This window comes from Streptomyces sp. NPDC052042 (assembly GCF_044548345.1).
Taxonomy (GTDB): Bacteria; Actinomycetota; Actinomycetes; order Streptomycetales; family Streptomycetaceae; genus Streptomyces.
This window is the reverse complement of sequence record NZ_JBIUBU010000038.1, coordinates 1-41,057: the sequence shown is the minus strand read 5'-3', so window position 1 is coordinate 41,057 and position 41,057 is coordinate 1. Positions and strand designations below refer to the sequence as shown.

At 66.8% G+C, this 41,057-nt stretch carries 37 protein-coding genes and 1 pseudogene; 18 read left to right on the top strand and 20 right to left on the bottom strand.

What is annotated here, in order from left to right:
• A partial coding sequence (locus tag ACIHCL_RS34160; RefSeq protein WP_399868160.1) for a hypothetical protein occupies positions 1–3,252 on the bottom strand: 3,252 nt, incomplete at its 3' end.
• A 780-nt stretch (positions 3,253–4,032) separates the two neighbouring features.
• Between ACIHCL_RS34160 and ACIHCL_RS34155 the strand changes: the two genes are divergently transcribed.
• Positions 4,033–4,203, top strand: coding sequence for a hypothetical protein (locus tag ACIHCL_RS34155; RefSeq protein ID WP_399868159.1), 171 nt, complete (start codon positions 4,033–4,035; stop codon positions 4,201–4,203).
• A 195-nt stretch (positions 4,204–4,398) separates the two neighbouring features.
• Positions 4,399–4,977, top strand: a complete 579-nt coding sequence (locus tag ACIHCL_RS34150; protein ID WP_399868157.1) for a hypothetical protein — start codon at positions 4,399–4,401, stop codon at positions 4,975–4,977.
• A 339-nt stretch (positions 4,978–5,316) separates the two neighbouring features.
• Here the strand turns inward: ACIHCL_RS34150 and ACIHCL_RS34145 are convergent.
• Positions 5,317–6,090, bottom strand: a pseudogene (locus ACIHCL_RS34145) (transposase); the annotation flags it as partial.
• Positions 6,091–6,560: 470 nt separating this feature from the next.
• Positions 6,561–7,406: a hypothetical protein gene (locus ACIHCL_RS34140; RefSeq protein ID WP_399868156.1), complete on the bottom strand. Its 846-nt coding sequence runs from the start codon at positions 7,404–7,406 to the stop codon at positions 6,561–6,563.
• Positions 7,407–7,996: 590 nt separating this feature from the next.
• Between ACIHCL_RS34140 and ACIHCL_RS34135 the strand changes: the two genes are divergently transcribed.
• Together ACIHCL_RS34135 and ACIHCL_RS34130 are read left to right on the top strand one after the other, a co-directional pair.
• The gene (locus tag ACIHCL_RS34135; RefSeq protein ID WP_399868164.1) at positions 7,997–9,271 is read left to right on the top strand and encodes a competence protein CoiA; all 1,275 of its coding nucleotides are present in this window, start codon (positions 7,997–7,999) and stop codon (positions 9,269–9,271) included.
• A gap of 222 nt (positions 9,272–9,493) precedes the next feature.
• Positions 9,494–10,828, top strand: a complete 1,335-nt coding sequence (locus ACIHCL_RS34130) for a NucA/NucB deoxyribonuclease domain-containing protein (RefSeq protein WP_399868155.1) — start codon at positions 9,494–9,496, stop codon at positions 10,826–10,828.
• A 57-nt stretch (positions 10,829–10,885) separates the two neighbouring features.
• Here ACIHCL_RS34130 and ACIHCL_RS34125 read toward each other — a convergent pair whose 3' ends face one another.
• Entirely contained in the window at positions 10,886–11,353 is a 468-nt protein-coding gene (locus tag ACIHCL_RS34125) for a hypothetical protein (protein WP_399868153.1), read from the bottom strand.
• 536 nt (positions 11,354–11,889) lie between these two features.
• Between ACIHCL_RS34125 and ACIHCL_RS34120 the strand changes: the two genes are divergently transcribed.
• Positions 11,890–12,111, top strand: a complete 222-nt coding sequence (locus ACIHCL_RS34120; protein ID WP_399868152.1) for a hypothetical protein — start codon at positions 11,890–11,892, stop codon at positions 12,109–12,111.
• 35 nt (positions 12,112–12,146) lie between these two features.
• On the opposite strand, the gene ACIHCL_RS34115 is transcribed toward ACIHCL_RS34120, so the two are convergent.
• Positions 12,147–12,521 carry a DUF6207 family protein gene (locus ACIHCL_RS34115; protein WP_399868162.1) on the bottom strand — a complete coding sequence of 125 codons (375 nt, stop codon included), beginning with the start codon at positions 12,519–12,521 and terminating at the stop codon, positions 12,147–12,149.
• A gap of 211 nt (positions 12,522–12,732) precedes the next feature.
• On the opposite strand from ACIHCL_RS34115, the gene ACIHCL_RS34110 reads away from it, so the two are divergent.
• Positions 12,733–13,419, top strand: a complete 687-nt coding sequence (locus tag ACIHCL_RS34110; RefSeq protein WP_399868151.1) for an HNH endonuclease family protein — start codon at positions 12,733–12,735, stop codon at positions 13,417–13,419.
• Between the two features lie 195 nt (positions 13,420–13,614).
• Here the strand turns inward: ACIHCL_RS34110 and ACIHCL_RS34105 are convergent, their stop codons facing one another.
• Entirely contained in the window at positions 13,615–14,169 is a 555-nt protein-coding gene (locus ACIHCL_RS34105) for a hypothetical protein (RefSeq protein ID WP_399868149.1), read from the bottom strand.
• Positions 14,170–14,900: 731 nt separating this feature from the next.
• Between ACIHCL_RS34105 and cas7u the strand changes: the two genes are divergently transcribed.
• From cas7u to ACIHCL_RS34065, 8 genes are all read left to right on the top strand, one after another.
• Positions 14,901–16,088 (top strand): type I-U CRISPR-associated RAMP protein Csb1/Cas7u, encoded by a 1,188-nt coding sequence (gene cas7u, locus ACIHCL_RS34100; RefSeq protein ID WP_399868147.1) that lies wholly within the window; start codon positions 14,901–14,903, stop codon positions 16,086–16,088.
• Between the two features lie 4 nt (positions 16,089–16,092).
• The gene (csb2, locus tag ACIHCL_RS34095; RefSeq protein ID WP_399868145.1) at positions 16,093–17,616 is read left to right on the top strand and encodes a type I-U CRISPR-associated protein Csb2; all 1,524 of its coding nucleotides are present in this window, start codon (positions 16,093–16,095) and stop codon (positions 17,614–17,616) included.
• A complete protein-coding gene (cas3u, locus tag ACIHCL_RS34090; RefSeq protein WP_399868143.1) occupies positions 17,613–19,328 on the top strand; it encodes a type I-U CRISPR-associated helicase/endonuclease Cas3 in 1,716 nt (571 codons plus the stop codon). The genes csb2 and cas3u overlap by 4 nt, the downstream gene beginning before the upstream one ends.
• A 446-nt stretch (positions 19,329–19,774) precedes the next feature.
• Positions 19,775–20,932, top strand: a complete 1,158-nt coding sequence (locus ACIHCL_RS34085) for a hypothetical protein (protein ID WP_399868141.1) — start codon at positions 19,775–19,777, stop codon at positions 20,930–20,932.
• 52 nt (positions 20,933–20,984) lie between these two features.
• Positions 20,985–21,494, top strand: a complete 510-nt coding sequence (locus ACIHCL_RS34080; RefSeq protein ID WP_399868139.1) for a hypothetical protein — start codon at positions 20,985–20,987, stop codon at positions 21,492–21,494.
• A gap of 85 nt (positions 21,495–21,579) precedes the next feature.
• Positions 21,580–21,834 (top strand): phosphopantetheine-binding protein, encoded by a 255-nt coding sequence (locus ACIHCL_RS34075; protein ID WP_399868137.1) that lies wholly within the window; start codon positions 21,580–21,582, stop codon positions 21,832–21,834.
• 7 nt (positions 21,835–21,841) lie between these two features.
• The gene (locus ACIHCL_RS34070; protein WP_399868135.1) at positions 21,842–23,059 is read left to right on the top strand and encodes a beta-ketoacyl-[acyl-carrier-protein] synthase family protein; all 1,218 of its coding nucleotides are present in this window, start codon (positions 21,842–21,844) and stop codon (positions 23,057–23,059) included.
• A 35-nt stretch (positions 23,060–23,094) separates the two neighbouring features.
• Complete coding sequence (locus tag ACIHCL_RS34065) at positions 23,095–24,147, top strand: beta-ketoacyl synthase N-terminal-like domain-containing protein (RefSeq protein ID WP_399868133.1); 1,053 nt, start codon at positions 23,095–23,097, stop codon at positions 24,145–24,147.
• On the opposite strand, the gene ACIHCL_RS34060 is transcribed toward ACIHCL_RS34065, so the two are convergent.
• Together ACIHCL_RS34060 and ACIHCL_RS34055 are read right to left on the bottom strand one after the other, a co-directional pair.
• Positions 24,098–24,904, bottom strand: a complete 807-nt coding sequence (locus tag ACIHCL_RS34060) for a class I SAM-dependent methyltransferase (protein ID WP_399868131.1) — start codon at positions 24,902–24,904, stop codon at positions 24,098–24,100. The two genes, ACIHCL_RS34065 and ACIHCL_RS34060, sit on opposite strands and share 50 nt — an antisense overlap.
• A gap of 1,029 nt (positions 24,905–25,933) precedes the next feature.
• On the bottom strand, positions 25,934–26,161 hold the full coding sequence (locus tag ACIHCL_RS34055; RefSeq protein ID WP_399868129.1) for a hypothetical protein: 228 nt from the start codon (positions 26,159–26,161) through the stop codon (positions 25,934–25,936).
• A gap of 449 nt (positions 26,162–26,610) precedes the next feature.
• Here ACIHCL_RS34055 and ACIHCL_RS34050 point away from each other — a divergent pair, with 449 nt between their 5' ends.
• Together ACIHCL_RS34050 and ACIHCL_RS34045 are read left to right on the top strand one after the other, a co-directional pair.
• Complete coding sequence (locus ACIHCL_RS34050; RefSeq protein WP_399868127.1) at positions 26,611–26,844, top strand: DUF397 domain-containing protein; 234 nt, start codon at positions 26,611–26,613, stop codon at positions 26,842–26,844.
• Positions 26,845–26,931: 87 nt separating this feature from the next.
• Positions 26,932–27,855, top strand: a complete 924-nt coding sequence (locus ACIHCL_RS34045; protein ID WP_399868125.1) for a helix-turn-helix domain-containing protein — start codon at positions 26,932–26,934, stop codon at positions 27,853–27,855.
• A gap of 28 nt (positions 27,856–27,883) precedes the next feature.
• Here ACIHCL_RS34045 and ACIHCL_RS34040 read toward each other — a convergent pair whose 3' ends face one another.
• The 9 genes from ACIHCL_RS34040 to ACIHCL_RS34000 form a co-directional block, all read right to left on the bottom strand.
• Complete coding sequence (locus ACIHCL_RS34040; protein ID WP_399868124.1) at positions 27,884–28,705, bottom strand: SAM-dependent methyltransferase; 822 nt, start codon at positions 28,703–28,705, stop codon at positions 27,884–27,886.
• Positions 28,706–28,869: 164 nt separating this feature from the next.
• Positions 28,870–29,337, bottom strand: a complete 468-nt coding sequence (locus ACIHCL_RS34035; protein WP_399868122.1) for a hypothetical protein — start codon at positions 29,335–29,337, stop codon at positions 28,870–28,872.
• The gene (locus ACIHCL_RS34030) at positions 29,334–30,272 is read right to left on the bottom strand and encodes a hypothetical protein (protein WP_399868121.1); all 939 of its coding nucleotides are present in this window, start codon (positions 30,270–30,272) and stop codon (positions 29,334–29,336) included. The genes ACIHCL_RS34035 and ACIHCL_RS34030 overlap by 4 nt, the downstream gene beginning before the upstream one ends.
• Positions 30,273–30,452: 180 nt before the next feature.
• Positions 30,453–30,623 (bottom strand): hypothetical protein, encoded by a 171-nt coding sequence (locus tag ACIHCL_RS34025; protein WP_399868119.1) that lies wholly within the window; start codon positions 30,621–30,623, stop codon positions 30,453–30,455.
• Positions 30,624–32,585: 1,962 nt separating this feature from the next.
• Complete coding sequence (locus ACIHCL_RS34020) at positions 32,586–32,924, bottom strand: hypothetical protein (RefSeq protein WP_399868117.1); 339 nt, start codon at positions 32,922–32,924, stop codon at positions 32,586–32,588.
• 221 nt (positions 32,925–33,145) lie between these two features.
• Complete coding sequence (locus ACIHCL_RS34015; RefSeq protein WP_399868115.1) at positions 33,146–33,601, bottom strand: hypothetical protein; 456 nt, start codon at positions 33,599–33,601, stop codon at positions 33,146–33,148.
• A 199-nt stretch (positions 33,602–33,800) separates the two neighbouring features.
• Positions 33,801–34,016, bottom strand: coding sequence for a hypothetical protein (locus ACIHCL_RS34010; protein WP_399868113.1), 216 nt, complete (start codon positions 34,014–34,016; stop codon positions 33,801–33,803).
• Between the two features lie 99 nt (positions 34,017–34,115).
• The gene (locus ACIHCL_RS34005; RefSeq protein WP_392189900.1) at positions 34,116–34,316 is read right to left on the bottom strand and encodes a transposase; all 201 of its coding nucleotides are present in this window, start codon (positions 34,314–34,316) and stop codon (positions 34,116–34,118) included.
• A gap of 351 nt (positions 34,317–34,667) precedes the next feature.
• Complete coding sequence (locus ACIHCL_RS34000) at positions 34,668–37,001, bottom strand: NACHT domain-containing protein (protein WP_399868110.1); 2,334 nt, start codon at positions 36,999–37,001, stop codon at positions 34,668–34,670.
• Between the two features lie 357 nt (positions 37,002–37,358).
• Between ACIHCL_RS34000 and ACIHCL_RS33995 the strand changes: the two genes are divergently transcribed.
• A complete protein-coding gene (locus tag ACIHCL_RS33995) occupies positions 37,359–37,484 on the top strand; it encodes a hypothetical protein (protein ID WP_392190443.1) in 126 nt (41 codons plus the stop codon).
• A 205-nt stretch (positions 37,485–37,689) separates the two neighbouring features.
• Here the strand turns inward: ACIHCL_RS33995 and ACIHCL_RS33990 are convergent, their stop codons facing one another.
• A complete protein-coding gene (locus tag ACIHCL_RS33990) occupies positions 37,690–38,877 on the bottom strand; it encodes a hypothetical protein (RefSeq protein WP_399868108.1) in 1,188 nt (395 codons plus the stop codon).
• A gap of 629 nt (positions 38,878–39,506) precedes the next feature.
• On the opposite strand from ACIHCL_RS33990, the gene ACIHCL_RS33985 reads away from it, so the two are divergent.
• Positions 39,507–40,001: a hypothetical protein gene (locus ACIHCL_RS33985; protein ID WP_399868106.1), complete on the top strand. Its 495-nt coding sequence runs from the start codon at positions 39,507–39,509 to the stop codon at positions 39,999–40,001.
• Between the two features lie 501 nt (positions 40,002–40,502).
• Here the strand turns inward: ACIHCL_RS33985 and ACIHCL_RS33980 are convergent.
• Positions 40,503–40,730, bottom strand: coding sequence for a hypothetical protein (locus ACIHCL_RS33980; RefSeq protein WP_399868104.1), 228 nt, complete (start codon positions 40,728–40,730; stop codon positions 40,503–40,505).
• Positions 40,727–40,924 (bottom strand): hypothetical protein, encoded by a 198-nt coding sequence (locus ACIHCL_RS33975; RefSeq protein WP_399868102.1) that lies wholly within the window; start codon positions 40,922–40,924, stop codon positions 40,727–40,729. Before ACIHCL_RS33975 ends, ACIHCL_RS33980 begins: the two co-directional genes overlap by 4 nt.
• Between the last annotated feature and the right edge of the window lie 133 nt (positions 40,925–41,057).

Genomic DNA, 41,057 nt, shown 5'->3' with positions numbered 1-41,057 from the left:
CATGGTCTTGCCCGGGGCGAGGGATGCAGCCTCTGTCGGGCAGCTGACGGGGTCGAGCTTGCCGTGGCCGGTGAACTCGCCCTCGTCGACCTTCACATTCTTCAGCGTGACGTTGCCGGTGTTGGTGACGGCGAACTTGTAGATGATCTCGTCCCCGACAGCCGGGTTCGCCGTGGAGGCGGACTTGACCACGGCCAGGCCCGGGTCGTCGTCGGTCTTCACCGTCGTCTCGGACGGAGGGGAGACCGGCGGCTCGCCCTTGGGCGGGGTGCCGGTGGCGGTGGCGCTGTTCTTCACCGAACCGGCATCCACGTCGGCCTGGGTCACCGTGTAGGTGGCGGTGCAGGTCATGGTCTTGCCCGGGGCGAGGGATGCAGCCTCTGTCGGGCAGCTGACGGGGTCGAGCTTGCCGTGGCCGGTGAACTCGCCCTCGTCGACCTTCACGTTCTTCAGCGTGACGTCGCCGGTGTTGGTGACGGCGAAGCTGTACGTGATCTTCTCACCCGCCACCAGTGTGTCGGCGGAGGCCGACTTGACGACCTTCAGCGCCGGGTTTGACGGTGCCGGGACGGTCGTCTCGGACGGCGGTGAGACCGGGGGCTCGCCCTTGGGCGGGGTGCCGGTGGCGGTGGCGGAGTTGGTGATGGAGCCTGCGTCGATGTCCTGCTGGGTCACCGTGTAGGTAGCCGTGCACGTCATCTGCGCACCGGGCGCAAGGGATTCGGCCTCCTTGGCCGGACAGACCACCGCGCTCAGGTCGCCGTGGCCGGTGAACTCACCTTCCTTGACCTTGACGTCCTTCAGTGTGACGTTGCCGGTGTTGGTGACGGCGAAGTCGTAGGTGATCTCCTCGCCGAGGGTCAGCTTGTCGGGATCGCTGCTGTGGCCGGTCTTGACCACGGACAGGGCAGGCTTCTCCGGTGCCGGGACGGTCGTCTCGGACGGCGGTGAGACCGGGGGCTCGCCCTTGGGCGGGGTGCCGGTGGCGGTGGCGGAGTTGGTGATGGAGCCTGCGTCGATGTCCTGCTGGGTCACCGTGTAGGTGGCGGTGCAGGTCACGGTCTTGCCCGGGGCGAGGGACTCAGTCTCCTTGGCGGGGCAGCTGACGGGGCTGAGCTTGCCGTGGCCGGTGAACTCACCCTCCTTGACCTTGACGTCCTTCAGTGTGACGTTGCCGGTGTTGGTGACGGCGAAGTCGTAGGTGATCTCCTCGCCGAGGGTCAGCTTGTCGGGATCGCTGCTGTGGCCGGTCTTCACCACGGCCAGGCCCGGGTCGTCGTCGGTCTTCACCGTCGTCTCGGACGGCGGTGAGACCGGCGGCTCACCCTTGGGCGGAGTACCAGTGGCGGTGGCGCTGTTCTTCACCGAGCCCGCGTCCACGTCGGCCTGAGTCACCGTGTAGGTGGCGGTGCACGTCACCGTCGCCCCCGGGACCAGGGATTCGGCCTCCTTGGGGCAGACGACGGAGTCGAGCTCGCCGTGGCCGGTGAACTCACCCTCCTTGACCTTGATGTCCTTCAGCGTGACGTTGCCCGTGTTGGTGACGGCGAAGTCGTAGGTGACCTTCTCATCGGCGACGAGCTTGTCGGTGGAGGAAGTCTTGACCACGGTCAGCGCCGGGTCGGACGGCGCCGGGACGGTCGTCTCGGACGGCGGTGAGACCGGGGGCTCGCCCTTGGGCGGGGTACCGGTGCCGGTGGCCGAGTTCTTGACCGAGCCCGCGTCCACGTCAGCCTGCGTGACCGTGTACGTGGCGGTGCAGGTCACCTGCGCACCCGGTGCCAGCGAGGCCGCCTCCTTCGGGCACGATATCGGGGACAGCTTGCCGGTACCGGTGAATTCGCCCTCGTCGACCTTCACGTCCTTGAGCGTCACATTGCCCGTGTTGGTCACCACGAAGGTGTACGTGATGGGCTGGCCGGCTGTGTAAGCGGCCGCGTCGGACGGAGAGGCCGACTTGACGAGGGAGATTTCCGGGGCAGGCTTCGTCGTAGGGGTGTGCGTGGTCGACGGTGCGGCCTTCACCGCAGTGTCGCTTCCCGACGGGAACCCCGACGCCGTAGCGGTGTTGTCGACACCGCCGGCCAGGACATCAGCTGCGGTGATCGTGTACGGAGCCGCGGCGGTACAAACCTGCGACTCTCCTGGTGCAAGAGTGTCTTGCGGGCAGTCCACGGCCCCGACCTTCGGGTCCGAGACCGTGATCCCGCGCAGCGCGAGCCGACCAGTGTTCTTCACCGTGAAGGTGTAGGGAATGGTGTCACCCTCGTCGACCAGTCCATCCGCGTTCACATCGGTGGGCGTACCCGCGTGCTTGACGAGTTCGATCGAGGCCGCGAGCGCGGTGTTGGTGACGGTACAGGTGATGTCGTCTCCGGCGGCCGGTGTGATCGACACAGACGTGCCGGAGTCCGCCTGAGGCATCCGCGTGGGAGAGCCGGACGCCGCGTTGCTGCACGACCATTGCTGCGCGTAGTTCGACAGCACTGTTGGTGTGCCGGCGGTCGGCGCTTCGGAGAGAGAGAAGGCTCCGCCGCCCGGCTGGTTCAGTACAGTCGTCGGCCCTGTCGTGGCCGTGTCATCGGTGCCAGTCGAACCGGTGGCGAGGGCGCTGCCCTCAGGGGAGACCACGGAGACGTCAAAGGAGTCCGAGGCGTTGATTCGGTCCACGACCTGCTTGTTCACCGTGAACCGCGACGTCTGGACGGCGAACGCGACTCCCGAGCGAGCGTACGTGCGCATGTCGAGCGACAGCGTTGTCGGCGTGTCCGCGCCGACAAGGACGGCGTTGTAGTAGGAGTTCGGGATGGGCTGCGCCGGGTCGGCGCCCTTCCCTGTGCACGTCACGGTGTTCGTACCGATGCCCTGGAGAGGGAGTGTGCATCCGGCTGGAGCGGCCGGTTGCAGGACGCCGACCTGGGTGAGCGGCTTGTCCGAACTCCACGTGAACGACTCGCGTTGGATGTTGTTCTCGGCGTCCGCGATCACCAGGCGGAACCCGGACACCGGTACGCCCTTGTTGTCCTTGACCACGATGTCACTGAGGGCGAGCTTCACGCCTTTGTTGCCGGTCTCGGTACCGCTGTAGAGAATCGGGGAACCGGGGACGCCGACGTATCCGGCCGTCCCGAACGAGAAGCGATTCTCAAGCGGTGCCTTCCGGGGGGCCACCACACTCCCGACCGTTCCGGACGGAGTCGACTTCTTCAGAACGAACGACACCTGGTAGCCGCCCGCCAAGGTCAGCGACATGGGCTGACCACCCGGCGAGGTCGCCTGCGCCTCGCTGTAAGACGACATGTCCAACCAGCACAGGGTGCCTGCGCCAGGCCCACCCGTCCCATAACCGCAACTGGTCGAGGCCGCCTGGGCGGGCGCAGGCGTCATGGCAACGGCTCCGAGAGCCATGCAGACCGCTATCGCCATAGCGGCGAGACTTGCCAGGAAACTTCGTATTCGCGCCCGAGGAAGCATGCGGAGTGTTGGTCGAGATGAGGGCATCGTGGCTCCGTTCAGGATGCGAGCAAGCAGCGTTGCCGAGACTGCGGGGCAACCTCTCGCAACAGGACGAAGCTCCCGATTCGCCTGATGCTTGGTCACGTCGCTTGTGATCTCGGGTCGTTCCTGGGGAAGTATGGACGCGATCTGTCCCATTTGACAAGATCACGCTTAATTCGACGCCTTGCGCTAGTTCGCTGCTTAAAATCAAGCTTGACCATGTTTCAAACTGGATTCGCCAGATAGGTTCCGTTGATCTTTTCCAGGTGATTCCGGTGCATTTGCTTGTCGGTGGACATGGGGGATCGCCGGGTGGCCGCCCCAGTGGCGGGGTCTACGAGGTCCTGGATCACGGACGGACAGGGTGACAAACGGCAGGCTCTGACACGCGGCCAGGTTGGCGCTGCCCGGCGAAGTGAAGTCAGGACCGCGCGGGCAAGGTCGTGGTTGTCAAGAATGAGGCGGCCGCAGTCGCAGAAGCCCAGGCCGTCACTGGCGCCGTGCCCGGCATCAGCCACCACTCGCTACCACGCGATGGGGACCGCCAGGCACTCAGGCCAGTGCCTGGCCCTGTCAGAGACCGTCGGCACGCACCGGTACTGGGCGTCGTTCACCGGCGAGGAGCTGGAGAAGCGGCGGATGGAACTGAAGGCGGCCACCCAGCCCGGGGCTGTTGCGGCGGCCGACGTCACGCTCGGAGCCTGAACCGGATGAACCTTTATGGGCACAGGAACGGGCTGCACCTCAGAACGCCGGCACATCCCTGATCAAGCCCGGGGGATTCACCGGTTCGGGTATTCGCCTGCCGGAGCCGGCGCGGGTCGGGCAGGGTCAGTGGACGAGTACTTCGGCCCGGTTCGGGTGTGCCACGCCGGGACGGCGGGAAGAGAGGGGATCGCCATGTGGGAGTCCGAGGAGTTCGGTGCCGAGCATGAGGGCCGGCCCGGCGTCCTCCTGGCCGACGGCACCGAGCCCGGCCCGGTGTACTTCGATGCCGGGAGCGGGCCCACGATGCACCAGAGCCGCGACTGGTGGGTCTACGACGGCACCCTCGGTGCCCCGGTCGCCACCCACCTGCGCGCCGCCTGCTCCTGCGGCTGGCGGAGCACACGCCACTACCCCCTCGACTGGGAAACGGTCGACCGACGACGCCCCTACCTCACCGACACCACCGGCCCCGAACACGACTGGAACGCCCACATCACCGACGTACAGAACCGCACAACCCCGGTTCCCACGGAACTCCTCGCCCTCCTCGACCAGGCCGAGAAACACCTCACCACTCTCGCCGACGAAAACCCCCTGGCCGCGCTCCGCGCCGTCGCCACCCTGGAACGCCTCACCCGACAGACGGCCAGTGAAGCAGCGTTCAGCCTCGACACCCCCGACGGCCCCTCCTGGGACACCGTCGGCCAGGCACTCGGCATCAGCGAAGAGAGCGCCCGCTCCCGCCTCACCCGCTACGCACTCGGCCGCTGAACCCCGCAGCATGGGCCCGCTGGTTGCCGGGCCGCGCAATCATGTGCGGCCCGCGGATCTCCGCGCCCGTCCCCGGCGGCCGGCGGCGACTGGCGGGGCGGCCCTGCGGGGTTGCCGATGCCCCCGGCAGGGGTGATCAGGGCCGGTGCGGGGAAGGGGTCCAGAAGCACGACACCGCAGATCGAGGTGGTGATCCATGATGGCCAGACCCGTATGGACAGGGATCGTCGCTTTCGGGCTCGTCTCGTTGCCGGTCGCGCTGTACACGGCGACCGACAGCCATACGATCCGCTTCCACCAGGTCCAGCGCGGCACCGCGGACCGGATCCGCAACCGCTTCGCGCCGCCCGCGCTGTCGGCGCGGACGAGGATTCCGGTGCCGTGGCGGTGGGCGTCGGGGATCTGCGCGAGGGCTTGGTCGAGGACGGTGATGTGGTCGGCTGCGGTGTTCGCTCCGGCGTTGCCCGGCCGCAGGATGCCTGCGAGGGCTTCGCCGGTGTTGTCGAGGAAGCAGAGTAGCGGGTGATAGCCGAAGCCGCGCTTGTAGGTGGCGGCGGCCTGTTCCTTCTCGGAGTGGCAGGCGACCAGGGTCGCGTCGATGTCCAGGACCAGGCCCGGTAGTTCACGCCCTTCGGCGTGGGATGCGGGGATGGGATGTCCGGTCTCGTCGGCTTGCAGCCAGGCGATTTCGCGGGCCTGGGCTCTGGCTGCCCGCAGTGCTTTCAGGGCCGTGGTGTCGATGCCGGCCAGCGCGCGCCAGGCGGTCGGGGTGGAGGCGACGGGGCCGAACATCTCGGGCTGGTCGCGCAGCACGGCCAGGTCGGCGATCGCTTCGCCGCCGTCGGCGAGCATGACCGCCAGGTCCACCGCGACACGGCCGGGGTCGTGCCCGGTCCCGCGTGGCCGCAGCCGGTGCAGGGCTTCGCTGAAGACGCTGGTCAGCGAGGTGGCGTCCGCCAGATCCGCGAGCAGACGCGAGCCGGCGTGGTTGGCCACCCCGTTCCCGTCGGTGCTGACGACGAGCTTGGGGCGTGACCGGGTAATGTGCACGCAGAAAGTGCCTTCCTGCTGGTACGACTGGGACCTTAGACAAGCCTCATCGTTGCAGCTCAGAAGGCACTTTCGCTTTTCCGATCACGATCCGGACGCGCCCCCGGATGAAACGCGCAGGCTAGTGATCCATGCCGCACCCACCAGGGAAAACCAGCCACCATCACCCCATCAGGCTGCCCGGTCACAGCGAACGGCTGGAGGACCCGAGAGCCTCGCCGGTTTCGGGGGAGTCATGCGAGCCCTCCTCAAGCCCGCTGGCTCCCGCAGCGGATTGACCGGAGGGTTCTCGCGCACCATCGGCCCCGGGCGGCAGGACCGGCATGAAGACCTCCCCTGTGCCGCCGGAAAGCTGGGGTTCGTTGCAAGGAATGAGGGGTTCCGTCGCGCCCTGTCTCTTCCGGCTGGCGGGCAGAAAACGGGGCGTGACGGCACCTGATCTGCGGAGGGGAGGCGCTGATCGAATTTGTCGCGACGAACGCCAATGGCGCACCCAGAGCCTTTCCCTATTTAACAGAGGCTCTTATTTCATTTCAGACCCGCAGACCCTCGGGGCGATAATGGAAGTGCTGCTCTTCCTTCGGGTGGTGGTAGTCCTGGGGCCTGAACGTGACGACCCCATCCGGCTGGTTGTACTCGACGGTGAGCGTGCCCTTGTATTTGAAATCAGACCCGTGCAACTGATAAGCCTCCATATAGTATCCCTTGGGGGACCAGACCCATCCTCCGCTGTGATACCTGCTCGCGAAATAGGTATTCACCTTGTCACATTTTTCCGCGACTCGCGCTGTGGGCTGGCCTGCGTGGGGTTTATCTGAAATCTCGACACACTTGCCGTAGTGTGGACCATCAGTCACCATGAGCTTATATGCCCACAACCCGTCAACCTTCGCACCAGTTGCCACATAAGCGAAATAGCTCTTGGGGAGTTCACGGTCGTCGTTCTTACAGGAACCGACATTGTTGCCTGCCCCGTTCAGGAATCCGCCCCTTTGGACTTCGACGATCACCCCGGCACACTTATTCGAGTAAGCGTCCGTCTGCAGAGCAAAGCTGTGTCCAATCCCCTTCTCTCCGGGCTCGGCACCGTACTCGTGGTACGGGTTTTCCGGAACATTAAGGAACTCGCATTTCTGGGCGTGCGCGAGAGCATATGAAGCTAAATACTTCAGGGCAATGGCAGTCGACGCGCCTCCGGGCTGCCCGTACGGGCTCAGCTGAATACCAGCACCGGTCGTGCCAGATGTGTCCAGTTGCTTCTTGAGGGTGTCGCACGACACGATGTCCGCGTGAGCGGCCGGGGTGCTAAGAGTGACCAGTGAGATCGACGTGGCACCCGCTACAGCCAGGCCGGCGATTCGCTTGATGAAGGTACTCAAGGGTTATTCCTTTCAGAGGGTCGCGACACTGAACCATTCGACGCAATGACGCTGACTTACTTCACTCTTCACATTCTCTCAGCGGAGGTGCCAATGACCGTTTATGCGACTAGGGGTCCAGTTGCATGTCGTGCTCTCGCCGCGTGGCCGACGTGACAGGTGTAAGAATCTCCGAATCACCGACGCATGAAGGGAATATCACGCATTGGCCAGCAGGTTGCAGCGTAGACCTTGCCCGCCAGCAGGCGACGCTTGATGGCCTGATATCACAAAAAATGGGCCGATTTGAATCGGTTGCAGGGGGCGTTCTACATCAACGAGGGCTGGCCGTGTCGAGGCCCCGGCCCACAAACCAAACACATCTCTGCCCACCCCGACATAGTCGGGTTTCGAAACACCCAGACCGTTGGTGACGTACTCGTACTGGCCCCGCTGGGAGCCGAGGTTCGGAAGAACGCCGGTGGTCCACGACGGCGGGCCGCGGAATCCGTGACACAGAACAGCAGGCACCCAGCAACGGATGAGTGGAGCGCTGGCAGCAGGTCCACGACCTGCTCGACCAGGGCGCAGCAAGGCGGTCGCGGTGAGCTCTGGCAGGGGGTGCTGCGGCTGGCTCCGCCTGGACAGAGGTGAATCGAGTCAAAGGACTGCAGCTGGCATGCCCGGAGTGCGGCGGTCGGGTCTTTGCCCGGGCCTCGCAGCACCGTGTACGGCACTTCTACCACCAGGTTCGTCCGCTGGGCTGCGAGCTCGCGAACGAGTCGCCGGAGCACCACTTGCTGAAGCTGGAGCTCGCCATGGCCGCGCGGGCGGCAGGGTGGCGAGCGGAGCTGGAAGTCAGCAGCGAGACCCGGAACTGGCGGGCCGACGTGATGGTCTTCGACGAGAACGACCGTCCCTTCATGGCGCTAGAGGCTCAGCTATCGCCCATGACACCCGACGAGGCGCGGATGCGTACGGACCGCTACTCACGGGGCGGAGTGGCGGTGTGCTGGGTTGCTCTGCAGGACCGGCCGTGGGAGCGCGTGGTGCCCTCGCTGCGGGTGCGCTTCCCACGCCAGCGGGGTGAGGCCTGGGCGGTGTGGCATGGGATGGCGCGCTACATGTGGGCACCATGCACGCTGAAGGCGAAGGCGAAGTGGGTGCACATCACCTGCCCGCTTGGTGACACGGTCAAGTGGATCCTGGGCGGGCGCGTGCGTGCCCACACTGGGGTGAACGGCACGGTGTGGTGGACGGCCTCTGCGTACGAGGAGTTGGCCGTGGCACGCGCGCGGATGGAGGCAGAGGCTGAAGCCGTCGAGCGGGCGGCTGTCGCCGAGCGTCGACGCCAGGACGCTGAGGAGCGAGCGGTCGCTGCTGCCCAACGCCGCCGTGACGTCGAGCGGCGGGCACGGGAGCGGGCAGAGGAGCGGAAGGCGGAGCTGCGGCGCTTGTCGGGGTTCTTCGAGCGGACGGGCCTGGGTGTCGCGGTGTGGGGGGCTTTCACGCAGATGGTCCGCTCCGCTTCAGGTATGGCGATCAGGTACGGGGACCTGAGTCCCGCTCACGGCAATGGTTTACTCGTCTACGCCCGGCCGAGGTGGGAGAACAGCGGGTTCAATCTTGCTGGTGTGGTCTGCCCGGATCCCGGAGCGCTCGTCAAGTGGCCAGCGGGGTTGACGATCCTGGTGCCGAATCAGACCTGGCTCTCGCGCATCCAGGCCGCTGCCCGCTCTCCGCTGAAGGTCGCGGTGCTGAACCCGACAACCAGACGCATCCTCTGCGTACGCAGTACTAGGACAAAGTCCGGCACAGACTCTTGCTGTGTCATAAGGCCGGTGATGTGCGGCCCGGTCAGGAGCCGGAGGCCGCCGGCCTGGTGATGGTCTCGGACAAGGTTCCGAGGTGATCAAGACAGCAACAGCGCACCCTTCTCGTTTTCGGTCGCTTGTTCGGAAGGGTGGGATGTGACCAGTGCCAGGCGTGAGGCCTGGCATGACGCATGTTCGGGGGTTTGTTTGATGTACAGAGCGTGGTGGCGGTTCGGCACACGGCTGCTGACGGCCGCAACAGCACTGGCTGTAGTGTCAGCAGCAACTCCTGCGGTGGCAGGCGCAGGCGGTCCGGGGGACCTGAGGGTGGAGTCGTACGTCCTGCCGGTGGGCGCGGCCAAGCCGTCGCTGGAGGACCTGCAGGGCGGCTCCGGGATGCAGCGCCTGCGGAATCTGGTGGCGCAGGCGGAGCCTGGGGCGCGTCTGCCGTTGGAAACGGTCGGCCCGGCGGCCTCGTACGCACCGCTGTCGCACAGACCGTCCGGTACGGCTCTGGCGCAGAGCGATTCTGCGGCACAGTCGGCGGTGGGACCTTCGGCGGCCGCTCCGGAACCGGCCCGGACGATGACGTTCGAGGAGTGCAAGAAGGGGTTGGGCAGCGACAAGTCGTTCTTCGTCAAGTCGCGGTTCGCGGTGTGCAATGGTGCGTCGTTCCTGCAGACATGGATGCGGAGCAACAAGCCGGTCGGCGAGAGCATGTTCAACGTCCGCGTCGTGGGCCCGATCGCCAAGAACAGTCGCGTCATCAACTTCCAGTATTACTTCACCGACTTCCTGACCACCGGTACGACCGGTGCGTCAGCCATGCCGATCACGACCAAGGGCAACATTCCGCAGAGCTGGCCTACCGGCGCGAAGTACATCCGGGGCGGCAAGATGCCAGGTACGAAGACGTTCGCCCAGCTGAAGGCGCAGCGGACCTTCAACGAGACGGTGACCGCCAAGCCAGGGCAGGGCAGCAAGAAGAACCTGGACCTGCTCTTCGCGGTCTACGAGCCGGCCATCAGCTACACGCCTCCGCCAGGGTGGACACTGCAAGGGGCACTGGGCGGCAAGCTGTTCATGCTCGTCCCCCGCTGGGAGTCGGCGTCGTACCTGGCCAATTCGACCGGTGGCGGCAAGCCGGAGAAGAAGGGCGCGGCTACCTTCAGCTACCTCACCGCTCTCACCCTGAGCGCGAAGAAGGGTGCGGAGGAGCAGGCTGAAGCCGCGCACATCCGTCAGGCGTTCCTCGTCCCGCAGGACACCAAGCCGTACATGTCGGCGAAGAAGGTGCCCGGACAGACTGCGAAGGACCCACTGCACCGCACGGTGAGCCAGAGCCGCAATGACAAGAACCGCGCTGCGGCTGTCAAGCAGTGCAAGCGGTACTGGGGACCCAACTACACCAATGGCGGCAAGGAGTGCGACGAGTACCCGTTCGCCAGTACCTACGAAGGAGCGGCGGAACCCGAGTACGACCCGGAAGTCCGGAAGTTCAATTTCTCAGCCAAGCCCATCCCGAAAGCCGACAACCAGGCTGGCGGCCTGATCCTGAAGAGCTTCTACGGCAAGAACCGTGTCCTCGACGGACTCGACGACGGCTTCATCGTCAAGATCGTCTCCTGACCTGAGATGCGCGTCGGCGGCGCGGACACCAGACCACCCCGCCGACGCGCTCCTCGTCTACGTGTTCGTCGGCCAGAACTGGATGAGGTAGCGCTCCACCCCGACGCCGGTGCCGTCGCCCTCCGACAGGGCAGCGGCCTCTGCCCGGCCGGCGCAGCTGACACGGACCCGCCAGGAGCCGCCGGATTCTGCCAGCGTGATGACCTCGCCCATCCGGCCCGTGTGCATGGACCAGACCGCCAGTTGTCCGCTGTTGGACTCAAGGCCGGCTTCGGCCTGCTCGTCCCAGCCAGCCGGATCCTGCGGGGGAGGAGCCCCGTCCCATACCTCGACGTTCACCGTTGCGGTGTGAGTGTGGCCGCCGCTGGTGATGTCCAGGCGCCCGGGATGAGTGCTGAGAAATACGCCGAAGTCGAACTCGTCCGGGAAAGCAACCGGTAGGTCCGCGTCGTCGGATTCTTGCAACCCGAACGCGTGGTACCCCACATACGCTTCCACACGTTGTTGCCGGACGATCTGCGCCACGAACGTTCCCTTCGGTGGTGAACTGCCGGTCTTCTCCGAGATGGTAAGCGGCGCCTCTGCACCGCTTCTCATTCGCGCAATGATCGTGGGAACCACTGGCCGCCGGCGGTGAGGGCGCCGGCTGAACACCGGCGCCCCCGCCTCGTCAGCCGGTATTGCACGCACCGACGGCGCCGGCCCCGGCCCAGGAGGGCCGCGGTCTCCAGCCGCCTTCCTGTGGTGTTCCCTCCCCGGCCCTGCTGGCCCGCGCGGACCGGGGCTTCGCCCGGTTCCTCGGTCAGCAAGGACACCCTCCAGCAGCTCCTCACCGGCTGGCTGGCCGAGTACGGCATCCCGGTCCTCGTGGTCCGCGGCTTCGACTCCCAGTCCGACGTTGGCCGATCTCGACGGCATGGTCGTCGTGGACCCCGAAGAACAAACAGCCGGTGGCGATCCTGGAGCCGACATCGGACGAATGGGAGCATCGAACCAGTAAAAGCGCCAATGTGTGGATTTCCGCTACATAGGCGAGGAGCGAGACTCGATAAGGGGTACACATGAAGATTCGTACCGTCGCTGTGACGCTGGCTGCCAGCGCCGCTTTCGGTATGGCCGGGGCAGGCGTCGCGCAGGCGGAGCCCTGGCAATTCGTCGGCTCGTTCCCCACCAAGGCCGCCTGTGAGCAGGAGGCCCAGAATCTGTATAAGGCGGGGAAGATCGACGACCACTACTGCTCCCCGAGCAGGAGCGGCTACGACCTGGGGGCTCACTTCCGCTGACAGCGGGTACAGCCTCGGTTCGTCGCAGCACAAGGTCACAACAAGGCGAGGCGCTCCACCAAAGGACCCCGCCCGCCAGGAGCAGCAACGGATGCGCCCCGAGGCCAGGACGCGCTGGTTCCCGGGGCGCGGGAGGCCGAGGGTGAAGAACGATCACCGAAAAGGTGAAAGAACCCCGGCCACCAGGACCGTATGTCACTGGTGGCCTGCCTCCTACGTGCGCCCGTTTCACCGGCGGCCCGCCCAGCGTTCCCCGGTCCGGGAACCCGTCGCGCGGGCCTGGTGCCTGACGTCGCCCAGAGCTGGTCGAGCGCGTTCATGACCGCGTGGAGGGTCGCTTCGTCGGCCGCGGTGATGTCGAGGACGACAAGCCCGGGCTCGCTGAGGTGCTGTTCGTGGATCGGTTCCATGCCCGTACCGACGAGCATCCACCTGCCAGGTTCCTCCAAGACCAGCCTGATCCGCCCTCATGGGTGACGTCACGTCATCAACGTTCCATCAGGGCGGCCCTGCGACGGAGTTCAGGGCGTCCGAGGCCGACGCAGCGCGTCACTGCACGTTCGGGTGATCCCGGACAGAAGCAACGATTCTTCTCTCTGGGGTCTCTGAAGCATCAGGGGCATGATTCGTCATCTGCGCCGTACCACCACCTTCTTCGCGGCCGCCGCGGTGGTCACCGGTCTCGCGGTCACCACCGCCCCCGCCACCGCCGTCACCCACCACACCCCAGTCGACCGGGCCGCGGCTGTCCGCGATCTCCCCGAACCTCCCGACGCCGCGAAGGCCCGGGAGCTGCTCGGGCAGCTCGTCGTGGCCGACGAGAACGACGTCCCCGGCTACAGCCGTTCCAAGTTCCCCCACTGGATCACGCAGCACGGCACCTGCGACACACGGGAAGTTGTCCTCCAGCGTGACGGCCAGGACGTGGTCCAGGACGACCAGTGCCGCGCGACCAGCGGGACCTGGTTCTCGGAGTACGACGGGCGGACGATCGAGTCCACCTCGGGCATCGACATCGACCACATCGTCCCGCTCAAGGAGGCATGGCGGTCGGGGGCGTCCGAATGGTCGGCGGACGAGCGAAGATCGTTCGCGAACGACTTGGTCCACTCGCAGCTGATCGCGGTGTCGGCGGGCAGCAACCGGTCGAAGGGCGACAAGGACCCGGGGAACTGGCGCCCGCCGCTTCAGTCGTACCACTGCACCTACAGCCGGGCCTGGATCAGCGTGAAGGCCGACTATGACCTCACCGCCAACCCGGCCGAGGTCGACGCCTTGTCCCGGATGCTCGATACCTGCGAGCGCTGACTTCTTCACGCGGAACACCGGGCGGCATCGAGCGGGAGGCCGCCTGAGTGCCGGACGGGTGGCGTCCGGCCCCGATCTGCCGCGGGGACAGGGGAGACAGGACACCCTGCCCGGCCGCTGTCCCTGGGTGAGGAATGGACGGTGGGTATGCGGTGGTGAACCTTGGTGCCACCCAGCATTCCTCCCCAAGGGCTGTCATGGACCGATGCCGGCGGCGCGCCATGCAGCGAACAGTTCGTCACGCGCGGAACGGAAGGCGTCGTCACGCTCGCCCTCGAGAAGCAGCGTGGTGGACACCTTGTGGACTGCGGGAATGTCCAACGACAGGATGGCCAGGATGCGCTCCATGTCGGACACCACATCGTCGACACGGCGCGGCGGGAGGCAGCAGCGCATTGCGTAGTCGCGAACGAGGTCCAAGACCTCGGTGGCGTCCTCGTCCGCGTCCCGTGCACGCTGCAAGACGCCTAGGACTTGCCACAGAGCCTCCAGTTGGAAAGCAGGCAGGGCCATCAGATACACAGTGTCGTGGCGAGCAGGTGGCAGGTCGGATCGGATCTGGCCGATGGTGTCGGCCGCGACCTGGAACGGAAGGTGCGGCAGGACGTACTTCTCGGGATCTCCGTAGTCGTGGGCGACCGCCGCTGCAGCAGCGAGAGAGGCGAGGATGTCCTGCACGTATCTGGCATCGTGGATCCAGGCAGGGTCTCCCGGCAGCACACAGGGGGAATCCGCTCGTTGCTTCGCCATTCACTCACCCTGCCCGTGCGGAGCACCCTGCGGAACGATCTCGCGTGACCGCACTCTATGCCCCGGAATACGAGAACGCTGAAGGCTGACAAGTAATGCTCGATTTCTGAGCGTTTCACTTGCGTATGTGATCAGGCCGCGAGGTGGGCGCCGTCGCCCTTCATCCGCCCAGGCCCGGACGGTGCACGTCGGCATACACCCGTGCCCAGAGCCCGGCCTCGCCCGGAAAGCGCCGTACCGGGGTGATCCCGGAGGTTGCCCCTCTGGTGTCCGGGGCGGTGAGGTGCGCGCCGCGATCCGCGGTTCCCGAGGCGGTGACCGCGTGGTTCCGTCCCGCCACTACCGTCAGGGGCTACTCCGGTCGCCAGGGGTCCGTGATCCCGGTGCGGTGAGACGCCCGGCAGGTCCCCGCCCCCGCTCGCACGCGCCGCGGTGCTCGTTTGGCCCTGCCTTCGAACGAGTGCTCTTCGCTGGCCCATAAGGCCGTACGAGGGGGCGGGATCGCGATCGGGCAGGTCCGTCCGCCCGGTCGCGCGGGCCGGCTTCATGGCGGCCGGGCATCCTAGCGGCGGCCACTGTCAGGCCGACCACCCGTGCCGAAGCAGGACTTTGAACAGGTGCAGGTGTCTTGCTTCGATTTGCCCGTCTCGCTGTGATTCGTCCGCAGTGTGGGTGGGTCACGGCACAGCAGCCCTGGCCGGTGGTCGCTGTACTGGAGGTCGATCAACATCGTGAAGCTCTACGAGAGGCTGCTCGCCGCAGCCAGCGCGCAGTCGGATGACGGGGCGATCCGTGTCCGGGCGGTCTACGAACCGACGGGCGGCCCGGGGGAACGGATCTTCCCGCCCACGGTAAAATTCAACGCCACTGATACAGCGGGGTACTTGACCGAGCCCCGCTACGTGGACGGCGAACAGGTCACTGTTGTGCTCCTCGACCAGCGCCAGTCCCAGGCGAACCGGTGCGAGCAGGCCCTGCTGGACGCCGTACGCCGGCAGGACCTGTTCATTCCTCACCTGGAGCTGACGACCGAGGCTGAAGGGATGCCGGTGCGGATCACGAGCATGGAGGCCCCCCACCGCTCCCGTGACGCCTACTTCCGCGACGCGCAGGACAACGACGGCACGACGTTCGACGAGACGGAGCCCGGCGCCGCGCTGCGCCAGGCCTCCTCCGCGGACTTGAGTGTGTATCTGCGGCTGGTTCCCTCCGACCTGGTGTACGGGGTGTGGGATTCGCACCGTAGGCGGCGGATCCAGGTCAAGGTTCCCCGCGCCTACACGTCGGAGATGTACGGTGTCGCTCCGCTGGCCGGTGTTTGTGCGGCCGGTCGTGTGGACCGGTTGAATCTGGCCGGTGACACGGTCGAGGTCACCGGGACGGGGTGGAGTCCCGTGCAAGGGGCGAAGCCCGCCAAGGGTGTGGTGACCGCGCGGATGTCGGAGCTGGGGCACGGCGTGATCCCGCCGTCCGAGGAGATCGGCGGTGTGTCGGTCAAGGCGGTGCACCGGCAGGCGACCGTGTCCATGGCCCAGCTGGCGTCCTTGCGGTTCGGCGGGATGAGCGAGGAGTTCGCGGCGGCCGGGCGGGCTCTGCTGGCGGCGATCGCGCTTCTCGGTGACCGGCTGGCGTTCGCCTCGCCCGGCCTGCATCTGCGGTCCGGCTGCGACTTGGTGGTCGTCTCGGAGCAGCTGGAGTGGGTCCAGCGTGGCCAGGTCGGCCGCCCGGTCACCCGGCCGCTGGAGGCCGTGACCGTTTCCGACATGCTCGCCTTGTTCGAGACCGCGCTGGAGCGGGCCGTCAAGGAAGGGCTGGAGTGGCCCGTCGCACCGCTCGGGCTGCGGCCGAACGCGAGTCTTCAGCAGGCGATCGCCAAGTCCTACGAAACTGTTGGCGTCGGCGCGGTCGAGGACGCGTGACATCGTGCCGTTCCGTATTGACGTTCATTTGCTGGATCCGGCCTACCAGGCCTCCACGCTCGATCGTGCCCGCGCGGAATGGCCTCCGCACCCCTACCGGGTGTTCTGTGGCCTGGTATCGGTGGCCGACCCTCACGACCCGGTCCAGGATGCGGCACTTCGGTGGTTGGAACAGCAGCCCGCGCCGACCGTGCGGATCCCCGTGCACACCACGGAGGCCGCGGCCCCACGCGGGGCCTGGGTGCCGACCAACGCGGTCGAGAAGAAGCCTAGTCACGGCGCGCTGCCCGGCCGGACGGCCGGCGGAAAGCCGAAGGTCTGGCCCGAGCGCGTCCTGGCCGAGCCGACGGTGGTGTTCGAGTGGCCCGCCGAACCGCCAGCCGGTGTCCACGCGGTGCTGGAGATGCTCGCGAAGTCCGTGCCCTACATCGGTCGGGCCACCGGTCATGCCTTCGTGCACACCACGGTCCTGCCCTCCGATGAAGACCTCCTTGGAGCAGATGCCCCGGAACAGGGCGCCGCCGAAGGCAGCGCTCCGGACGAGGACCTGTGGCAGGTGTGGGAGCCGGCTCGCAACAGCGGGCCCCACCGGACCGGCACACAGTCCTTGCGTACCCCTTACCCCGGCCTGCTGGAGCGGTTGCGATGGGCTCACGAACAGGGCCAGAGCGCTTACCAGCAAGCCCGCCCACACCACTACGTCCTGCGCGGCGCGGTCAAGAATGACGAGGAACCACAGATGATGCAGGGCCCGTTTTCGAATCTGCTGTCCTTCGCGTTCCCGCCCGGCTTCTCCCTGGACCCGGCACTCACCCTGAAGGTCACCGGCGCCTTGCGGAGCACGGTGTCCGCCCTGCTGGACGCGGCCGGCCACAACGTGAACACGATGGTGGCCGTGCACGGCCACAAGCACCCCGAAGACGACCGGCGGCTGTGCGCGTTCGTCGCCTACCCGTTCGTCGGACACCGGCACGCCGACGGCCGGCTGCGCGGCGTGGGTGTCGCCCTGCCCTCGGACCTGGATCCGGCTCACCGCCGGGCCCTGCTGGCTATCCTGCTGCGCGCCGGGGGCGGACTGCGCGAACTGAACATCCCGGCCGTATCCGGACCCGTCCCCCTGACCTACATCAGCGCGGCCGCCACACAGACCAAGTCCATCCGCACCGTGCGGCCGCAGCACTGGACGCGCCCCGCACGGGAATGGACCACCGCGCTGCCGATGGTCCTGGACTTCCTCCCCAAGCGCAACGGTCGAGAAATCGAAGAATCGGTGACCGCCAGCTGCCGCGTCGCCGGACTCCCCGCACCCGTCACCGTCGACGTCCTGCGCACCGGCGCCTACACAGCCGGCGCCCCCACCCTCCCGGCGCGCGCCTTGCGCCGCAAGGCCAACGAGCGTCCGCTCCTCTCCCGCCACGTCCGCCTGCGATTCGCCCAGCCCGTCACCGGCCCGGTACTGCTCGGCAGCAAGAAGAACTACGGTCTGGGCCTGTGCCTGCCCACCCACCCGGGAGAGACACCGGCATGACCCCCCGCCCGAGCACCGGCCTGCATCTGGAGGAGTTCCCCGGCTTCGTCCAGGAGATCCGAGGCCACCGCCCCTTCCCCTGGCAGACCGCCTACCTCCACCAGGTCGCCGGCACCGGCACCTGGCCGGACCTCGACATCCCCACCGGCCTCGGCAAGACCAGCATCATCGACAGCTGGGCCTTCCTCCTCGCCTGGCAGCACACCACCACCCGGCGAACGGTGCCACTGCGCCTGTTCTTCGTCGTCGACCGGCGCCTGGTCGTCGACCAGGCCCACGAAACCGCCCGCACACTCCAGCAGGCACTCGACACCGCCCACCCCGGAACCCTGACGGGTCGCGTCGCCGACACCCTGCGCGAAATCGGCGCAACCGGCACAGCACTGGAATGCGTACGCATGCGCGGCGGCACCGACTGGGCCTCACGCTGGCTGCGCTCTCCCGCACAGCCGGCCGTCATCACCTCCACCGTCGACCAGTACGGCAGCCGCCTCCTCTTCCGCGGCTACCACACCAGCCCCCGCATGCACCCCATCGACGCCGCACTGTGCGGAACCGACGCCCTGCTCGCCATCGACGAGGCCCACATCGCCCTCCCCTTGCTCACCACGGCCACCGACTGCGCCGCCTACCAGAACACCGCCACCCACCCCGCCCTCGCCAACCGCGCCGTCAAGACCGTCAGCCTCTCCGCGACCGCCTCCACCGGTCCCGGACGGCCACGCCACGCCATCACCGAAGCCGACCGCACCCACCCCGTGGCAGGCAAACGGCTCAGAGCACAGCGCCGCCTGACACTGCTCGACGCCTCCGGTCCGAAGGACACCGCCGCAGCCTTCGCACACGCCGCCGAACTGACCCTCGACACCCTGCTGCCGACCGCGGAACGCCCCGTGATCGGCGTGGTCGCCAACACCATCCGAACGGCCCGGACCACCCATCAGCTGCTGGCCCAGCGCCAGGACATCGACACGCTGCTGCTGACCGGACGCTCGCGCACCCTGGACCGCGAACGCCTCCTGGCAAGCCCCCTGGTCACCGAACTCCTCAACGGCGTGAGCGCCGACCGGACCAGGCCGCTCGTCGTCGTCGCCACCCAGACCGTCGAAGTCGGCATCGACATCTCCTTCGCCGGCCTCATCACCGAGAACGCCTCCCTCGCCGCGCTCATCCAGCGCCTGGGCCGACTGGACCGCACCGGCGACCTCCACCTCGCCCCCGCCCTCGTGATCCGTACCAGCACCCAGACCGACCAGTCCTCCATCCCCGTCTACGGCGAAGCCGCCGAACACACCTGGAACTGGCTGACCAAGCAGACCCCCGCACAGCCCGCCGCCAGTCTCGAACCCACAGCCCTCACCAAGGCACTGCCCGACGGACTACTGCTCAACCCGCTCGCCCTGCCCGGCCTGCTCACCGACACCGACACCACCCTCCTGAACGTGGCACCACCCCGCATTCCCGTGGTCCACCGCACCCTCCTCAACTCCTGGACCCGAACCAGCCCCGCACCCGTCCCCGACCAAGCCCCCGCGCCCTTCCTCCACGGCCTGGACACCACCCCCGAAGACGTCCAGACCTGTGGCGCGCCGACCTCCAGGAGACCGGTGGACCACAAGGGGGCCCCGACTTCGGCCAGTGGGCGGCCCGCATGCGGCAGATCCCCCCCCCGCACCCGGCCGAAACGGTGGCCATCCCCGCCACGCAACTGAGCGTCCGCCGTTGGCGTGGTGTTTCTTGGCCGGTTCATGCCCAGGTGGACTCATGTGCCGACGCGCATTGTGCTGTCGGACTTCCAGTGGCCTCGGCATGGGACAGGTTCGGCGGTGGTCCGTGACAGAAGATCGAGGGTTAACCCTGCTCGCTTGAGGTGAAAACTGTTGGCGGAATGCGGGCCCGTGCGGAAGTTGCAGGGATGTTTCAGTGCGCTGAGGATTGGCAACGGTCTCCTCACGGCCTGACCCGGCCAATTTAGTTCGCCTGCGCGCCGTAAATCGAGGCCGCGGCCGATGCTATCCCCAGGGGGCGATGTACCTCCTGGGTCGCAGTGTCTTTCAGAAGGGAATTTGAGATGCCCCCTGTCCCGAACAAGGTGCCCATTCAGCTGGTCAAGTCACAGGCTCCTACGCAAGTCACGCCGGAAAGCATGAGGCAGAATATGAACGATGTCGGTCTCAGTTGTGAGGAGACCACACCCGCTCACCTCCAGGAGTCCATCGAGGAGGTGCGGTCCACGCTGAGGCCGTCGAATCTCCAGGCGTTCATGATCGCGGGGGACATCGAGGATTTCCATGCGCGGGCGGCGGCGCTGGGGACCGATGTGCGTCAGGTCATGGCGGCGGGATTGACCTCGGGTGCGCAAGAGCTGACGGATGGCCTGGCGGACGCGGACCCGAAGGTGCAGAACCTGATGTGGATCCTCGGCACGGCGAAGGCCGGGACGCGCGGATTCGTCCAGGAACTGGTCGCCAACGACCGGGCGGGTCAGGAACTGTTCAACACGATCAACGCACCGGGAAAATCGGCTCGATCGTTCGTCGAGCAACTGAAAGCAAACAGTGGCCTGGGCGGACGGATCACCGATTGGGTCGCAGGATATGGGTCTCCCGCGGTTTCGTTCCTGGCCCGGATGGCCGACATGGGCCAGGAACCCGTGGCCACCGGCAACTGGACGCCTTCCCCGACGGGTGGGATCACCGGGCCGTACGCGACGATGCTGGGGAGCATCCAGGAAAAGGAAAACTTCAACAGACTCCCCGAAAGGTACGAAGCAGCCGGTGAGCTGTTTCTGGGCCGCGCCCAAAGCGTACCCGGGCAAAAGAGGCAGCTGAGGACCTCAGACGCGATCGTTGGCTTCTTCAAGGAATCGTGCCAGATGGTGGTGTCAATGGTCGCCCGTGATGTGGATGCGGCTGACCTGGAGGCCCTCATCAGCACCTACATTCAACCGGTGGATACGGGGGAAGTGGATTACAACCTGAATGATTTTCGGCGCATCTATCTGGCGGAGGACTACGACGCCGAGAACCAGATGGCTATGGGTGTGGGTATCGTAGCTCTCCACTACGATCTCACGGTGAAAGGCTACAAGGATAAAAGCGACAGAAAGGATGACCAGCACGATGTGACCATGGACATGGACTCCCGTGCAATGCAGTACTCGGGCGTTAGGGGTTTCAGTGATATGTGTCTGGACAACAAGTATGTCACCGCTAAGTGTGATGCCGTCTGCCGGGAGGTCAAGGAATGGTACGAGGATAATCCTCAGTACGGAACGTGGCCCGAAACTAACAAGGAATGCCCTGCCGGGGGCTGACCGCCCCCCACCGTCCGTGCCTACCGGACGGATTCAGAGAGGATGCTTGAAAATGCCGCCTGTTCCGAAAGAGATCGTGGTTTTCGACAAACCCCCGCAGGCAAGCAAGGAAACGTTCGATCTAAGTGGGCCGCTGGTCTCGACGAAGGAGAGCGAGCAACTGGCGATGACCCTTTTCTCCCAGGACCTGCAGTGCCTCATGCATGTCGGGAACAGCTCGGAAGGTGCGACGGCGAAGTACGACAAGTCCGTCACGACCGGGTTCGCTTTCACCACCGGACAGAGCGTTTCCATCGAGAGCTCGGTCGAAGTCAACATGGTGTTCTCCAAGGCTTCGGTGACGACGTCGCTGACGCTGACGTTCAGCGAGCAGTGGTCGAAGTCGACGACGGAGACCTACAGCGTCGAGGTGGAACCGGGGAATGAGGCTTACCTCTACCAGGGGTACGTACGGGCCCGGATCCTGAAGCACAACGAGAAGGACGACAGCTATGGGTGGGTCGGCGGCCCGGGGATGCTGTACACGCCCGCGTACGTGGTCACCGACCAACCGCTGTCGTAGCCGAAACGGTCGGGGCCTGACCTGCTCGGGGCCTTGGGCCATCTCGCCGGACCATCCGGCGGTGTCCAGCGAAAGGGAACCATCCATGACCACTGCCCCCGACCGGATCCGGGACATCGTCCTGTTGCTTTTGGAGGTCGAGGAGTCGGACGTCACCGAGACCAGCCTGTTCAAGGATCACGGCGCCGATTCGATGCGGATCATCGAGATTCAGGCAGAGCTGGAACGGGAATTCGACATCGTCATCGAGAAGGCCGAGGCGGCCCACCTGATCCACCTCCGGGGCGCCCGGGAGGTCGTCGCGCGGGCCACCGCCGCCACCACGGAAAACGCACGGTGAGCACCCGGTGAACGGCCCGCACCGGGTCGTGGTCACCGGACTGGGAGTGGTGTGCAGCACCGCCCTCGGAGCCACCGCCTTCACCGCCGCGCTGCGGGCCGGACGCTGCGGGGCGGGCCCGGTCACGCTGTTCGATACCAGCGGGTTCGACTACGCCAACGCCTACGAGGTCCCGGCATTCGACGCCGCCAACTGGCTGCACCGCACCGTGCCGGGGACGGTGGGCAGGGCTGCCCTGTTCGCCGCCGTCGCCGCACGGATGGCCGTCATGGACGCGGGACTGGCCGACCGGATGCTACGCGCGCAACGCGGGCTGGTGGCCATTGGAACGACCGATGGCGGCTCCCGCGAACTCGACCAGGCCGTGGAGCGGCAGATCACCGATGGCTCCGACGTCATCGACCCCGCCCTGGTCGCCCGGGTGCCCGCCGCCGCCTTGTCGGTGACCGTCTGCCGGGAACTGGGCCTGACCCGGGCGGAGGCGACCACGATCGGCACCGCCTGCGCCGCCGGCAACTACGCCATCGGAACCGGCCTTGACGCACTGCGCTGCGGCGAGGCCGACTTCGCCCTGTGCGGTGGCGCCGACGCCCTTTGCCGGCGGAACTTCACCGGCTTCTACCGGCTCGGGCTGCTGGACCCCGACGTCTGTCGGCCGTTCGACGCCGACCGGCGCGGGCTGGTCACCGGAGAAGGAGCGGGCGTGCTCGTGCTGGAGACCGAGGCCGCCGCCCGTGCCCGAGGCGCCCGCGTCTACGGCGAGGTCCTCGGATACGGCCTGAGCTGCGACGCCTACCACCAGCTCACCCCGCATCCGTCCGGCATCGTGCGGAGCATCCGGCTGGCTCTGCACGACGCGGGCAGCAAGCCTGAGGACATCGACCTCATCTGCGCACATGCCACCGGCACCCAGACCAACGACACGGTGGAAAGCAGCGCCATCAACGAGGTGTACGGTTCCGCGCCTCCATCCGTGACCGGCATCAAGTCCATGATCGGTCACACCATGGGCGCCGCCAGTGCGTTGGGCGGCATCGCGTCCGTCCTGGCCATCACCCATGGCTTCATCCCCCCCACCGTCAACCACGTCCGCACCGATCCGGCCTGCGCGGTGAACTGCGTCCCCAACACCGCCGTCGACGCCGACATCCGCATCGTGCAGAACAACGGCTTCGCGTTCGGCGGGAACAACGCCGTGGTCGTCTTCGGCCGGCCCCCCGCATGAACGGCCGGTGCCCCCTTACGAAGGTGAGCCTCCACATGCCCGCGCCACCACCCGTCATCAGCGCCTGGACCGCCATCTCCCCCCTGGGGGCTGGCAACACCACCCACACCCGGGCAACCCGGCCCGCCCACACGGTCCACCACGTGCCGGACTTCGACCCCCGAGCTGTCCTCGGCAAGGCGGGCACCCGCTCGATGGACCGGGCCAGCGCCCTCGCCGTCGCCACCGTCGGCCAGCTCCTGCAGACACTCCCGCACGACCACCCCGGCCCACGCACCGACCCGGACGGAACCGCCGTGGTCCTGGCCACCACCGGCAGCCCGCAAGCCATGTGGGACTTCACCCGCAGCTCGCTGCTGTCCGCCAGGCCCTTCCACGTCAACCCCGCCGTTGTCCCCAGCGGGGTGCCCAACTGCGCCGCCGGCCTGGTCGCGATCTGGCACAAGCTCACCGGCCCCAACACCACCATCAGCATGGGCCGCACCGGCGGCCTGTCCGCCCTCTCCTACGCCCACCGCCTGCTGGCCAACCAGCGTGCCGCCCGGGTCGTCGTGGGCGCCACCGAGGAGTACAGCCCCACCCGGGCCGTGCTGGACCTCCAACACAGCCCGAGCGACACCACCGACACCGCCCTCGGCGAGGGATGCGCGGTGTTCCTTCTCGAACCGCCGGCCCCACACCTGGCCGACCGGCCGGTCACCGACGTGCTGTGCGTCATGCACCGCACCGGCCCGGCAGCCGACCCGGGAGCCTCGCTCCCGGACTGCATCCACGAGGCACTCGACCACTGCCGCATCGGACCCGACCAGGTGTGGGCCGCGCTCGGCTCCCACGCGACCGGCGAACTCGGACAGCGTGAACAGCAGGCCCTCGACGACCTGTTCGGCACCGACATCGCCCGCCGGATACCGCCGCCGCCCATCGGCGACACCGCCTCCGCAACATCCGCGTTCCAGATCGCCGCCGCCCTCACCACCCCCGTACCAGCCGCGACCGCCACGATCCTCGTGATCACCGCTGTCGACCTCACCGGCACCGTCAGCTGCGCTGTCCTGCGCCGCCGTCCGGCCCGCGCACCGCAACCGTGACGATCTCCGAACTGCGGCCCGTCAACGGCTGCCTGCCCCAGCCCCCGAACTGCTCCGAAACAGCCAGACCCGCCTCCCGCAGGAAAACCGACAGGCTCCCGGGATCCAGGTACCGCACCACACCCGGGCTGACCTGCTCCCTGTCCCATCCGGCACCGCGGAACACGGACCTGTAGCGAACCACGTCACCCGTCACCGGCAGCTCCGCCTCCCGCCAGAAAACCACGACTTCACCCGCAGTGTTGGACAGTTGGTACGCGGTGCGCGGAGTCCAGCCCTCCCACTCGCGAACGCCCGGGTTCCGGATCTCGAAGACGAACCGACCATCATCGGTGAGGGCCCGGCGGATCGCGGCCAGCGACATCCGCAGATCGTCGTCGTCGATCAGCACCTGGAATGCATGACCGGTCATCACCACCAGGTCGAACTCCCGGTCCCAGTCCACCGAGGAAAGATCACCGAGCACCCAGTCGACGTCGGTCTGCTCGCGGGCGCGCTCCAGCATCGCACCAGCCGGATCCAGCCCGCACAACCGCCCGGCATGGCCGTCCCGCCGGGCCAGACGCAGCAGCGCGCCGGTGCCGCAACCCACATCGAGCACGGCCTCGGAAGACATCACCAGCGGCAGATAGAAGTCGAAGTCCTGCCGACCCTCACAGAGCGAATCATAAAAGCCCGACAGAAACCGGCTCGAATACCAGTGATCTACCACAGAAAGCAATTTACCGCCACCATCACCGTGCTGCCAGCAGGCCAAGGGCAGGGGAGTGTCGTCATCGAACGTGGAGCGAGCGGCACGCCAGAGGTGAGCAGGAAGCCATCCGGACCGGCTTCCTGCTCATACGGTCGTCGGACGAGGCACACCTTCCACGTGGCCATCTTCAAGCTCTCGGGACCTGTTGCCGCTGAGGTGTTCGTTCCCGGCACCTGTTGATGACCTGTTGGCCAGCCCGGGTCGACGGCAGTGCTCCCGGAAACCCAAGCAGCACACCCCGACCAGGACCCGCATTGCAGGCGGTGCAGTTTTGAGGGGAGACCTCAGTCGGCAGTCGCCGGATGTACCCCTGCTGACCTGCGAGAACCCCATCCGCGTTCCCAGAATCGATCCGGCGCGTTCCAGCGGGAGACTGCAGCGGGCCCCTGACCAGCGGTTTCGTAATTATCCACAAGGCCCCGTCTCTGCGGGCTCGTCCCGCAGCACCACTGCGGCTTGGCGAGGCGCCGCTGGGCCGCCGCCTGCCCGCAGCACCACTGCGACCGCATGCCGAACGGGGTGTTGCTGGGGAACCAGCGCGCGTCTCTGCGAAGAGCTCCCGCAGCATCACTGCGGCGAATTTGGCGACAACGCCTACCTCTACCCCGACGGGCGTCACTGCGGGTTCGTCCTGCAGCACCACTGCGGCGTTTACACCGCGTATCACCTGATGGTCGGCGTGGCGACGTCTCTGCGGGTTTGGCCTGCAGCACCACTGCGGCCAGTGCTTGAAGTCGGCGCACTGCTTGCCGACGTCCAGCGTCTCTGTGGGTTCGTCCCGCAGCACCACTGCGGCGGCACCGAGATGCAAGCGCGGCTCGCATCGCGCGGCTGGGGCGTCTCTGCGGTTCGTGCCGCAGCACTACTGCGGCACCAGGATGATCGCTGCAACCATCGCCGCCCACTTGCGTCTCTGTGGGTTCGTCCCGCAGCACCATCGCAGCTGGTCGCTCGGCGTACCCAGGCGATACCGGCCCGCTGTCCCCGCCCAGCGAACTTCCGGGACCGCCGGCGAGGCAGGCCGGGCGACGGCTAGTACCGCGACTGACGCCGCGCCCACTTCACCCGCAGCACCTGGCCGTCGACGCAGGTGGTCACGCAATTGGCGGCGGCCTGTTCCTCGTCGAGGAACTGCTGGTCGTACGGGCCAAGCTCGGAGCCGCTGGCGAGCCAGGGCCGGGCGGCCCCGAACCCGAGGCGGACGGGCGCATCCAGGTCGGGTATATCTAAGCGACGGTCCGGTTCGAGTCCTTCCTGCACCCTGGTTACGCGTCGGTGGAGTGCTGGGCAGCGACGTCGGGGATGAGTCGCTTGTTCGCGCGGTCGACCAACATCAGGAAGGTGTTCACCGACCTCGCCGCCGCCAGCGGCGGAGTGTGCTGCCTGACTGGGGGCGAGTTCGTGGCGTCGGAGCGGACTACCTGTTCGGGTACGCAATGTCCGTGGCCGAGGAGGAGTACCCCGCTCTGACAGCCCTCGACCGCCGTGAGGGGTGATTGGGTCGGGATGGCGGGTTTGACGCCCCGGCTGGAGCGCTGTGCTTCTTCAGTGATCCGATGATATGACCGGAGGTGGGGATATCGCACCCTTCCGAGGGACTTTATGCATGCGTTCAGCTGGCTAGGATTCCCAAAACACCTTCCCATGCAATCCCATATGGGAATGCGGATGGGTGTGCGGTTGAGTTAAGCGGAACGAGGGGTATTTTCATGAAAATTGAGAATGGCGTGACCGCGAGTATGCTCCCGGGTGCGCACTGGGTGAAGGCACGTGCCAGCGTCGGGGACGGAAACTGCGTGGAGCTGGCGAAGCTGGACGGGGGTGAGGTGGCCGTGCGTCACTCTCGCTTTCCGGACGGCCCGGCCCTGGTGTTCTCGCGTGACGAGCTGGCTGCCTTCCTTGATGGTGCGAAGGGCGCCGAATTCGATCACATGATCGCATGACGGCTTAACCTCAGGCCAGAGCTTGGAAGTGCGGGCATGTGCGTGCATTCTGGGTGGCGGTGTCAATTGCCAGTTCCGGGAGCCTGCATGTCCGCCCTTCCGTATCACCCGCCCGAGCAGTCCGGTCAGCATGACGAGTTGGCTTCCGTGGTGCCCATGGCGGGGTCCACCGGCCGGGAGGCGGCGGCGCGCCTTCTGGGGGAGCAGCTGCGGCAGTGGCGGGAGGAGCGTCGGCTGACGCAGGCGGATCTGGCTCACGTCATCCGCGCCTCCGTCTCCAAGATCAGTCGGCTGGAGCGGGGAGAGAGTCCGGCGAAGGCCCGTGATGTGTTCGACTTGGCGCGTTTCATGCGCCTCAGCGCAAAAGAGACGCGGCTGATAGAACGGCTGCTTGAGCAGGCGCAGGACTGTGAGTGGTACCAGAATTTCAGTGACGTCACGCCGTCCTATCTCAAGCGGCTGATCTCGCTGGAAGGTAGTGCTGTGGAAATCGCCGCGTATGAGCATCAGGTGATTCCGGGCCTTCTCCAGACTACCGACTATGCGCGCGCTCTCGTCCGGACGGTGAAGCCCTGGGCTGATGAGGCGGAGATCGACCGTATTGTCGCTTTGCGTTGCCGGCGTCAGCTGATTCTCGACCATCCGATTCCCCGGGTGACCGTGATGCTCGACGAGGGCGTCCTCATGCGTCCGCGCGGCGGTCCTGAAGTCATGCGCCAGCAACTTCGGCACCTTCTCGAGGCCGCGGATACGAAAAGGGTGAATATTCGGATCGTGGAATTCGATCAGGGTGCTTCGGTGTCTCCGCCCTATGCGATTACCCACTTGACGTTCGGTGAGGGCGGCCCGTCGGATCTGGTTTATGTCGAGCACATCAATGGTGCCGACTACGTAACTCACCAGAAGGCGCTGTACGACTACAAGCACGCCCTGGACCAGCTGCGGTTTGTCGCGGCTGACAGGGTCAGAAGCAAGGAACTGATCTGCGAGGCCATCGAAAGGTACTCCTGAGTCTGGCCCCGCCGATCACTCGAAGCTGTCAGAAGCGGGCGACTCCGCCCCATTCGACCCAGTCGGTGGCTCTCATCTCAACCGGGGGTGGGGGAGCGTCCGGCCGCCAGTCGACGACATCGACCAGGCCCGGTTCGATGATCTGCATGTCACCGAAGTAGCGGCGGACTTCATCGCTCCGACGTACCCGGCCCCACTGGTTTCCGGTGGCCTCGGCCATCAGCCGGGTGACGCCCTCCCTGACAGTTGCGTCGTCGCTGACCAGCTGGCATATGACGAGGAAGCTGCCTGCTGGGAGTCTCGCGGCCACCCTCCTGATCAGGGCGCCGGGATCCTGCTCGTCGTCGCTGTCGGGCAGGCAGTGCAGAACGGACACGAACAGAGCCGCGATGGGTTCGTTCTCCCAGTCCAGGAAGTTCCCTGTCGCCTCGTAAATCGCTGCTGTGTCACGCATGTCGGCGTCGACCAACAGCGTGTTGTCGTTCTCGTCCAGTGTCGTCCGGCCGTGAGCGTGGACCAGGGGATCGTTGTCGACGTAGGCGACGCGACAGCCACCATCGAGACGCTGGGCGACTTCATGCACGTTGTCCTGGGTCGGCAGTCCGGATCCGTGATCGAGGAACTGCCGGATGCCGTACTCCTGAACAAGGATCCGTACGACCCGGCGCAAGAAGGCGCGGTTGTTGCGTGCCAGCAGTTGCGTGCTCGGCGCGATACGCAGCAGGTCCTGGCAGGCCTGCTGGTCGACCTCATAGTTGTGGACCCCGCCTAGGAGCGCGTCGTACATGCGGGCCACGCTCGGCGTCGTCAGGTCTATGGGGTGAGTTTGAGGATTCTCCCCGTGGACCATCTGCCCCTCCTTCCAACCCCGGAAAGATCGATTCCTGAGGAAGGGGCCATGGTACGCAGGGAGTTGAACCCCGGCCAACCCTCTACGGGGTCATTGACCGAAGAGTTAGGGGCGAACACGGGGTGCGAAACGCACCCCCCGTGTACGCCCCCGCGCGCTCCCCCTCAGCTCCGTTCGCCTACGCGTCCAGGACAGGGAACCGCTGACCGGGCGGCCGAGCGGAGCAGCGCCCGTACGGAAGGGCGTTCCACTCCCATGAGCGCCGCGGTCTCCTCGATGGTGAGGCCCAGATGGCGATGGAGCACGACGGTATCGGTCTCCGCACTGCTCAACAGGGAGCGCGGCTGCGGTTCGCATGCCGTACCGCAGGGGAACTGATCTTCTACAGCGCTGCTCAGCAGCTTCCAGACAGCAGCCGCGGGGCACGCGCTGCGCAGTGTGTCCTCCCACTGGTTGGTCAGCTCGGCGAACATCTGCGCCACGGACCTGGCGGCGCTGGTTTCGTCCCCGGTCCGCACCCGCGCGTACCGCAGGTAGGCGTCCTGGGTCATCTGCCGGAACGCCTCGTATTCCAAGGGGTACTCGGCCGGGGTCCGTTCCGCTGGTTCCGAAACGTGGTGCGCTGCGCTCATGCAGGCCGCCCCGCGGACAGGTTCCATGCGTCCCAGAACGGTCGCACGATCGAGGCAGGTGTGCCCAGTCGGGTGCAGGTCTGCTCTGTGGAAGGCCAGTCCAGCGCCTCCTCGGCAACGGCGGAGCCGGGGGACTGGCCGGCTCCGGCGAACGGGCGGGAACCGTCCGGGGCGTCCGCGGTCAGACGGGCGACGTGCAGCACGTCCCGCAGCCGGCGCGCGGCCTCGGCTTGCGACCACGGACCCGGAGCACTCCCGGAGGCCGTCTCCCACACGCTCCGCAGCGTCTCGGGGTTGCCGCCGAGCACCGTGACGAGCATGTGAGTCACCGGCCAGGAGGCCACGAGTTCGCCGTCCAGGAACAGCGCGACGGCGTCGCCCGGCAAGCCCGTTTGACGGGCGACGTCGGCCGGAGCAGTACGCGACCTCTCGCGCAGCGCCGTCAGATACCGTCGCAGGAGATGCGAGGCCGATTCCTGTATCCGGCCGGCCGGCCGTGTGAACAGCCAGTCCAGCGGGGCAGCCTGCTGCGAGGCCTGCGGGCGGTTTCTGGCGTGCGTGGGGCGGTTCGCCAGCAGGGCTGACATCTTGGCCTCGCTCCAGCACGCGCGCGCCGAGGCTTCCTTCACCTGGGCTGTGGCAGCGATCTCCGCCCAGGAAGTCCCTGCCGCTCGTTCATCCTGCATCATCGCGGCGACGTAGCAGGTGATGTCGCGCTGAAGGGCCTGGGCCTGACCGAGCCGTACCGCCAGCGGCAGGCGGCGCTGCTGTCCGGACAACAGTTCCTGACCGAGTACGGCGATGTCGGCGGCGACGTCGCCCGCACGGTCGGTCCGATGAACCGGTGCGGCACGGCGGATGCGGTCCCGTTCGCGCTGGGCCCGGCGTCGGCAGAGTGCATCGCAATAGATCCTGCGCCGGCCTGACTTGGACATCTGCTTCACCCGCCGGCGGCAACGCGAGTACGCACACCGCTGGGGCCGTGAAGGCACAACCATGAGATCTCCCGTGTCTATCCGCTCAGGGCAGCCGGCCGCACTGCGGCGGCCGGCCAGGAAAACGCGTCGAGCCGGTGGGCCGGCAAGGCCGAGCGGCCTGGCCAGCCCACCCCTGAGCTAGGCCCGGAGCGCCAGAGAGGCGAGCACGGGCAGCACCACGTCCCAGGGGACGGGCTCCACCGTGAGCACCACGACGACAACGGTGCCGATCACGGCGAACAGGGCGGCGCGGCGCCGGGTGCGGCGCAGACGCGTGCGGGAGGTTTCCTCACAGGTGCAGGTAGGCATACTGGACTTGCGGAGTGCCGGGCAGGAGTGATTGGTCCCCCGGCCTTCTCGGAAGAACACGACGGTCCCTTTCGGGTTCGGGTTGATGTGACTTTCGATGCGTCCCGGGGCTGCATCCCCGGGACGCAGCACGCACCGTGCGCCGATGACGACGCTGCGTGCCGCGCAAAAGACGATACAGCCACCCGAGTGAATGTCCATCCGCTTACCGGAGCTGGCAGGTTCTCCCTCCATGGGAATTGATGTCACGCGCAAGAAGCCCGCCGCAGAGCGTCGAAAGAGACAGATCAATGGCCTTGTTTGATCTAGTCGTTCCGATATCGATCGGCGCGCGCATCAAAATTCCTATGTCTCGCAGCAAAACGACTTCTCGTACTGATCGCTTTCAGAAGATTCCCTGGTCAGGGGCCCATTCCGCCATCGAAGCCCGGTCGCCGGGGGGTTTACCTTCGCGCCGCGATCGAAGATGCACGTGCATATGAGAATTAATGATCTTCGCTATCGTGAAGCGGTTCAGGGTTCGCCAGGTATCGCCACTGGGCGCCACCCGCTCCCGAGAGCGGCCAGTCACGGCACAGATCCCCGAATATCGAGCCAAAAGCGAACGTTCGGTCTTGAGTATGGTGCCACCGTGCCTTTGCCCCGCGAATTAGCGGTACCAGGCACCCCTGGTTGGATGAGAATGGAAGGAAAGTGATAGGTATGCAGAGCGTGTGACAAGTGCCCCGAACCGAAATGCGCCGCTCGTGAATCGAACGTCGCGTCCGTCGGCGCGAAATGGCCGCTGGTCTGGCCAGATCGCCACCCCGAGATGCCGGCCCGGGGGGACAGCGGTCCCATTCGGGCTGCTCGACGAACCGGCCCGGGTGCCCGATCCGCGCAACCCGCGCGGGGTCGGTTCCCGGCTGGCGGCGTTGCTCGCGGTAGGCGTGTGTGTCTCACCAGCGCCGGTCACAACTCTCTGACCGCTATTGCCGAGTGGGCACGCCGCTGCGCCGCCGGATCCAAGACACCGGCCGCGACCACCCGGGCCCGCGGCCGGGGAACAGCGGTGGTCGCAGTGCAGTACCGCCGCCCTTCCAGGCCTGCCTCTTCCCACGCACCGGCGCAGCCGCCACCGGGCGTTTCAGCCGTGGTCTGCGGGGCGGAAAATGGTGACCATGGCGAGATGCCGGAAGTGCGGGGAACGGAAACGGCGGTGGCCTCGTGCCTGCCCCCGGTGCCGGAGCGGGCAGGACCGGGCGGAGTCGGCCGGTGACGTTGCTGAACTGGTGGTCGAGGCCGGTCTGTTCAAGTGAATCGGGCGCGGGATCACGGGAGCCGTACGGTTCATCCTCCGCGTACTCGGCTGACGGTGATGACGTTCGTGGCGAGCGACGCTCCTGGTAGGTCTGCCCCGTCGACTCACTGACGTCGTGGCCGTCCTGTTCGGGGTTGGCCGGCCCACCGGACGTCACCGCGCGCACGGCCTCGTGCCGGTGGGGGTGGCGGGCATCGCGGGAGCGGTTCGTGTGATGGGTTCCGGCCCTGGACGCGGAGGGCCACCAGGAAGATCGCGGCATAGGGCACCGACGTGTGGCGCGTAGAGCGGGCCGGGTGATGGGTGAGCGTTGGTGGGGTCCCGCGGGGCGGGATACCGGAGGTATCGGTCAGGCGCCGGTGGACGGACGACCTGCATTCCGTGACTGGTCCGGGCACGGCGGGGTCCGGGTCCAGGCTGTTCGTGCTGCGGCTGCTCGTGGTGTACATGATGAGCCTGGGGCCCGTGGTTGCCGTGATGTACGGATGGCCGTACCTCCTCCTGGCCGGCATGGTGGCCAGGAGGAGGTACCGCCGGGGCCGCTCGGTGGCGAAGTCCGCGCGGGAGCAGCGGTCGGAGGAGCTTGTACGTGCCACGGTGGTACGGCCTTCGGAGTACCTGGGCAAGCCGGAGGGGGAGGAGCACCGGGCGATGGCCACGCGCTACGAGGTTGAAGGCCTCGGTGCCGGGGCCGGCGTGAGGGCGATGTGCATCCAGGTCACGGCGTCCTCGCGGTAGGAATGGCCGAGCGGCGCGGTGCCGCTCCGGTCGGTGAGGCTGAACCCGGTCACCATGATCATGTTGGAGTCGTCAGCGACGGACACCAGATGCGTCCCGCAGTCGGAGCAGAAGCCGCGGTGCAGAGTTGCGTAGGTCGAGCACCACTTCGGCTCGCCACCGGGCCCGGTCCAGACCAGGGAGTCCTTGGGGAAGCCCACCCACAGTCGGGCGGGCCCGCGGTCCTCGTCTCGTGGTCGCAGGGAAGCACGGGTGCGGATCATCCGGGACACCGCTTACCTGGTTGGAGATCCGGCCGCACTGGCAGTGCCCCGTCCGCACCAGCGCGGGAGCATCCGATGCGGGGCCGGTGGCCGCTGCCAGGGTGCCGACACGACCGGATGGCAGGGGACGGACGGGCCCGGGTGGCTTGCCGACAGTGGGTGGTGTGTTGCTCATGAGGGTCCTCGCTTCGATCAGGGCCCGGTCGTGGGCCGGGCACGGGTTACCAGGTGGTGAGGTCGGTGGCGTCCGGTAGTTCGGTGAGGGGCTGCCGCGCGGCGCGGGGGATGCCGAGCCGCGTGTGGGCTTGGTGGACGGCGGCGAGCTGGTCGGCCGCCGGTGGTCCCCAGTCGAAGAGTTCCAGGGCCTGCTCGGGTGTGGCCAGGACCCGGATGTGGGTGCGGCCGGTGGCCGGATCGACGGGCGGAGGGCCGAGGCGGGTGAGGGGAGCGGCGTAGCGGAGGCGGGTGTACGGCTTGCCGGGCTCGGAGAGGTGGCCGAGGAGCAGCGGTTCGCCGAACTCGGCTGCGGCTTCCTCGTGTGCTTCCCGGCGCAGTGTGACGAGCGGGTTGTCGCGGTCCTGGGGTTCGGGGGTACCGCCTGGCAGGCAGGCCGCGCCGGTGTCCGGCTCCAGGATCTGGTGCAGCGCAGTATTTGGCCTCGTCGAATGGTTCCGCACAGATAACTTCTTTGGGATGGTTTGTCTCTTCTGTTGACAGGAGAGCGGCCACTGTAGGTTCGCGTTTCGTATGTCCCTTTCTCGTTGACGATGGGCCTTGGCCGGCCCAAGGGGCAGCATGGCGAGACGAACCTGTCTGATCGTTCGCTCGGAGATAGTGCTGATCCCGGTCTCGTTCTCTGTAGAGCTTGTAACACGATTACGACCGGGCCTTCTTGAGGCGTCTCCAGTAGATGAGGCTGCAGGCGAGGGTGATGAAGGCGTCGTAGAGTTCCGTGCGGCGTTCCCATCGGACGGCGAGGCGTTTGTCGCGGTTCGGGTTGGAGTTGTAGCCCTTGTCGCCGAGCAGGGTGCCGGGCCGGCCGGGGCGACCGGCGGCGGGCCGGTGTCGGCGCCCGCCTTTTCGCACGGACATGAGAACCGTCCACGCACGCCCGTGACCTGTAGAGCTCGCCGGCCGCGTTCAGCTCCGCGAGCAGGACCCGATGCAGCTGGTCGAAGATCCCGCCTTCTGTCACCGGTCCAGGTGCCGCCAGCATGCCTGACCCGAGCCGAACCTCGGCTCCAGCGGCAGAAGTTGCCAGGCTGTGTCGTTGTGGAGGACGAACAGGATTCCCTGCGGGCAGAGACGATCCGGCACCGGCCGCGGCACCGGCGACCGCTCTGGCCACGGCGGCAGCAACGGCTCGACCAACGCCAACAACTCATCGTCCATACGATTCAAGGTTGAGGACCCACACCCTCACGAACGGCCAAATCATCACACGGTCAGGGCCAACCAGGACGCTTCAACAAGATCGTGTTACGAACTCGATGCACGGCAATTGTCACCGATTCAGCACGCTACCTGTCACCAATACCGATGTGGGTAGATGATTGTCATCATTGCACTGGGCGTTCGAGCGAGTTGAATATCCCGCGACTCCCTATCCTATCGGCGGACCAGTGAACGGTTGGCCGCTGTCCCTGTTGGGTTTGCCGTGTGACCGAGAACGCCACAGCGGGTGCGCTGTCGACCACATAGGTATAGGGGACGCAGGATTCGGTGGATGCCGGGCGATTCTTCCTATGTGACGGGTGGCCAGGGCTGCTGAGCAAGGTGGCGTTGCAGTTCGATGTGCCGGAACTGGTAGACGGTTCCGATTTGCCGCAGCACGCCGCGGTGTTCGTACGCATCCTGGAGAAACGGCATGAGACGCCAGGGAACTCTGTGCCGTATCGCAAGGTAGGTCCTTGATGCCATGAAGTCTGCCCAAGCTGTATGGAAAGCGCCGACCATCAGGCCAATGATCACCCCGCAGCCGACCGCGATTGCCGCTTCGGCCCGCGAGGCGCCGCCGAATATGATGAAAGGGATGATGGGCCCGGAGGCGAGACCCCCAATCGGCGCGAACATAAGGCAGATGCGGCGGTCCCGGGCAAGCAGCGGGGCTGCTCCGACCTCGGTGGCTAGGTCGGAAGGCTCCGACCTCATCCCTCGCGCGACTACGTGCAACAACGCACTCATAGTCCCGAGAACAAATCCAACATAGGCCCCCCAAAATGTATCTTCGGGACTGACACTGTAAATAATTCCTTGTGCAAGTGCGCCGAGGATGGTCAGGCCGGGCACCCAAAGCAACCCGATCAGCGTGGAGCCGAGCGACCAGCGGATTCGCGCCTTGGGCGCCCCTGTACGCGTCCGTCTGAAGAAGCTCAGGGGCATGATGACAGCCCCTCCGATGAAGAGATATAGCGTGGACAAGTCCCTCCACGTTGGCGTATCGATGCTTAGCAAGATTTTCATCAGAAGGCTAAACGCCATCCAAAAGAGGCTGAGAGCGAGGCTGTAGGCGAGCGCGCGGAGGGCCAGGTTCAGACGTGTGCCTGGGGTGCGGCGGATTGCAGGCAGTAGCAGGGACAGGGCGGTGGAGGCGAGTGCGAGGGAGAACCCAACTGCAAAGCCGCCCCGCGGGTCACCGTTGGACGCGGCAAAGAATGCAATCCCGATGCCGCCGAGCATCCCGTAGATGATGCGTTTGGAGCGGGCGGAGACAGCGTAGTGGAGTTCCCACCAGGCGAGGTTGGGGGTGCCATCGCGGTGGTTTTCCAGGTGGTGGGCAAGAAAGGTGAGGGTGCGAAGGGCCTGGACTTTGGTCCAGGGAGACGGGTTGGGGTTATGAGGGCTGTAGGCGGCGGGGATGTAGGCGTTGAGCAGGTGGGTGTCCAGGGCGGTACGGGTGGGGTAGGCGGCGGTGTCGCAGAGTTCGTCCGGGTGTGGGTAGGGTCCGGGCGTGGCTTGGGGGCGGGGGTTGTAGATGGTGCGGGCCAGGAACAGTCCGAATGGGGTGCTCAATGCTTGCCCGGCAGGGGTGTTGGTGCCCAGGTGGGTAATTACCTGGTTCCAGCGGTTGGCGGCGGGGGCGTGGGGACCGCCTGCGTCGCGGCGGAGGTAGTCGGCGGCGGCCTGACGTGTGAGGGGGAGCAGGTGGATGCCGGCTGCGCCGTTGAGCCGGACCGTTGCGTCGGGCCTGGCCAGGGCTGTGCGGTAGGGGACGGCGCGGCTGGACAGGACCAGGGGCTGTCGGGCGGGCATGGTCCGGTTGAGGGTGTCCAGCGCCACGGTGTGCAGGGCGGGGGGTAGCTCGTCGAAGCCGTCGAGCAACGGGACGATGCGTCCGGTTGCCAGCAGAGCCTGAGCCAGATCGGGCCGGCGGGTGCCTGGTGTGGCGGTGATGGTCGGTGCTGCGGCACGCAGTCCTGGGTGACTGCGTCGTAGCTGTTCGGCCAGCCAGGATTCGAGGGAATCGTGGCTGGGGTCCCAAGAGGCAAGGGAGAACAGGACCGGTACAGGTCCGCCATCCTCCCGGCGCTCCATCAGATCCTGGAGCAGGCGGATGAGCAGCACGGTCTTGCCGGAGCCGGGCTCGCCGAGCACGACCAGCCGACGGGTGGGCACACGGTGGGCGAAGACCTCGTGGATCTGCGCGTAGTGTCCCGCCAGACCGGCCTCGTTCGCAGGCCATCCGGCGGGCTCACCGGGTGGGCCGCCGGGCCAGTCATTGGCCAGGCCGGTCAGCCGGGCCCAGGGCTCGGTCAGGGCTGCATCGGCCGTACGCCAGGCGACGGGTAGAGGATACGGATCGTTCAAGCGCCGGGCCTCGACCTCGTTGTTCCACTGCCGCTCTATCGTGTCCGCAAGCTGGTCGGCAATGGTACCCAGCCCCACATCGCCATTCTGGCCCGGCTGGGCCGGAATTGTCAGTACAAGAGCCACCAGACCGCTCACCGCGCCGACCACACCAGCCTTCGGATCCGCTTTGTCCCACCCGTCAACGATGGCGCTGATGACCAGCCACACCGCAGCTGCCGCGCACACCCCCCACGGCACCACACGCAACCAACGACCCTTGAAACCCATAACGGACCACTCTGTCGTGACCCACACGCGCCACGGGTGGGAATGGTCAGATTGGCTGGATCGAGCAGCCTCTACCTCCGCCAGCGACTGAGCCAAGTCACAAGTACGGCTGTCGACGAGACACACGTCATCACCGGTGACGCCGAACGGCCCCGGCAGAGAGAGCTCGCCGCGCCGGACGCGACGGGAGCTTGTCAGCGCGCATGCGGCAGCGACAGCAACCCCCGACGCCGTAGAAACGGCACTGCACCACCGACACAAGCATGTCGGTCGTATTCGCCCGACGGCGTCTACCTGGCAACGGCCAGCAACGACCTGTCCTTGCGGATTTGGGGTCGCCAAGGTACTCCGGTCACCATGACGCGAACCGAGCAGGCCCTCGTAACCCTGGCGTGGGTCGCGGACGCCACTGGCTACGGCCTCATCGGCGGTGGCGGGGCCGGAGCGTACTTCTGGAAGTTCATAGCGGCCAGCACCAGCTGAGTTGCGCAAAACACGAGGTCCCACTGCGCGCGGTGACGAACCCGGTGACGCCGACGGATGACCGCGGTCCCGGTCATGACATCCGCGGCGGCGTCGGCCTCAAGGGACAGGACCGTGAGACAGAAGCGCTGTGTCCCTCAAATGGGACAGTCGGAGGTCCCAGATCATTACGGTGAAACGAGACATTCCAAATGCGAGCCTGCAGTCACTCAGGGGCGGAGGGTGGTGGTCGGTCCTTCATCCGCATGGCGACGTAGCTTGCGCGGTCTGTGGCGGAGTGCTGGTACCAGCGGTGGGCCGTGGCGTCGCAGGTGCCGATGAGGTCGGCGAGCAGCTTCCAGTGCACGGAGCTGACCAGGGAGAGCCAAGCACCGTTGCGGGCGAGGCGCGTGGCGGGGATGCCGTGGCGGATGAGTCGCTCGCTCAGGGCGTTCGCGGTGAGGTGGCGGCCGGGGCGCATGCCGGGGAAGAGGTAGGGGGTCGCGCGGGCACGGGCGATGACGGTCGGTGGTGTGCGGCCGTCGATCAGCCGTTGCAGCAGCGCAGACAGGCGAGGCCGGAGCCAGAGCGGATCACGTCCGAAGAGCAGGCCGAGAGTGTCGGGCTCGTTCGGGTGGTGCTGGACGTCGTCCAGCGTGAGGCTGACGATGCGGGTGCACAGCTGCCCGTACTGGAGGACCAGACATCCGGCGACACGGTCGGCGAGAGGGACGGTCTCGTCGGTCTCCAGCCGCAGGGCAGCCAGGACACGTTCGGTGTCGCTCATGATCGAGCGATCTTCCGCGCGCTGGGCTGCAGCGATGGCGATGCGTGGTGGGGACAGGCGGGTGTCAGCCGACCAGACCAGGAAGTGCCGGAGTTCTGCCTGGTAGTGGCTGTGCTGGGTGACCCATCGGTCGCAGCGGGCCTGCGTGCAATCGGCCAGGAGGACGCCGCAGTTGTGGAGATGGCCGAGGAACTGTCGGGCGACGCGAAGACGACGCAGGAGGTAAGCGCGTTGTCCCTTGGTCAGGGGCTTGCCGTGACGGATGGCGTGCTGGCCGAGCAGCATCAGGGACCATCGGCCGTAGCGGGTGAGGATGAGCCGGTTGCCGGGATCGAGTGCGCTGGCGTGGACGATGATGTCGCGGGCGAGTTGGGCAAGTTGTTCGTCGCGCGGGGGCAGGATGCCGACCAGGGTGAGTACATCCCGTAGGTGGTTGACCGAGGCGGTCTGCCGCAGCTCGTCGAGGGCCTCGTGCGCTGGCAGGAGGGAACCCGTAGCGAGGTGTCTGATCAGTTCTCCGCCGGGGCCGCGGAGGTAGGCGTCGAGACTCGACGGGTTCTCGTAGGCGGCCAGCTCGTCGACGAGTGGCTGCAGCCAATCGGGTGTGGAGCCGGTGACCGGGTCCATAGTGAGGACAGCCAGTCGGGTCTGTGCGGTGCAGGCGCGGCAGCGCGCGTCGGATTCGAGTCGTGCGAAGCCGTGGCAGGTTCGGCAGCGGTAGGAGAAGCGGACGCCGGCACACTCAGGGCACACGGGGCCGCCATCGTGGTGTTGGAAGGCGATGCTGGGCTGCTGGCAGCGGGAGCAGACGGCGGGGCTGGCATTGCCGCAGTCCCGACACGGCTCATGCGCGCGCATCAACGCGGCGCAACGGCGACAGACCCTCTTCGCCGCGCTCTGTATCTGGCGAACCTCGCCGCAGACCGCGCACTTCAGGCGAGGCGTACGCTGGCGGTAGCAGCGTTCACACAACGGTCCACCCTCGCCACGCTGGTGGACCGCGCGTACCTCGCCGCAGCCGACGCATGGCTCGCCGATCTGCTGCTTCTTCCAGCAGGTTTGACACAGCGGTTTGCCATCCTCCAGCCGCGCCGTCACGACGCGAGGGCGGCACCCATCGCTTGAGGAGTCCCACCACGAGCCCGGATCCGGTGAGTGGGAGCTGCCTGCCGCATCTGCCTAACCCGCCGTCCGGAGCCCGCAGACTCGGAAGCGCACGGACTGCTGGCAAACATGGGTGTTGATAGGCTGCAGCGATGAGAGGTGTCCTGTTCCCGAGCGCCGTCATAGCGGCCGCTCTGCTGCTGACCGGCTGTTCGACCGCAGACGATCACCCGCCCTCGCAGCCACCGCAGTCGTCCACGGATCCCGCCCAGGATCCCTCGCCATCGACTGCCACGGCGAAACTGTCGAAGCCTCTCGGCAGCTGGCAGCTCGCGGCAGGAATTCCCGCTGGCACCCCAACCGATCTTCCTTTCCCGAAGGACCGCTGGATCGCCGACTCGAGCGCCGCTTTCGACAACGAGGGCGGCATGATCGATTTCTGGGTCACCAACGTGGAGTTCGAACAGGTGCTCCTGGACTTCAAGGACGCAGGCTGGGAGTTCGGAGAGCGCAGCGAGAGCTCGGGCCGGACGAACATCGTCGGATATCGGGACGGGCAGACCCGGGCGGTGAACATCATGTACACGGCAGAGAACACTGACCGCGACGCGCGACTCACCGTCACCTACGTCGCGTCGCTCCCGTAAGGACCGAGCCTGGAGCGCATAGGGCGCTGGTCGCGCGCCGCGGCGCTCACGCCAAACTTGATCCCGTGCGCTGAACGCGCCGTCCAGATCGATGCCGACGCTCAGCCGCCCTACTTCATGCCGCTCCCAGCCGTCCCGCTGTGCTGAGCTGGCAGATCCCCCTTCGACACGGGACTGACCACCATATCGGTTGAGGTCATCCCAGCGAGCCCCTCAAAGGCCCATAGCCCCGGTCCATGCCGCCGGGAGCATCTCTTCAAGGCCTCGTGCTCGGGTTACCTTGCGCATAAAGTCAGCACTTCGCCTCAAACCCTGGTTGTGCCGCCTCGAGTTCAAGCAACCAACTCGGCGTACTGACCGAGTGGTAAAGCATCAGGTCCGCGCCTAGACGTTGAACCGCCACTCGCAGACGTCGCTGCGGATGACAACCTATAAGCGCAGGTCAGCAGGGTGCAGCGGCAGAGCCGGCGCAGCTCGCCGGTGCTCGACCTCCGTCAGGGCTCAGACCTTGCGGGTCACGCGGGCGTGATCCACGTACTCCCGCCTGAATAGGTCATGGCCTGTGCGCCCCGTGTGCCGAAGCGCCCAGTCCTGTGCATTGTCCTGGTAGCACTGGGGGCCGGAGTCGGCCCCGCAGCCCACGGACACGCAGTAGATCTGCGCGGTGATGCCGCCGTGAGGCACGTGGCTGATCGTGTGCTCCACGTAGCGCATGACCGAGCGGGTCACTGGTGCCCCTCCGGGTGCCGGCGGAGGAACACATTGCAGTCGGTCACCGTCGTCATGTCGCCGCCCGCACGGGCCCGGTCCCGCACGTTGGCGAGCTCCGTGCATCCGGCGCACCCGTCGACGGGCTCGGGGTCGCGGTCCAGCCGCAGCGGCTGCGTCAGTGGTGCGCTTTGATACCTCGTCGGCTCGCTCATGCGGCCCTCCAGCGTCGTCCGGGTGACGACAACGCTAGCCTCGAACTTTCGTGGGGGTCCGTCGACGGAGTCGGCGGACCTTTTCGTTTTCTGGGGCGGGTGGTGGGCAGGCCGGTGGCCCGAGTGTCGCGTC

Excerpts from the sequence above, each read along its gene's own strand:
- ACIHCL_RS34155 (WP_399868159.1), top strand. The coding sequence starts at position 4,033 with ATGGGGACCGCCAGGCACTCAGGCCAGTGCCTGGCCCTGTCAGAGACC.
- ACIHCL_RS34150 (WP_399868157.1), top strand. The coding sequence starts at position 4,399 with ATGTGGGAGTCCGAGGAGTTCGGTGCCGAGCATGAGGGCCGGCCCGGC.
- ACIHCL_RS34120 (WP_399868152.1), top strand. The coding sequence starts at position 11,890 with ATGAAGATTCGTACCGTCGCTGTGACGCTGGCTGCCAGCGCCGCTTTC.
- ACIHCL_RS34115 (WP_399868162.1), bottom strand. The coding sequence starts at position 12,521 with ATGGAACCGATCCACGAACAGCACCTCAGCGAGCCCGGGCTTGTCGTC.
- ACIHCL_RS34110 (WP_399868151.1), top strand. The coding sequence starts at position 12,733 with ATGATTCGTCATCTGCGCCGTACCACCACCTTCTTCGCGGCCGCCGCG.
- ACIHCL_RS34105 (WP_399868149.1), bottom strand. The coding sequence starts at position 14,169 with ATGGCGAAGCAACGAGCGGATTCCCCCTGTGTGCTGCCGGGAGACCCT.
- cas3u (WP_399868143.1), top strand. The coding sequence starts at position 17,613 with ATGACCCCCCGCCCGAGCACCGGCCTGCATCTGGAGGAGTTCCCCGGC.
- ACIHCL_RS34085 (WP_399868141.1), top strand. The coding sequence starts at position 19,775 with ATGAACGATGTCGGTCTCAGTTGTGAGGAGACCACACCCGCTCACCTC.
- ACIHCL_RS34080 (WP_399868139.1), top strand. The coding sequence starts at position 20,985 with ATGCCGCCTGTTCCGAAAGAGATCGTGGTTTTCGACAAACCCCCGCAG.
- ACIHCL_RS34075 (WP_399868137.1), top strand. The coding sequence starts at position 21,580 with ATGACCACTGCCCCCGACCGGATCCGGGACATCGTCCTGTTGCTTTTG.
- ACIHCL_RS34065 (WP_399868133.1), top strand. The coding sequence starts at position 23,095 with ATGCCCGCGCCACCACCCGTCATCAGCGCCTGGACCGCCATCTCCCCC.
- ACIHCL_RS34050 (WP_399868127.1), top strand. The coding sequence starts at position 26,611 with ATGAAAATTGAGAATGGCGTGACCGCGAGTATGCTCCCGGGTGCGCAC.
- ACIHCL_RS34045 (WP_399868125.1), top strand. The coding sequence starts at position 26,932 with ATGTCCGCCCTTCCGTATCACCCGCCCGAGCAGTCCGGTCAGCATGAC.
- ACIHCL_RS34040 (WP_399868124.1), bottom strand. The coding sequence starts at position 28,705 with ATGGTCCACGGGGAGAATCCTCAAACTCACCCCATAGACCTGACGACG.
- ACIHCL_RS34035 (WP_399868122.1), bottom strand. The coding sequence starts at position 29,337 with ATGAGCGCAGCGCACCACGTTTCGGAACCAGCGGAACGGACCCCGGCC.
- ACIHCL_RS34030 (WP_399868121.1), bottom strand. The coding sequence starts at position 30,272 with ATGTCCAAGTCAGGCCGGCGCAGGATCTATTGCGATGCACTCTGCCGA.
- ACIHCL_RS34025 (WP_399868119.1), bottom strand. The coding sequence starts at position 30,623 with ATGCCTACCTGCACCTGTGAGGAAACCTCCCGCACGCGTCTGCGCCGC.
- ACIHCL_RS34020 (WP_399868117.1), bottom strand. The coding sequence starts at position 32,924 with ATGATCCGCACCCGTGCTTCCCTGCGACCACGAGACGAGGACCGCGGG.
- ACIHCL_RS34010 (WP_399868113.1), bottom strand. The coding sequence starts at position 34,016 with ATGTCCGTGCGAAAAGGCGGGCGCCGACACCGGCCCGCCGCCGGTCGC.
- ACIHCL_RS34005 (WP_392189900.1), bottom strand. The coding sequence starts at position 34,316 with ATGGACGATGAGTTGTTGGCGTTGGTCGAGCCGTTGCTGCCGCCGTGG.
- ACIHCL_RS34000 (WP_399868110.1), bottom strand. The coding sequence starts at position 37,001 with ATGGGTTTCAAGGGTCGTTGGTTGCGTGTGGTGCCGTGGGGGGTGTGC.
- ACIHCL_RS33995 (WP_392190443.1), top strand. The coding sequence starts at position 37,359 with ATGACGCGAACCGAGCAGGCCCTCGTAACCCTGGCGTGGGTCGCGGAC.
- ACIHCL_RS33990 (WP_399868108.1), bottom strand. The coding sequence starts at position 38,877 with ATGGACCCGGTCACCGGCTCCACACCCGATTGGCTGCAGCCACTCGTC.
- ACIHCL_RS33985 (WP_399868106.1), top strand. The coding sequence starts at position 39,507 with ATGAGAGGTGTCCTGTTCCCGAGCGCCGTCATAGCGGCCGCTCTGCTG.
- ACIHCL_RS33975 (WP_399868102.1), bottom strand. The coding sequence starts at position 40,924 with ATGAGCGAGCCGACGAGGTATCAAAGCGCACCACTGACGCAGCCGCTG.